38 protein-coding genes and 2 pseudogenes (1 of these 40 running past the window's edge) are annotated in these 57,671 nt (G+C 39.6%); 18 read left to right on the top strand and 22 right to left on the bottom strand.

Annotated elements, in window-relative coordinates:
• The 8 genes from IQ264_RS03430 to IQ264_RS03395 all read right to left on the bottom strand — a co-directional run.
• Positions 1–6,529, bottom strand: the 5' portion of a protein-coding gene (locus tag IQ264_RS03430) for a non-ribosomal peptide synthetase (protein ID WP_193978625.1). 1,310 nt of this gene lie to the left of the window's left edge; the window shows 6,529 of its 7,839 coding nt (coding positions 1–6,529); its start codon is at positions 6,527–6,529; its stop codon lies off the left edge, out of view.
• Positions 6,530–6,579: 50 nt separating this feature from the next.
• Positions 6,580–11,121, bottom strand: coding sequence for a type I polyketide synthase (locus tag IQ264_RS03425; protein ID WP_193978623.1), 4,542 nt, complete (start codon positions 11,119–11,121; stop codon positions 6,580–6,582).
• Positions 11,122–11,228: 107 nt separating this feature from the next.
• Entirely contained in the window at positions 11,229–14,669 is a 3,441-nt protein-coding gene (locus tag IQ264_RS03420; RefSeq protein ID WP_193978621.1) for a non-ribosomal peptide synthetase, read from the bottom strand.
• Between the two features lie 96 nt (positions 14,670–14,765).
• Positions 14,766–15,845, bottom strand: a complete 1,080-nt coding sequence (locus IQ264_RS03415; RefSeq protein ID WP_193978618.1) for an HAD-IIIC family phosphatase — start codon at positions 15,843–15,845, stop codon at positions 14,766–14,768.
• Between the two features lie 3 nt (positions 15,846–15,848).
• Positions 15,849–17,033 carry an acyl-CoA dehydrogenase family protein gene (locus tag IQ264_RS03410; protein WP_193978616.1) on the bottom strand — a complete coding sequence of 395 codons (1,185 nt, stop codon included), beginning with the start codon at positions 17,031–17,033 and terminating at the stop codon, positions 15,849–15,851.
• 28 nt (positions 17,034–17,061) lie between these two features.
• Positions 17,062–17,313 (bottom strand): acyl carrier protein, encoded by a 252-nt coding sequence (locus IQ264_RS03405; RefSeq protein ID WP_193978614.1) that lies wholly within the window; start codon positions 17,311–17,313, stop codon positions 17,062–17,064.
• A 40-nt stretch (positions 17,314–17,353) separates the two neighbouring features.
• Positions 17,354–18,208, bottom strand: a complete 855-nt coding sequence (locus IQ264_RS03400) for a 3-hydroxyacyl-CoA dehydrogenase family protein (protein ID WP_193978613.1) — start codon at positions 18,206–18,208, stop codon at positions 17,354–17,356.
• Positions 18,209–18,281: 73 nt separating this feature from the next.
• Positions 18,282–22,880, bottom strand: coding sequence for a type I polyketide synthase (locus IQ264_RS03395; protein ID WP_193978611.1), 4,599 nt, complete (start codon positions 22,878–22,880; stop codon positions 18,282–18,284).
• An 80-nt stretch (positions 22,881–22,960) separates the two neighbouring features.
• Here IQ264_RS03395 and IQ264_RS03390 point away from each other — a divergent pair, with 80 nt between their 5' ends.
• A complete protein-coding gene (locus IQ264_RS03390) occupies positions 22,961–23,248 on the top strand; it encodes a hypothetical protein (RefSeq protein ID WP_193978610.1) in 288 nt (95 codons plus the stop codon).
• Here the strand turns inward: IQ264_RS03390 and IQ264_RS03385 are convergent.
• Together IQ264_RS03385 and IQ264_RS03380 are read right to left on the bottom strand one after the other, a co-directional pair.
• The gene (locus IQ264_RS03385; protein WP_193978605.1) at positions 23,245–26,724 is read right to left on the bottom strand and encodes a non-ribosomal peptide synthetase; all 3,480 of its coding nucleotides are present in this window, start codon (positions 26,722–26,724) and stop codon (positions 23,245–23,247) included. The two genes, IQ264_RS03390 and IQ264_RS03385, sit on opposite strands and share 4 nt — an antisense overlap.
• Before the next feature lie 90 nt (positions 26,725–26,814).
• Positions 26,815–28,347, bottom strand: a complete 1,533-nt coding sequence (locus tag IQ264_RS03380) for a 3-oxoacyl-[acyl-carrier-protein] synthase III C-terminal domain-containing protein (RefSeq protein WP_193978603.1) — start codon at positions 28,345–28,347, stop codon at positions 26,815–26,817.
• 551 nt (positions 28,348–28,898) lie between these two features.
• Here IQ264_RS03380 and IQ264_RS03375 point away from each other — a divergent pair.
• From IQ264_RS03375 to IQ264_RS03335, 9 genes are all read left to right on the top strand, one after another.
• Positions 28,899–29,162, top strand: a complete 264-nt coding sequence (locus IQ264_RS03375; RefSeq protein WP_193978601.1) for an acyl carrier protein — start codon at positions 28,899–28,901, stop codon at positions 29,160–29,162.
• Positions 29,152–29,571 carry a holo-ACP synthase gene (locus IQ264_RS03370; RefSeq protein ID WP_193978600.1) on the top strand — a complete coding sequence of 140 codons (420 nt, stop codon included), beginning with the start codon at positions 29,152–29,154 and terminating at the stop codon, positions 29,569–29,571. The genes IQ264_RS03375 and IQ264_RS03370 overlap by 11 nt, the downstream gene beginning before the upstream one ends.
• A 22-nt stretch (positions 29,572–29,593) precedes the next feature.
• Positions 29,594–31,180: a benzoate-CoA ligase family protein gene (locus IQ264_RS03365; RefSeq protein ID WP_193978598.1), complete on the top strand. Its 1,587-nt coding sequence runs from the start codon at positions 29,594–29,596 to the stop codon at positions 31,178–31,180.
• 21 nt (positions 31,181–31,201) lie between these two features.
• Positions 31,202–32,524, top strand: coding sequence for an anthranilate synthase component I family protein (locus IQ264_RS03360; RefSeq protein ID WP_193978596.1), 1,323 nt, complete (start codon positions 31,202–31,204; stop codon positions 32,522–32,524).
• A gap of 19 nt (positions 32,525–32,543) precedes the next feature.
• Positions 32,544–32,963, top strand: a complete 420-nt coding sequence (gene acpS / locus IQ264_RS03355; protein WP_193978594.1) for a holo-ACP synthase — start codon at positions 32,544–32,546, stop codon at positions 32,961–32,963.
• Between the two features lie 90 nt (positions 32,964–33,053).
• Entirely contained in the window at positions 33,054–35,528 is a 2,475-nt protein-coding gene (locus IQ264_RS03350) for a TonB-dependent siderophore receptor (RefSeq protein WP_193978592.1), read from the top strand.
• A gap of 26 nt (positions 35,529–35,554) precedes the next feature.
• Complete coding sequence (locus tag IQ264_RS03345; RefSeq protein ID WP_193978590.1) at positions 35,555–36,613, top strand: iron-siderophore ABC transporter substrate-binding protein; 1,059 nt, start codon at positions 35,555–35,557, stop codon at positions 36,611–36,613.
• 93 nt (positions 36,614–36,706) lie between these two features.
• Positions 36,707–38,062: an MFS transporter gene (locus IQ264_RS03340; RefSeq protein WP_193978588.1), complete on the top strand. Its 1,356-nt coding sequence runs from the start codon at positions 36,707–36,709 to the stop codon at positions 38,060–38,062.
• 646 nt (positions 38,063–38,708) lie between these two features.
• Positions 38,709–40,046 (top strand): MFS transporter, encoded by a 1,338-nt coding sequence (locus IQ264_RS03335; protein WP_228061252.1) that lies wholly within the window; start codon positions 38,709–38,711, stop codon positions 40,044–40,046.
• Positions 40,047–40,049: 3 nt separating this feature from the next.
• On the opposite strand, the gene IQ264_RS03330 is transcribed toward IQ264_RS03335, so the two are convergent.
• Positions 40,050–40,763, bottom strand: coding sequence for a glycerophosphodiester phosphodiesterase (locus IQ264_RS03330; protein WP_193978586.1), 714 nt, complete (start codon positions 40,761–40,763; stop codon positions 40,050–40,052).
• A gap of 429 nt (positions 40,764–41,192) precedes the next feature.
• On the opposite strand from IQ264_RS03330, the gene IQ264_RS03325 reads away from it, so the two are divergent.
• The 7 genes from IQ264_RS03325 (at position 41,193) to IQ264_RS03295 (ending at position 49,723) form a co-directional block, all read left to right on the top strand.
• Positions 41,193–41,981, top strand: coding sequence for an NTP transferase domain-containing protein (locus IQ264_RS03325; protein WP_193978585.1), 789 nt, complete (start codon positions 41,193–41,195; stop codon positions 41,979–41,981).
• On the top strand, positions 41,981–43,360 hold the full coding sequence (locus IQ264_RS03320) for a phosphotransferase (RefSeq protein ID WP_193978583.1): 1,380 nt from the start codon (positions 41,981–41,983) through the stop codon (positions 43,358–43,360). Before IQ264_RS03325 ends, IQ264_RS03320 begins: the two co-directional genes overlap by 1 nt.
• 2 nt (positions 43,361–43,362) lie before the next feature.
• On the top strand, positions 43,363–44,442 hold the full coding sequence (locus IQ264_RS03315; RefSeq protein WP_193978581.1) for a CDP-glycerol glycerophosphotransferase family protein: 1,080 nt from the start codon (positions 43,363–43,365) through the stop codon (positions 44,440–44,442).
• A gap of 204 nt (positions 44,443–44,646) precedes the next feature.
• Positions 44,647–45,711, top strand: coding sequence for a CDP-glycerol glycerophosphotransferase family protein (locus tag IQ264_RS03310; RefSeq protein ID WP_193978579.1), 1,065 nt, complete (start codon positions 44,647–44,649; stop codon positions 45,709–45,711).
• A 94-nt stretch (positions 45,712–45,805) separates the two neighbouring features.
• Positions 45,806–47,272: a sensor histidine kinase gene (locus IQ264_RS03305; RefSeq protein ID WP_228061251.1), complete on the top strand. Its 1,467-nt coding sequence runs from the start codon at positions 45,806–45,808 to the stop codon at positions 47,270–47,272.
• Between the two features lie 13 nt (positions 47,273–47,285).
• On the top strand, positions 47,286–47,954 hold the full coding sequence (locus IQ264_RS03300; protein ID WP_193978577.1) for a response regulator transcription factor: 669 nt from the start codon (positions 47,286–47,288) through the stop codon (positions 47,952–47,954).
• 140 nt (positions 47,955–48,094) lie between these two features.
• Complete coding sequence (locus IQ264_RS03295; protein ID WP_193978575.1) at positions 48,095–49,723, top strand: iron uptake porin; 1,629 nt, start codon at positions 48,095–48,097, stop codon at positions 49,721–49,723.
• A gap of 234 nt (positions 49,724–49,957) precedes the next feature.
• On the opposite strand, the pseudogene IQ264_RS33810 reads toward IQ264_RS03295, so the two are convergent.
• Positions 49,958–50,236: pseudogene (locus IQ264_RS33810) on the bottom strand (transposase); the annotation flags it as partial.
• A 376-nt stretch (positions 50,237–50,612) separates the two neighbouring features.
• On the opposite strand from IQ264_RS33810, the gene IQ264_RS33375 reads away from it, so the two are divergent.
• The gene (locus tag IQ264_RS33375; protein ID WP_265583020.1) at positions 50,613–50,747 is read left to right on the top strand and encodes a hypothetical protein; all 135 of its coding nucleotides are present in this window, start codon (positions 50,613–50,615) and stop codon (positions 50,745–50,747) included.
• 25 nt (positions 50,748–50,772) lie between these two features.
• On the opposite strand, the gene IQ264_RS03285 is transcribed toward IQ264_RS33375, so the two are convergent.
• The 10 genes and pseudogenes from IQ264_RS03285 to IQ264_RS03245 all read right to left on the bottom strand — a co-directional run.
• On the bottom strand, positions 50,773–51,162 hold the full coding sequence (locus IQ264_RS03285) for a DUF302 domain-containing protein (protein ID WP_193978573.1): 390 nt from the start codon (positions 51,160–51,162) through the stop codon (positions 50,773–50,775).
• A 55-nt stretch (positions 51,163–51,217) separates the two neighbouring features.
• Positions 51,218–51,697 carry a DUF1348 family protein gene (locus IQ264_RS03280; RefSeq protein WP_193978571.1) on the bottom strand — a complete coding sequence of 160 codons (480 nt, stop codon included), beginning with the start codon at positions 51,695–51,697 and terminating at the stop codon, positions 51,218–51,220.
• A gap of 36 nt (positions 51,698–51,733) precedes the next feature.
• A complete protein-coding gene (tehA, locus tag IQ264_RS03275; RefSeq protein WP_322744590.1) occupies positions 51,734–52,687 on the bottom strand; it encodes a dicarboxylate transporter/tellurite-resistance protein TehA in 954 nt (317 codons plus the stop codon).
• 181 nt (positions 52,688–52,868) lie between these two features.
• Entirely contained in the window at positions 52,869–53,618 is a 750-nt protein-coding gene (locus IQ264_RS03270) for an SDR family oxidoreductase (RefSeq protein ID WP_193978567.1), read from the bottom strand.
• On the bottom strand, positions 53,615–53,965 hold the full coding sequence (locus tag IQ264_RS32650) for an NAD-binding protein (RefSeq protein ID WP_228061250.1): 351 nt from the start codon (positions 53,963–53,965) through the stop codon (positions 53,615–53,617). Before IQ264_RS32650 ends, IQ264_RS03270 begins: the two co-directional genes overlap by 4 nt.
• Positions 53,966–53,996: 31 nt before the next feature.
• Positions 53,997–54,200, bottom strand: a complete 204-nt coding sequence (locus IQ264_RS32645) for an FAD-dependent oxidoreductase (protein WP_322744589.1) — start codon at positions 54,198–54,200, stop codon at positions 53,997–53,999.
• A 68-nt stretch (positions 54,201–54,268) separates the two neighbouring features.
• On the bottom strand, positions 54,269–55,849 hold the full coding sequence (locus IQ264_RS33615; RefSeq protein ID WP_193978565.1) for a GMC family oxidoreductase: 1,581 nt from the start codon (positions 55,847–55,849) through the stop codon (positions 54,269–54,271).
• 54 nt (positions 55,850–55,903) lie between these two features.
• Positions 55,904–56,494 carry a Dps family protein gene (locus IQ264_RS03255; RefSeq protein ID WP_193978563.1) on the bottom strand — a complete coding sequence of 197 codons (591 nt, stop codon included), beginning with the start codon at positions 56,492–56,494 and terminating at the stop codon, positions 55,904–55,906.
• Positions 56,495–56,615: 121 nt separating this feature from the next.
• A complete protein-coding gene (locus tag IQ264_RS03250; protein ID WP_193978561.1) occupies positions 56,616–57,173 on the bottom strand; it encodes a DsbA family protein in 558 nt (185 codons plus the stop codon).
• A 264-nt stretch (positions 57,174–57,437) separates the two neighbouring features.
• Positions 57,438–57,554, bottom strand: a pseudogene (locus IQ264_RS03245) (LuxR C-terminal-related transcriptional regulator); the annotation flags it as partial.
• Between the last annotated feature and the right edge of the window lie 117 nt (positions 57,555–57,671).

The raw sequence follows: 57,671 nt of genomic DNA, 5'->3' as shown, positions 1-57,671 counted from the left end.
TTCCTTGGTGGGTGTTCATGGCACCTTTTGGTTTGCCTGTGGAACCGGAAGTATAAATTACATAAGCTAAGTTTTCTGGTTTTATATTAGTGCTGGAATTGTGCTGATTTGATTGAGAAATTAGTTGCCAATCAGTATCTAAACAAACGATTTTTGTTGGAGATTTGGGGAGAGATTCTAGTAATTTTTGTTGGGTTAAGAACACCGGAACTTGGGAATCTGTCAGCATGAATTGTAGTCGCTGGCTGGGATATTCTGGATCGAGAGGTACATAAGCTCCACCTGCTTTGAGAATACCCAATAATCCGATCGCCATTTCTAGCGATCGCTCTACACAAATTCCTACTAAAACTTCTGGTTTTACTCCTAATTTTTGCAAATAATGTGCTAACTGATTTGCTCTAACATTGAGTTCTCGATAAGTTAATTGCTGGTCTTCAAAGACTACCGCTACTGCATCGGGTGTTCTCTCAACTTGTGTTTCAAATAGTTGATGAATACAAAATGTTTGGGGATAATCAACTTGTGTATTATTCCACTTTACTAATAGTTGATGGCGTTCAGATGGAGTTAATAAAGGTAAATCTGAAAGGCGCACTTGAGGATTGCTGACCATTCCTTCTAGTAAAGTTTGTAAATGACCCAACATTCGGGTAATGGTAGCAGCATCAAAACGTTGGCTATTGTAAGCAATTTTTAACACCAATTCTGAACCGGGTATTCCTAATAAATTCAAAGGATAATTCGTTTTTTCGTAAGCACGAACATTCTCAATTTTTAGGTCTGTAATTGTCTCTTTTAAGGAAGATTCTATGGGATAGTTCTCGAAAACTACCAGACTTTCAAACAGAGGTAAATCTCTAGGCACTTCGCTCCAACCGTGAATTTCTACTAACGGACTATACTCGTATTGACGCACTTCTATGTTTTCCGTTTGGATGCGTTTGAGCCAAGGTATGAGAAATTCGTCAGGTGATACCTGCACTCGTATTGGTAAGGTATTGATAAACAACCCTACCATAGATTCTACATTTGGCAGAGCAGAGGGACGACCAGAAACAGTTGTACCAAATACGACATCTTCCTCAGTACTATAACGACTCAGAAGTAAAGCCCAAGCTCCTTGAATTAAGGTGTTAAGTGTTAAATAATATTGTTGTGCTAGGGTTTTTAGTGCGGTTGTTTTGGCGATCGATAATTTAATTTCTTGCTCGTTGTAATTCTCTTCCTGATTCGGCAATTTGAGAGCGGTTTTACCTACTCCCAGTGATGTTGGTGTGGTAAAACCTTTCAGTTTTTCTCGCCAAAATCTTTCGGCTGACAACATATCTTGCTGTTGTAGCCATGAGATGTAATTTCGATAAGGTGATGGTGGTTTTAAATCGGGGATTTGACCTTGACAAAATCCCTGATAATAGGCAATAACTTCCTTGAAAATTATTGGAATAGACCAACCATCGAGCAATAGATGGTGATGGCTCCAAATGAAATGATAATGAGTTTCGGTGAGTTCGATCGCAATGAAGCGCATCAGCGGTGTTTTGGATAGTTCAAAACTACGCTTTCGGTCTGCTTCTAGTAATTTTTCTAGTCGTTCTTTGCGTTCGTGCGGAGGAATGTTTTGCCAGTTTTGGGTTTGCCAATCGAGTTCTACTTGCCGATTTACTATTTGAATGGGGTTCTCTAATTTTTCCCATAAAAAGGCAGTTCGTAAAACTGAATGTCGATTTATTACTTGTTGCCAAGCTTGGACAAAGGCAATAACGTTTAATCCATGCAAATCACAGCTTAGTTGAGCGAAGTATACACCAGATTTAGGTTCCAAAAGGCTATGGAAAAGCATTCCTTGTTGTGCATGAGAAAGAAGATAAAAGTCCTCTATATTTTGATTATTTAAATCTGTTGCAAAAGGTTGACAGTGAGCAACGATCGATCGCAAAGCTGCCACAAAATTTTGCGCCAAAAACTCGATCGTGGAACGGCGATGTACCTTTTGGCTATAACTCCAATTTAGTTGCAACTGTCCCTGTTTTACTAATCCATCAATTTCTAAAAGATGACAACGTTTACCTTTAGAACTACGAGCTAATCCGCTAGATTCTTGAGCCAAACTAAAGAAAGATAATTCGGAAAGTGTTTGGTCAAATTGCCCTAAGTAATTGAAAATTACCTCAGCTTGTGGCAGAGTGCTTAATTGTTCGGTAATTTGGCGATCGTCACTGAGATAACGCAACACACCATAACCAATGCCTCGATGAGGAATACTACGCAGCTGTTCTTTAACCTTCTTCAAGACATCTCCAGGGTTAGATGCTTTTTCCAGATTCAAAAACACTGGAAAAACTGTTGTAAACCAACCCACTGTCCTTGATAAATCTACATCATCGGAAATTTCCTCTCGTCCGTGACCTTCTAAATCTATCAACAGAGTTTGTTCGCCTGTCCATTGAGCAAAAGCTTGCACCAGTGCCGCGAGCAATACATCATTAATTTGAGTTTGATAAATTTGCGGTACTTCCTTGAGTAAGGCTTGGGTTTCTGAGAAACTTAGAGTAACTGATACACAATCCACAGTAGCCATTGTGTTCTCGCCACCGGGAAAATCCACAGGTAAAGAGATTGATGGCTTTTGGGATAGAGATTGCCAATAGTTTAATTGTTGTTTAATAGTTGTCGATCGCGCATACTCTCGCAGTTTTTGCGCCCACTGTTGAAAAGAAGTAGTTTTCGCTGGCAAATTTACCTGTTTGCCTCGAACTAATTGCTGGTAAGCTGTCTGCAAATCTTCTAATAAAATGCGCCAAGAAACTCCATCTACAACTAAGTGATGAATAACAATTAATAAGCGGCTGGATTTGTTTGCACCTAAGTCAAAGAAACCTACACGCAAAAGTGGGCCTGATGAGAGATTAAGACTAGCTTGTAGTTCAGTAGCAGTTGTCTCAATAGCTAATTTTTGCTCTGCTTCTGCCAATTTTGAGAAATCGCAATGGGTTAATGATATGGATAGATCGGAAGTAAATTGTGCAGACTCTTTTTCTTCAAATTGCAAACGTAAAGCATCATGATGAAGTAGTAAGTGCCGTAGTGCTTGCTCTAACAAATTTAAGTCAACCTCTTGTGGTATTTCTAGTAAAACAGTTTGGTTAAAATGATGGCATTCAAGTAAATTTTGCTCGAAAAACCATTTTTGAATTGGCGTAAGAAAAACTGCACCCGTGACTATTCCTTGCTCTGTTAAAATTTCCTTCTTGGTGACAGCAACGGCTGCTAATTCCGCAATATTTTGGTGTTTAAATAACTCTTTAGGAGTTAACTGTAAACCTGCTTGACTTGCTCTAGCAACAATTTGAATTGTGAGAATAGAATCTCCTCCCAACTCAAAAAAGTTATCGTAAATTCCCACCTTTTCTACACCCAAAACTTGTGCCCAAATTTCAACCAATTTGATTTCAATTGGAGTGCTGGGAGGTGTATAAACCTTTTCGAGTTCAGGTCTAGTTGTGTCAGGTTTTGGCAGTGCGTTGCGGTCTATTTTGCCGTTTGGTGTTAAAGGCAAAGCTTCGATTTGTATAAAGACCGAAGGCACCATGTATTCAGGCAATTTTTCTTTAAGGAAGTGGCGCAGTTCACTAATAGAAAATTCTGGTTGTTCTGTGACTATATAAGCTACCAAAAACTTGTTACCTAACACTTTTTCTTGAGCTAGAACTACTGTTTCTCGCACTGCTGGATGTTGGATGAGTGCCGTTTCAATTTCTCCAAGTTCGATGCGGAAGCCACGAATTTTTACTTGTTGATCGATGCGTCCCAAATATTCAAGGTTGCCATCTGATAAGTAACGAACTAAGTCACCAGTTTTGTATAATTTTGAGTTGTCAAAGGGATTGGTGATGAATTTTTCTGTAGTTAATTCTGGACGGTTGAGGTAGCCTCTAGCTAATCCTATTCCGCCAATGTGCAACTCGCCTGGTACACCAATAGGAACAGGTTGAAAATGTCGATCAAGTACATATACTTGAACATTATTAATTGGTTTTCCAATGGAAATTTCCCGACAATTAATAATATTTTTTGATAGTTTAGCTAAAGTAGCAACTACAGTAGTCTCAGTTGGGCCGTAACTATTAACTAATTGTGGATAATCACCGATTAATTGATACCAAGTTGCGACTTTTTCAAGTAATACTCGTTCTCCCCCAAGAATTACTAGGCGTAATGACTCAGGTAATCTTAAATTGCTATTGGCTAATTCATTTACTAAAAAATGCCAGTAAGCTGTCGGTAAATCCCATAAAGTAATTTGCCATTGTTTTGAATAATTGATAAATGCTGATATTGATTTCAACATTTCTTCAGTACGCAAAATCAACGATCCACCAGAAATTAAACAAGGATAAATTTCTTCAGCCGCAGCATCAAAACTTGTTGAGGCAAATTGGAAAATTCGATCGCTTGCAGAAATCTGGTATTCTGCGATCGCAGCTTGGGTAAAATTCACTAAAGAATGATGCTCAATTAGCACTCCTTTTGGGTTTCCTGTGGAACCAGATGTATAAATTACATAAGCCAAGTTTTCTGGTTTTACGGTAGTGCTGGGATTGTGCTGATTTGATTGAGAAATAAGTTGCCAATCAGTATCTAAACAAAAGATTTCTTCTGAATATTCTGATAGTTTATCAAGTAATGTTTGTTGGGTTAATAAGACTGGGACATTAGCATCTCTGAGCATGAAAGTTAAGCGTTCTTTCGGGTAAGCTGGATCTAGCGGAAGATACGCTCCACCTGCTTTGAGAATGCCCAATAGTCCAATTAACATTTCGAGCGATCGCTCTACACAAATACCTACCAAAATCTCTGGTTTTACGCCTAATTTTTGCAAATAATGTGCTAATTGATTCGCTCTAATATTCAGTTCTTGATAAGTTAATTGTTTGTCTTCAAACACTACCGCTACTGCATCGGGTGTTCGCTCAACTTGCGCTTCAAATAGTTGATGAATACAAGTATTTTTTGGATAATCTGCTTGTGTTTGATTCCAATCAATTAGCAATTGATGCCGTTCAGTTAGAGTTAATAATGGTAATTGATCGACTCGTTGTTGGGTATCGTTTGCGATCGCTTCCAGTAAAATTTGAAAATGCCCGTTCATCCGGTTTATGGTGGCAGCATCAAACAAATCAGTATTGTATTCCCAAAAACCTTCTAACCCTGAATCAGTTTCGTTAATATCTAAGTGCAGATCGAATAAAGCTTTGGTATATTCTATTTCAAAAGGAGTGATGGTCAATCCAGGTAATTCAAAATTTACTTTTGGAGTATTTTGTAAAGCAAATGATACCTGAAATAAGGGATTGTAGTTAATATTTCGTTCTGGTTGTAATTCTTCTACGAGTTTTTCAAAGGGCAAATCTTGATTAGTATATGCTTCAATTACTACTTTTTTGATTCGCCTTAAAAGTTCCTCAAAAGTAGGATTACCCGAAATATCAGTGCGCACAACTAAGTTGTTAACAAAAAAACCGATTAGTCCTTCAAGTTCCGATCGATTACGGTTAGCAATAGGCGAACCAATGACAAGATCTTGTTGCCCAGTGTAGCGATAAAGTAAAATTTTAAATGCAGCCAACAAAGTCATAAACAGAGTAGCATCTGTTTGGCGACCGATCGCTTTCAAAGCATCAGTCAAAGTTTTAGGCAAAGTAAATGATTGTCTTGCACCTCGATAAGTTTGAATTAACGGGCGCGATCGATCTGTAGGAAGTTGCAACAATGGTGGCGCATTTTTTAATTGTTGCTTCCAATAAGACAATTGAGATTGTAATTTTTCCCCTTGTAATTCTTCTCGCTGCCAGATGGCAAAGTCTGCATATTGAATCGGAAGTTCAGGTAATGATAGAGGTTTTCTTGTTAAAAAAGCTTGGTAAAATGCCGATAATTCACGAACTAATATAGCCACTGACCAACCATCAAAAACAATATGATGGATAGCAAATAGCAATATATATTCTCGTTCATTTAGTTGTAGCAATTTCCATCGTAACAAGGGGCCGCGAACCAAATCAAAAGGGTGTTGATTGTGTGCGATCGCAATCCGCTGAACCTCAATTTTTTGCTCTATTTCCGATAACTCATTTAAGTTTACTACTGGCAAACTTACCTTTAAATTTGGAGTAATTACTTGAAAAGGTTGTCCTTCTACTACCTCAAAAACTGTGTGCAAAGCTTCATGACGTTGGACAATTTCATTAATACTTTTTTCTAAGGATTCTATATCCAGCGAACCTGTTAATTGGATTGCTCCACACTCATTATAAAAATGATTTTCTGGTTCCAATTGTTGCAAAAACCAGAGTCTTTGTTGAGTAAAAGACAAAGGTAAACGATTTCTATTAGAACGTCGAGGAATAGCTTCTAACTTAAAATCAGAATCTACTTCTCCTCGCAAACGCTTTTGTAGAAGTGCTAGTTGGGTAGGAGAAAGTTTTGATTTTCGAGCGATTATGTTTTCTTTTTTATTTACATCCATTGCAGTCAGTCCAATAAACAACTCTTCTTTTAAATTTTGATTTTTACCTTTTAAGTTTTAACTTCTATTTTTTCCAATTCCTCGATAATAATTTCCTCAATAACAAAAGCTAAATCTGCTATTCGCGGAAACTCAAAAATGTGTGTAATAGCTATTTCTAATTGGAAGTTGTTCCGAATTTGGGAAATTAGTTGAATACCAATTAAAGAGTCTCCACCCAAATCAAAAAAGTTGTCAAAAATGCCTATTGGTTCTACACCAAGTACTTGTTGCCATATTTCAACAAGTCTCTGTTCTGTATCATTACTAGGATTTACGTAAGCATTTTCTAAATTTGGTCTTGGATGAAGTGAAGGAGAATTAATTTCTGGAGAAAAAACTTTATTTTGAGAAGGTTTATGGTTTGTAAATTTGTCGATTCTTGCTTGTAAATTTCCTGTTGAAACAACTACGCGATCGAGTTGACATCTAGATAAAATATTTTCAAATGCTTGAATTCCTTCTGCTGGTTTCATCGCAAATTCAGCCAAGCTAGTTTGCTCTAATCCACTTTCTACTCCCAGCTTCCAGACATCGCAATTTATAGCGATCCAAGGTGTTTTATCGCTTTGATTATGGTATTTAGTTACGGCATCCATAAAAATATTAGCTGCCGCATAAGCACTATAACCCAATCCTCCTAAAACAGACGACAAAGAAGATACTAATACACAGAAATCTAACTTTTTATTTTGCAAAAGTTTTTCTAATACTAAAGTTCCATAAACTTTTGATTGAAACTGTTGTTCGCACTCAAGTTTATTAGTTTGGGCGATCGCACCGAAAGATTTTTCTCCCACTATTCCAGCAGCGTGAATTACACCATTAAGCTGACCAAAACGCAACTCAATTTTTTTGATCGCATCCGTCATTTGTGCCAGATTCGCCACATCAGCACTAATGACTAAAACCTCTGCACCTAAATTTTCTAATTCTCGGATTTTCTGAATTTGTTGGCGTTGGCGATCGTGTAAACAGTTTTCCCACTCCTCTCTAGGAGGAAAACTAGAACGTCCTAACAAAATTAGTTTGGCACGTACTTTTTTTGCTAAATATTCTGCCAAAACAAGTCCAATTCCTCCTAATCCACCTGTAATTAAATAGACTCCTTCTTCTCTTAATCGTGGTATTTCTGCAATCGATTCATCCAGTCGAATAGATTCAAAAGTTTGTAACCAACGATGATTTCCTCGGTAAGCAATCACCTGCTCGGAGTTAGGAATTATGAGTTCTGTAAAAAGTTGTTCTATAAGTTTCTCCTGTTGCCAACTTCCTGAAAGAGGAAGTGTAATATCAATGCTGCGACAGGTGATATGAGGATATTCCTGGGGAATTACTTTCACAGGACTAAGTAAAGTGGCTTTCTCTGGAGATAGCCATTCTTCTCCAGTCACTGATTGTATGTTGTTGGATATAACTGTAATTTGGAACCTTTCAGTTAGATTTTGTTTTCCTAGTGCTTGAGCAAGAAATAACAGAGAATAAAAGCCTAAATCTTGAGCTTTTTCAACTTCAGTTAATTCTAATTCAACTTGATTAAAAGGTGTAACACTCCAACAATGGACGATTTTTTCTGGCAGTCTCTGTTGTGCCAAAAGTTCTTTGACTAAGAGATCGTAATCATTGCTTTGTTGGGGATTTAAAGAATATCGATCGCCACCCAACCAAGCAAACTTTGTACCGATTTGGACAGTAATTACATTATAACCTTCTGTTTCCAGTCGTTTTACCAATTGAATGCCTAAGTTGTGGTGTTCGCGTAGCGTTTCCGTAGGAGAATCGATAAATGCTAAAATACAAGACTTTTGTACTAGCAATTCTCCTTGTTTAATCGGTCCGATCGGCACTGATTGTTTCCACAAAGGTAAGTAAAACCAGTCAGCAATATCCGGCTGTTTGTTTAGTGATATTTGATTAACTTGTCTCTTGTGAGATGCTTCAATCCAATAACGCTGACGTTCAAAAGGATATGTTGGTAAAGGGAGACGACGACGCTGTTCGTGGTGATAAAAACCAGACCAATTTACTTGTAATCCATTAAGCCAAAGATGACCTAATGTTTTTAACAAAAATGCCACATCCGAAATAGTTTCTTGGGGATGACGTAAGGAAGAAATTATTACTTGCTTAGTCTTATTTGGATGACGTTTAGCTAGTGTTGTTAATGTTCTTCCGGGGCCTACTTCTAGTAAAATTTGCGATGTTTCTTGTAATAATTCTTGTAAGCCAGAAGCTAACTGTACTGTTTTTCGCAAATGAGCCGCCCAATAGTTAGGATTTGTAGCTTCTTCCGCTGTAATCCAAGTGCCAGTGACATTAGAAATAAAAGGGATTTGTGGAGGTTGGAGGCTAACTTGTTTGACTCGCTGAGTAAAGGATTCTAAAATTGGCTCCATTTGATATGAATGGAAGGCATGAGAAGTATGTAAACGGCGACATTCTATTCCTTGAATAGTTAAGTGATTTTCTAATGTTTCTATTGCCTCTGAACTTCCAGAAATTACACAAGAAGATATTCCGTTAACAGCAGCGAGAGAAAGTTCTTTGCCCAAAAAAGGTAAAATTTGTGTTTCTGAAAGTGGAATTGCAATCATGCTACCTGATGGTAATTGCTGCATTAACTTACCTCTGGTAGCTACTAAGATTAAAGCATCTTTTAAGGAAAATACTCCGGCTATTGTAGCGGCTACATATTCACCAATACTATGACCGATCGCAGCTGTTGGATGCACTCCCCATTTTTTCCATAATTGGGCTAGAGCATACTCAATTACAAATAATGCAGGTTGGGTAATTGCAGTTTGTTGCAGTTGCATAGAAGCTTCTGCTAAATGTTCTTGATTGGGGTAAAGTACTTGACGCAAATCGATGTTTAGATGGGGTTTAAGAAGTTCACAGCAAATATCTACTTGTTCCCGAAATGTATGTTCAGTTTCGTAGAGTTCCTGACCCATATTTACATACTGAGAACCTTGTCCGGGAAACATAAAAACAACCTGTCGATTAATAGGTTGTTGATAGTGAGTGAAAACCTTTTCTTGTTTTGAAAATTGCAATGCTTTTACAGCTTCATCAATATTTTGGCAAACTAATATCCGGCGATAGTCGAAGGTTTGGCGACCTACTCCTAAAGTATAAGCTACATCAGCTAAATTGAGGTTGGGTTGTTGTTTGAGATGTTCGGCTAGATTTTGTGTGGCTGTTTCTAATGCAGAATTAGTTTTAGCGGATAATACTAAAAGTTGCCAGGGTCGAGATTTTTTGAAAGTTTCAATTATTGGAGCTTCTTCTAATACAATGTGAGCGTTAGTTCCTCCAATTCCAAAAGAACTTACTCCTGCACGGCGAGGCGTATTGCCTTCTTGCCATTCTGATAGTTGGGTATTGACATAAAAAGGAGTGTTTGCAAAATCAATTTTGGGATTAGGTTGTTCAAAATGCAAATTGGGGGGAATTTTTCGATGTTTGAGTGCTAAAACTGTTTTGATTAATCCTGCTACGCCAGCAGCTGCACTGAGATGTCCGATATTGGTTTTTACTGAGCCTAATGCACACCGTCCACGTTTGCCAAAAGCTTTTGTGAGTGCTGCAATTTCGATCGGATCTCCTAAATCTGTAGCTGTTCCGTGCGCTTCAATATAACTAATAGTTTCGGGTTCGATACTTGCAATAGAGTGAGCTTCGGAAATTACTGCTGTTTGACCATCTATACTAGGAGCCGTATAACTAAGTTTTAAAGAACCATCATTGTTAATAGCTGAACCTTTAATAATTGCATAAATATTATCTCGATCGGCGATCGCATCTTCAAGCAATTTGAGTACAACAATTCCGATTCCATTGCCAAAAACTGTTCCCTGTGCTCTGGCATCAAATGTTCGGCAATGTCCATCGGGAGATGTTACCATACCTTCTTTGTGGAGATATCCGATTTGTTGCGGAACTTTGATGGAAACTCCACCAGCTAAAGAGATATCGCATTCGCCATTTAATAAGCTCTGGCAAGCTATATGAATAGCTACTAATGAGGTAGAACAAGCGGTTTGGATGCTGACAGAAGGCCCTTTAAGATTTAATTTATAAGATACTTTTGTTGGTAAATAATCTTTGTCGTTAGCAATAAGTATTTGAAAAAAAGATTGTGGTTCTAAGTTGTAGTTAAAGTTGTTTAGTAAGTAGCTACTAAGATCTGCTCCTGCGTAAATGCCGATCGAACCTTCGTAATTTTGAGTATTATAACCAGCGTTTTCTAAAGCTTCCCAAGCGTGTTCTAAAAAAAGACGGTGTTGCGGATCGGTGATTTCCGCTTCTCTGGCACTGAAGTCGAAAAAGGAAGCGTCAAAGAGTTCGATGTCTGAGACGATCGCGTTAGCTTTAACGTATTTGGAATTATTAATTAATGTTTCATCGATACCAGACGAGCGTAGTTCTTCATCGGAAAAGAAGGAAATAGCTTCTTTTCCATCCTGTAAGTTTTGCCAAAATTCATCAATATTCTTTGCACCGGGAAAACGACCGGACATTCCTATGATAGCTATATCTGAGTTACTCATAAACAATTTTAGGGATTGGGGAAATTTTATCTTTTACTTTCTGCGTTCAGCTTTTTATAATGAACCGCAGAGGACGCAGAGGAAGAAAGGAGAATATGTTGAGGTAATTAACTAGGATTTGGTATTACCTTTTGCTTTCTGTTTTCTATCTTCTGCTTTCGGTATTCAGCACGATTAAGACCTCGATCTGTTGCGGTTTGTTTAGTTTGTTTTTGAGTAAAATATTTGGCAAGAGAATCTATATTTGGAGAGTTAATCATTTCCATAATTGGTAACTCTTGAGTAAAGATTTCTTGTAGTTTTACTTGAGTTCTTATCAGTAATAGTGAATTGCCGCCTAGTTCAAAAAAGTTATCGTGAATTCCTACTTTTTCTATTTGCAATATTTCTTGCCAAATAGCAGCAATCATTTGTTCAACTTCAGTTTGAGGTTTTACATATACCAAGCTATTTTTTGGGCGAGTACTTTTTGGTGCGGGTAAGGCACGGCGGTCTATTTTACCGTTTGATGTTAATGGTAAAGTATTGAGGATGAAAAAATCAGCAGGTACCATATATTCTGGTAGTTTCTTTTGTAGGAAGTTGCGCCACTCTGCTGTTTTTGATTCTTGAAAAAAGTCAGCGTTTTCTCCTTCAAATAGGTTGGATATTTCTTCTGAATTTGGCACTATATATGCTACCAGTTGCTTGTTTTCCTGTGATTCTCCAATAGCAGTGACGATCGCTTCTTTCACGCTAGAATGTTGTTTCAAAGTTACTTCAATTTCCCCCAATTCAATGCGGTGTCCGTTAACTTTGACTTGGAAATCTTCTCGACCGATAAATTCGATATTTCCATCTGGTAAATATCGACCTAAATCGCCAGTTTTATATAATCTTTCTTGAGTTTGGGGATGAATAATAAAACTAGCATTAGTCTTTTCTGGGTTGCGCCAATAACCTTGAGCTAATCCTATTCCTCCGATGTAAAGTTGTCCAGTTACCCAAATTGGACATTGTTCTAAAGCTTCATTTAATACATAAAAACGTTGGTGACGCATTGGGCGGCCATAAGGTATACTTTTCCAAGTAGGATCGACTTGTTCGATCGGATAAAGAATTGACCAAATAGATGCTTCTGTTGCACCTCCTAAACTAATTACTTGTGCTTGTTCAAATACAGCGCGAATCTGGTTTGGTAAGTTTAAGGGAAGCCAATCTCCACTTAACAGAATTAGTCGCAATGATTGAGGTAATAATTGCGATCGACTAGCCGCATATTCTACTAGCATTTGCATCAAAGTTGGCACTGAGTTCCAAATTGTCACCTGATATTTGGCAATTAATTGTAACCAGCGATCGGGGTCTTTTGTCGCATTGGCATCAGGGATAACAATTGTTCCTCCTGCTGCTAAAGTGCCAAAAATGTCATACACTGAAAGATCAAAACTTAGAGATGATAGGGCAAATACTCGGTCTTGATATTTCACGTTAAACCGCTGATTAATGTCGAGAATTGTATTAACTGCGCCTTGATGATCGATCGTTACTCCTTTTGGTAAACCAGTAGAACCAGAAGTATAAATAACATAAGCTAAATCTGATGGTTTTTGAATCGGTTCTAAAGGTGTTGGAAAACTAGAAGTTTCGCTGGTGTCAATACAAAACCGAATGATATTTTCTGGAAATTCTAAAGCGGTTTCAAGCCAAGATTGAGTAAGGATAAATTGCGCTTCTGTCTCTTGTAATAAATGCGATCGACGTTCGCTAGGAAGTCCGGGATCGATCGGTACATAAGCAGCACCAGAAGCTAAAATGCCTAGAGCAGCAACGATTTGTTCCCAGCCTTTTTCCATTACAATTGCTACTAATTGGTTGGGACGAATGCCTTTTTGTCTCAGTTGATGTGCGATTTGATTGACGCGATCGCTTAATTCTTGATAGGTTAAGGTGCGGTTTTCAGTAATAATAGCTGCTTGTTGGGGATGCTGTGCTACACGGTCGAAAAACAATTTATGCAATAAATTTGTCTGATGTACTAAAGTATCTGTTTCATTAATTTTAGCTAGTTGTTGTAACTGTTCTGCTGGTAAAAATTGTCGCGTTTTTGTTTGCCAAAGTTCTTCTTTATTAGCAAGATCTTCTAAGAAATTGCTATAAGCGGCAAACATATCATCTAAAAGTTTTTCTGGGAAAACTTCTTCCACAGCATCCCAATGTAAAATTAAGGTTCCCGCATCTTCAAAAACTTGATGATCTAGATAAACTTGTGGAGTTTGGGTGATGCTGTAAACGAGTTCTCCCAACCAAGACATTGGTACTGATTGTTGGTTTTGGCTACTTTGAATAAGGCTGCTAGTGAAAACAACTGGCATGAATGCTGCTGAAGCTTGACCTCTGTTTCGCGCTAGTTCCCGCAACACTTGCACGCCACTGACGTAACGACGATCGAGACTTTCCCAAAGTTGTTTTTGAATGCGTTGAGTCCGCACTTCAAATGACTCTTGTTTTGAATTATCTACTGCTAGTAAAGTGACAGATGTGAAGTCTCCCACAATTTGATTTACTTGTGGATGCAATGGTAAAGGATTAAAGAGAGTTAAATTAAGTGAAAATTGCGGATTTTTACTCCAAGTTGTGAGGATTTCGGCAAAGGCAGCTAATAATAATCCAGAAGGAGTTATGTTAATTTGGGTAGCTTTCTGTTTAAGACGTTGCCAGCTATCAGGCGCTAGTTTTTTAGTTCGGCGCACAAATTGAGGATGTTTGATCGATGTCAAATTTTTAAGTAGTGGTAGTTCGGGAGATGGCGGTAAATTTGCTAGACGATTTTGCCAATATTTTAGCGATCGATGATATGTTTCTGAGTTATGGAAGGCAATTTCAGCTAATACATAATCCCGAAATGAGAGTTCTAAAGGCGGAAGAACTGTTTCAGGATTTTGCATTAGTTGAGTTAGTTCTCGACTAATAATTCCTAAACCGGAAACGTCGCAAATTAAGACATCAAAATTAAAGTGCAGTCTAGTTTTTTGATTGTTTAATAGAGAAGCTTGGATGCTAAAAAGAGGCCATCGATCGCTAGGTAATTTTTGGTGGGATAAGTGCGATCGAATATCTGCTAACTGGGAAGAAACTATTTCGGGAGTTTCTTTTCGTAAGTCCAAAACTTTAATTTTGTAGTCGGGAACTTCTGCCAAAATTTGCTGTTGTCCGTCAGGTAGGACGATCGCTCTTAGCATCCCATGACGCTTAATTAATTGCTGCCATGCTTTTTCAAATAGTTCTAAGTCTAAATTAATAGTATCAATTTCTAAATAAGCTTGACTGGCTACATTACCCAAATCAAAAAGATTTTGACGACCGATCCAGTAAGCTTGTTGAACATCAGTTAAAGGAAATTTTTGGTTTTCTTCGTCTGGATTAAGAACTATTTTAGGGAGTTCCTCTTGAGGTGAATTAGTTTGAGAATCTAACTTTATTCCACCTCGTAAACGGTTTTCCAGCAGTGCTTGCTTGGCTGGTGAAAGTCTAGATTTTAATTGAGTGAGGTTTTCTGATGATGACATTGCTTTTCCTGATTAAATATTTTGAGTTTTAAGCAATTAATGATTAGTAAAAAACCGCAGAGACGCAGAGGAAAAAGTGAGAATATATTGGAAAAATTAAGTGGGATTTAGGATTATTTGTATTTGTATATATTTGGGGTAAGGCTGTATTGATTTGAGGTCGTTTTCTAGAAGAGATAGTTCGTATTTTTTATCAATTTCTTTAAATCCGGCAAATTTATAAGCTATATACATCATGCGATTTCGATTATTAAAAACGAATTCGGCACACAAACGAACGTTATTTTCTTTTGCCAGTTTCATTATGTAGTTAAGCATAATTGCACCGACACCTCTAGACATAACTCGACAAGACATTAACAATAATTTGATTGTCCAAATATTTTGTTGACATTCAACAAGAGCTAGTCCGATTTTTCCATAGCTTCCATATTTATCTGATAAGCTGGCGATTAGTAGTTTGTGATTATTTGATTGTCTAAATTGATTGAGTTCATCGTATGAATAAGTATAGCCAGTTGTGTTGAGTTGGTTCGTGCGTGTTGTTAATTCTTCGGCTCGTTGCAAATCTTCTTCTTGAGCCAAAGAAATAGTAAAGTGCATTTTAAGTGTGGCTAAGAATTCTTCTTTGGAACCAACAAATTCTGATTCTAATTTTTGACGTTGTATATCACCAATATACATCAATCTTCTATTTTTTGAATCCTCTGTAATAAAAATAGGATTCATTTCTGGCATATCAAGCAGTTTTTCTAGAAAAGCGGCGTTAATACAGAACACTTTAGGTAGTGAAAAGTTAACTTCTTCTAACTCAAATGGCTGATCGTCAATAAAGGCGATCGCATTTATACCAATGTTAATTAATTTAGCAATTTCTTGGATTGAGGAAACTTTAGAATTCCAATTAATTTGGGGATACAAAAAGTAGTCATGTAAGCCCAATTCTTCTAGTTTAGCCATTGCTCGATCGTAGTCATTTTTGCTGGCAATAGATTGAAGGATTCCTCGATTGTCCAAAGTTTTAACGATGCTCAACACATTGGGTTTTAATTCAATGCGATCGTCTTCTAATAACACGCCATTCCATAAAGTGTTATCTAAGTCCCAAACTACACATTTAATTGTTTTTTGGTTAGCTGATTTGGTTGCTAATTTCTCCGAATTTAAATTTATCATTTTTTAAATCCTTGCTGTTAATTCTTGAGATATCACTGGAAGATTGGGTGAAAATAAATACTCTTGATAACCATACTCAGCGATGGTTATTTGTTGAATTTGATTGCTGCCTTCGATAATTTCCATGATTTTTGCATCTCGTAAATATCGTTGAACTGAATATTCACTACTGCAACCATTAGCACCATGAATTTGTACTGCTTTATTTGCCGTTTTAGTTGCTGTTATAGAAGCAAAATATTTGGCAATTGAAGTTTCCATAATTGATTTAGGATCGCCATTATCTCTGAGGTAGCCAGCTTGATAACATAGTAATCTTGATGCTTTGATGTTCACCAACATCTCCGCGATCATTTGTTGAATTAATTGATGTTCTTTTAGATAAACCCCAAACTGCTGCCGTTGATTTGTATATTGAATGCAAGCTTCTAAACAAGCTTGGGCAATGCCTACACAGCCCCAAGCTACGCTGTATCTTCCATAATCTAATGCAGATGAAGCTACATGAGAAAAACCAAAACCCTGTCTACAAACGAGATTTTCTAAGGGAATTTTACAACCATTTAGGTGCAATTCTGCTAACATCGAAGCTCGCGTACCTAGCATTCCAAAAATGGGCTTTATTGTAAGTCCAGGGGAATTTTTTTCTAATAAGAATGCTGTAGGTTTACCTTCATTTTGAGCAAAAACTAAAAACACATCTGCTATTTGTCCATAAGTAATCCATTTTTTTTGTCCATTTAATATGTAAAAATTTTCCGCTCGCGTAGCAGTTGTTTCTATACTTTTGGCATCGCTACCTACATTAGGTTCGCTCAATGCAAAAGCAGCAATAACTTCTCCTGATGCTAATTTAGGCAGCCAATTTTCTTTTTGAAATCTGTTGCCCCACTTAAGCAAAGCTTGAGATACCATGTTATGAACTGTCAGCAAACTTCGCAATGAAGAACAACCTCGTCCGATTTCTTCATTTAAAAGACCAAATGCGATCGCATCCATGCCTCTGCCACCTTTATCTTTAGGTAAGGCAGCACCTAAATACCCTTTTTGAGCTAATTTTTCAATCAGTTCGTTGGGGGTGTGTTCTTGGCGATCGTATTGGTTGGCATGAGGAATAATTTCTTCATTTACGAAAGCTTTAAATTCAGATTGAGCTTGTTTTTGCTGAGTAGTTAATTCTAGATTCATAGTATCACTTCAATGTCGATGGTTAATTTTAATTGCCTGCAACTACCGTTGTTTTACGATCGAGTAAATTAACCATAGCGTTAATACTCTTGAAGTTTTCTAAATCGAGATCTTCATTCTCAATTGTGATTTCAAACTCTTTTTCTATAAACAAAACCAGTTGCATAGCAAACATGGAATTGACAAAACCAAGAGCAAAGATGTTCTCATCATCTTGTAATTCTCGATCGCCAAAATATTGTGCAAGAAAGTTTTTGATTCTAGATTTAGCTGCTTTCATGATGGATTACCCCAAATTAATTACCGTAAATTTAAGCTATTCATTTGTAAGCATAAAAACCCTGCCCGCTTTTTCGACCATACAGCCCTGCATCTACCATTTTTTTGAGTAATGGGCAAGGTCTGTATTTACTATCGTTAAAGCTTTCGTAAAGAACTTCGATCGAAAAAAGAATTGTATCTAATCCGATTAAATCAGCAGTTTCTAATGGCCCCATTTTGTGACCAAAACAACCTTTAAAAATTCTATCCACATCTGATGCTGAAGCAACTCGATCTTGTAAGAGAAAAACTGCTTCATTAATTGTTAACATCAGTACTCGGTTAGAAACAAATCCGGGTGAATCATTTACTAAAATGCCTTCTTTACCCATTTGCGTTAACACTTTTTTGACCGTTTCAATGGTTTCTTGAGAAGTGTGATACCCACTAATAATTTCCACCATTGACTTTATAGGTACTGGGTTCATAAAATGAATCCCAATCACTTTAGGCGATCGCTCAGTTACCGAAGCAATCCGAGTAATAGGAATAGCAGATGTGTTAGCAGCAAAAATTGTTTCTTGAGGGCAAATAGCATCAAGTTGAGCGTAAACCTCCTTTTTAATATCCCATTTTTCGGTCGTATTTTCAATAATAAATTCCGCCGATTCTAAGAATTGGTAATCGGTGGTAAATTTAATGCGAGATAAAATTTCGCTCGGATTTTCGATTTTCTCACTTTTATTGAAAAAACCTTGAAAACGAATATTTTGAGCAATTTCTTGTTTGGCTTTTTCTAAAATGCGATCGGCAATATCCACAAGAATTACTTGATGTCCGGTTTGGGCAAGATTTTGCGCTACCCCAATGCCCATCACCCCGGCTCCAACAACACCAACAACTTGAATATCCATTTTCAAAATTACCTCTTTTATAAATTTTAGCTATCTTTTACTAACTCTATTTGTAGGGCGCAAAAGTGTTAACTTAACGCACGATTCCATCATGTTTAGCACCAGTACTGGAAATATTTAATACAAGAGCTTCAGCTTCTTCTTCAGTTAACTCTTCTAATTCACCGATTAAAATTCTTTCAATAGCTAAAGCACATTCTGCTACAGTAGGAGATTCTAATAACAGAGTTACCGGAATTTCTAACTGGAAGTCTTTACGAATTTGGTAAATTAGCTGAGTTGCAATTAAAGAATGTCCACCTAATTCAAAGAAGTTATCATGAATACCTACTTTTTCAATTCCTAAAAATTGTTGGTAAAGGTTAGCAATTATCACCTCGATTTCATTACTAGGGGCAACGTAAGAATTTCGTAGGTTTGAACGTGGGTGGAATGCAGAATTTGTTTGCTCATCTACCTGTGGTTTTTGGCGTTTAATCCACTTATTGATTTGGGCGTTTAAATCAATTTGTGAAATAACAACTTGAGAAAGTGTACTTTGGGACAAAATCCGCTGAAAAGCTTGGTTAGTTTCTTCTGGTATGTCAATCCAGAGCCAATTTGTGCTGCACCAATTATGGTGATTAGCTTGATTTTTTTTGTGAGCAAAAGCATCTAGAAAAATATTGGCTGAACTGTAAGCAGCTAATCTTAATCCTCCCAAAATTGAGGAAACAGAAGATATTAAAACGCAATAATCAAGTTCTCTTCCTTGCAACACTTTTTCTAAAGTGTATACTCCCTGCACTTTTGGTTGAAAATGTAATTCACATTCAGCATAACCTATTTCTAAAATTGACTTAGTGGAGTCTTTTTCAGATGCTCCAGCAGTGTGAATTACGCCGTTAATTGTACCAAATTTTTGCTCAATTTGAGTAATCGCTGCTTGCATTTGAGCTTCATTAGCGACGTTAGCACTAATGACTAGAACTTCAGCACCTAATTCTTTTAATTCTTGAACTTTCTTGATTGCATTACTTATTCGATCGCACTCATCATGAGTCGCCAACCATTGTTCCCATTCTTCTTTTTTAGGCAATCCCGATCGCCCTATTAATGCTAATTTAGCTTGTACACTTTCAGCTAAATATTTAGCCAGCATTAGTCCAAGTTTTCCTAATCCACCTGTAATCAGATATACGCCACCTTGTCGCAAATTTATTTGAGGCACACTGCTATCATTTAATTTCATGGATTCAAAATCTTGCAGCCATCGATGATTGCCACGATAAGCAATTGTTAAATCAGAAGATGGAGCAGATATTTCTGTCAGAATATAGTCGATTAGTTTCTTTTCTTGCTGACTATTTGGTTCTGGTATTAATAAATCAATACTGCGGCAAGTAATATTCGCATATTCCTGGGGGATGACGTTACATAACCCTAACAAAGTTGCTTTTTCTGGATGCAATATATCTGTGCTTTCAATTCCGTGTATACCTTGGGAAAGTACCCAAATTTCTAGCGAATCTGTAATATTTTGTTTTACGATCGCTTGAGTAAGAAATAACAAACTATAAAAGCCTAAGTTCTGAGTTTCTGCAAAAAGATCGATTTCTTCTGGTTCTTCTTTGCTCAGTTTGATTGTCCATGAATGAATTATAGTTTTAGGCAACTTATTTGTAGCCTGAAGATTTTTAAGTAAAGCATGATAATCATCTTGCGATCGAGGATTAATTAAATATTCCCTGTCACTGAGTTTACTAAATTGTTCTCCCACCCTCACTCTAATAACATCTTGATTTTCAGTTTCTATTCTTTTAGCTATTTCAAAAGATAAGCTACAGTCATCAACAAACAATAACCAACAAGACTTTTGTTTAGCTAAATTACCTGCTTTAAAGGGAACTGGTGGGATTGATTTTTTCCAAATTGGAATATAAAACCAGTCTGCTATATCCGGTTTTTTCTCTAAAGAAACTTGCTTTGTTGATGCAGTTTGTTCAGATTTAAAAGGTTCAACCCAGTAATACTGACGCTCAAAAGGATAGGTTGGCAATGGAGTCCGATAACGAGATTCGTAACTGTAAAATCCCGACCAATTTATCTTAATTCCTGATAGCCATAGTTGACCTAAAGTATTAAGTAAAAAGCTTAAATCTGAGGTTTGATTATAAGCATCTCGAAGGGAAGACAAGATAACTTTATCTGTTACTCGATCGCTTTCTAAACATTGTAATGCTAAACTACTTAATGTTTGTCCGGGGCCAACTTCCAATAAAATCGGTTTGTGTTGTTTCCATAACTCATTTACTCCATTGGCAAATAACACTGGTTGACACAAATGTTCTGTCCAATAATTCGGATCTGTAGCTTGATTTTCTGTAATCCAAGTTCCAGTAACGTTGGATAAATAAGGAATTTGTGGGGGTTTAAGATTAATAGTTTTAACCAACTTTGTGAAGGATTTGGCAATTAGTTTCATGAGATGAGAATGAAAGGCGTGAGAGGTTTGCAAACGCCGACAAGCTAATCCTTTTTCAGTGAGTTGAGAAGCTAATCGATCGATCGCCTCTACATCCCCAGCAATTACACAAAGTTTTGCCCCGTTAATTGCTGATAACGATAACTTTTCGTTTAAAAGAGGGCGTACTTCTAATTCCGAAAGAGGTACGGCTAACATTGCACCACCCGGCAATTCTTGAATCATTTCTGCTCTTTTAGCAACTAAAGTTAGCGCATCTTCAAGAGACAAAACTCCAGCTAAACAAGCTGCAACGTATTCACCAATGCTGTAGCCAATCATCGCCGCCGGACGAATTCCCCAAGATATCCACAACTGAGCTAAAGCGTATTCAATGACGAAAATAGCTGGTTGGGTGAAACGAGTTTGGTTGAGTTTTTGAGTATTTTCATCGGCAATTTCTCGATCGCGACCTAACATTTTTCGCAGATCGAAACCCGATCGAGATTCCTGCTTAGTCGAGTTAGAAGTTTGGTGACGATCGGGATAAAGTATATCTCTTAAATCTGAACCAATTAAAGGTTTGAGGATTTCGCAACAGCGATCGATCGCACTTTGAAATGTTGGCTCGACTTGGTACAATTCTCCAGCCATATTGACATAATGAGTTCCCAATCCAGTGAACATAAAGGCAACAGGACGCTCATTTGTTTGTGAAATATTGGTGAAAACTCGTTTGGGATCTTCCAATGCAGCTATAGCATCTTCAATATCTTTACAAACTACTATCCGTCGATGTTCAAATTCTCGACGACCTACTTGTAAAGTGTAAGCAACATCAGCCAAATTAAGTTGAGAATGCTGCTTGAAATGTTTGACTAAATTAGTAGTTGCTGTGTCTAAAGCCGAATTAGTTTTAGCGGATAATGTTAATAATTGCCAAGGACGGGAGGTTGTCGAGCGCTCAATTTGTGGTGCTTCTTCTAAAATTACGTGAGCATTTGTTCCCCCAAATCCAAAAGAACTTACTCCCGCACGACGAGGTATGCCATTAATTTTCCATTCAGAGAGCTTGGTGTTAACATAAAATGGACTATTTTCAAAATCTATTTGAGGATTTGGTGTTTCAAAATTAAGGCTTGGTGGCAGTAATTTATGCTCGATCGCCAAAACCGTTTTAATCAAGCTAGCTATTCCCGCCGCTGCATCTAAATGCCCAATATTGGTTTTTACAGAACCAATTGCACAATAACCTTTTTTATTAGTAGAAAATGCGCGTTTTAATCCAGCAATTTCGATCGGATCGCCCATAGAAGTTCCTGTTCCATGAGTTTCTACATAAGTAATAGTTTCCGGCTCGACTTCTGCTAAAATTTGGGCCGATCGAATTACTTTGGCTTGGGCTTCTTCGCTGGGTGCAGTGTAGCTAACTTTTACAGCGCCATCATTATTAATTGCCGAACCTTTAATAACAGCATAAATGTAATCTCGATCGGCGATCGCATCTTCAAGTCGCTTGAGAACAACCACACCAATACCATTACCACCAATTGTTCCATTTGCACGAGCATCAAAAGCAAAACAACGACCATCAGGAGAAATACCTTCCGGGCAAAGTGTTGCTGCATTTTGAGGTGCTTTAACTGATACGCCAGCAGCCAAAGCGATATCGCAATCGCCACTAAGTAAACTTTGATAAGCTAAATGAACTGCAACTAAGGAACTCGAACAAGCAGTTCCGACGCTAATACTTGGCCCTTTAAGATTTAATTTATAGGAAACGCGAGTAGGTACGTAATCTTTATCTGAAGCAAGTAATATTGGAAAATATCCGAGAGTTTCATTGAGTTTATTAGGAAACAGGTTATAAAGCAAATATGTGCTTCTTCCTACTCCTGCATAAACTCCGATCGGTCTTTCTTCTCTTTCCGAATCATAACCCGCATTTTCTAAAGCTTCCCAAGCACACTCTAAAAAAAGGCGATGTTGCGGGTCCATAATTTCCGCTTCTCTGGGATTAAAACCAAAAAAAGAAGCATCAAATAGCTCAATATCTTCTAATAAACCTGCTGATTTTAATTCTTTGTCTTCTCCATCCCGATCGGGAAAAACCGAAATAAATTCTAATCCATTGATTAAGTTATCCCAAAAACTTTCTACGTCTTTACTACCAGGAAAACGCCCTGAAATACCAATAATTGCTACTTCCATTGCATTCGATTCAAACATGATTTTGTAAAAAAGGTTAGTTTACTTTGAAAAAATTTTGGAATTTTATACTAAATCTGGGTTAAAAATACCTTTTATGATTGAACCACTCCAGACGCAAAGAACGCAGAGGAAAGAGGGAAAAGATAACGGTAACTAACCAGGATTTGGTATTAGGAGTTGTAGGGGCGGGTTTAGCAGATAAATTTGGACTTACAGCAGAAGATTTCACAACAAAACCCGCCCTTACCCAGGGTTTAGCAGATAATTTTGGACTCACAGTAGAATATCTCATAACAAAACCCGCCCTTACCCAGGGTTTAGCAGATAATTTTGGACTCACAGTAGAATATCTCACAATAAAACCCGCCTTTACGCAGCATTATTAATTAGCTAATTTGGATTGTTTTAATCTTTGTTTGATGCGGTTTTTACCTGCCGCTACCTGATTGACTAATTCTAAATTGTTTTGATCGGATGAAGCTTTTTGTTGAGATTGATTTAAGTGTTTGGCGAGAGAACGAATGGTTGGATATTTAAATAAATCAACCAATGATATGTATGTTACACGATCGGGAAAAACTTGACTAATTTTGTTGTAAATTTTTGTAATTAATAATGAGTTTCCTCCGATTTCAAAAAAGTTACTATTCACCCCTACTTTTTCGAGATTTAAAACCTCTTGCCATAAGTTAGCAATGGTTTGTTCGGTATCATTTTGCGGTGCTATGTACGATCGTTCTAATTCTTCCAAAAAAACTTCTGGATTTGGAAGTCCCAAGCGGTCTACTTTTCCGTTAGCTGATAATGGCAAATTTTCCAAAAATATGAAAGCATAAGGCATCATATATTCTGGTAATTTACCACTTAAAAAGTTACGTAACTCCTCAATTGTCGGTGCTAATTTTGAGTCAGGAACAACATAAGCAATTAACCGTTCTTGACTTTTTTGGGTTGTGCTTGCATTCACCACGGCTGCTTTTATAGCAGGATGTTGAATCAATGCTGCCTCAATTTCTCCAGCTTCAATACGATGTCCCCGAATTTTAATTTGGAAGTCTACTCTTCCTAAAAATTGAATATTTCCATCTGGTAGATAACAACCTAAATCTCCGGTGCGATAAAGTCGTTCTCCCGTGCGCGGATGAGAAATAAAACTATCGCTAGTTTTTTCCGGGTTTCGCCAATAGCCTTTTGCCAACTGCACTCCAGAACAATACATTTGACCGGGAACCCAAATTGGACATTCTTCTAAAGCATCATTCAAAATATAGTATTTTGAGTTAGCCATTGGTTGACCGTAAGGAATACTTTTCCAATTTTGATCGACTTTTTCAATTAGATAACCAATATTCCAAATTGTAGTTTCTGTCGGCCCACCAATACTGAGCAATTGTATATTTGGAATTAAAGCACGAATGCGATCGGGCAGAGAAACCGGAAGCCAATCACCCCCCAAAATTGCCAAGCGCAAACTGTTAGGAAATGCCTCAGATTGTCCTGTTGCATAATCTATTAACATTTCCATCATCTGAGGAACCGAATTCCATAAAGTTACTCGCTCTGACATCATCAATTGAAGCCAATGACTAGGATCTTTTACAGCATCCGCATCGGGCATAACAATTGATGCTCCAGCACTCAACAAACCAAAGATGTCATACACTGATAAGTCATGATTCAGGGCTGTTAAAGCTAAAATTCGATCGTGACAATTAACATTAAATCGCTTATTAGTGTAAACAACCACATTCGCTACATTGCGATGAGTAATCATTACACCTTTTGGCAACCCTGTAGAACCCGATGTATAAATTACATAAGCTAAATCATCGGGAGTTTGGACAGATGAAAGTGGTTCTTTACTTTCTTGGGCTAATTCATCAGTATCTACACACAAATATTGAATATCTTTACTTTTAATATACGCTAAATTTTCTGTTAACCATGATTGGGTAAGTACTATTTTTGCTTCACTATTTTCGAGAAGATATAACAAACGTTCTTGGGGTAATTTGGGATCGATCGGCACATAAGCAGCACCAGATATTAAAATACCCATTACTGCTACAATTTGCTCCCATCCTTTTTCCATTACTACAGCAATTAATTGATTGGGAGATGCTCCTAATTTTCGCAAACGATGAGCTAATTGGTTAGATCGATCGAACAATTCCTGATAAGTTATCTTGCTTTGAGATGTGACGATCGCATTTTCATTTGCCCGTCTTAAAACTTGTGCCGCAAACAATTCATGTAATAGTTGATTTGGAATCGGTGCATCTGTAGCATTAATCTTATTAAATAAAGCTAATTGAGTCGGAAGTAATAGCTGCTGCGTATTTTCCATCCACGCAGATTCAGAAGCAATTAATGTTTCAAGCAAACAACAATATGCTTCAAACATATCTGGAATCATACCATCAGGAAAAAGTTCTTCCACAACATCCCAGTTAAAGGTTAATTCTCCCTTTTCTTCCCAAACTTGAATATCCATCCATGCTTGAGAAGCTTGGCTAATCCCATATACCAACTCTCCAAAGTGGCTAAAAGTCAAAGTTTCTTGTCCGAGAGAACGAAAGCCTAAAGTACTAGTGAATACGATCGGCATTGCACTGGGGGCTGTACCTTTTCTTCGCGCCAATTCTCTTGTTACCCGCACTCCACTGTAGTAACGATGTTCTAAATCTTGCCACAATTGTTTCTGAATCTGAATTGCGCGATCGCTAAAAGATTCAGATAATGAATGGTCTACAGCTAAGAGAGTAACAGAGGTAAAATCACCTAAAATGTCATTAACTTGATGATGCAATGGCAACCGATTGAATAAGGCAAGATTAATCGTAAATTGGGGGTTTTTATTCCAACGGGCGATGATTTCGGTAAAAGCTGCTAGTAATAATCCAGAAGGTGTTAAACCTGCTTTTGCTGCTCGTTCTTTTAACTGTTGCCAGTCTGTTTGTTTTAGTCTGCTTTCGTAACGTTTGTTTCGATGTTGTTTGAGTTCTTTGGGATTTTTGGCGAGGGGTAAGTCTGGCGCTAGAGGCATTGTATCGAGACGATTAAACCAGTATTCTTGCGATCGCTGATAAAGTTCTGTTTCTGTTAATGCTTGTTCAGCTAAAACATAATCCCGAAATGAAATTTCTAAAGGTGGTAATACTAAATTGGGGTTTTGGTAAAGTTGCACCCACTCATCAAATAAACGAAACAAACTCCAAGCATCAAATACTTGTAAATCATAGCTAATATGCAACCGAATCCGCCCTTCATCTAAGCGAGTGCAGCAAAATTCAAACAAGGGCCATCGATCGGCAGGGATGACTTGATGGGATAAGCGATCGCGAATTTCTGCTAGTTTAGCGTTAACAACATCTTCATTTTCTCCTCTCAAATCGACTACTTGCATTTGATAGGGAGGAGTTATTTTTTGAATCTGTTGGCGACCATCGGGGAGGACGATCGCTCTTAGCATATCGTGACGCTCAATTAATTGTTGCAATCCCCAATTTAAGCGTTCTAAATTTAAATCTTTCCCTTCAATTTCGTAATACCCATGATTAGCAACATTACCAAGTTCTAAAATTCCGCTTCGACCCACCCAAAAAGCATATTGCATATCCGTTAAAGGAAAAGGTTCATAGCGTAATTCTAGTGCTGGCACAATAGATGGCAGAGTCGTAGAATTCACATTTACACTATTTTGTTGCAGCAGCGTCAAAATTTCTGTTTTATGTGTTGCTAGCGAATGTCGCAGTTCTGGAGTGATTGCCCCTTTTGGCGCATCAATTTCTAGCGAACTGCCATTAACAGAAAGTTTTACACCTTGGTTGGAAAGAGTAGTTAAAAGTGAATGTAGATCCATGATGATGCCCAAAAATTGTGCTTTGCGTTATAAATTGATTCGCTAGTTCTGGTTTTTTAAACGAAATAATTTTGAGTTTTAGTTAAGCAATTACAAAGTCAAAATTTCCCGTTCTTCTTCACGAGAATCGGTGTTATTTCTTGTTTGTGATGCAATGAGGTTTGCTAGTTCTAATTGATTTAGTATTTGTTCCGCGAGTTGAGCAATGGTATTATCCCCAAAGAATTTTTCCATCGGTACTTGCACTTGCAAATCAGTTTCTATGCGACTTCTAAACGTCAAAGCTGCTAGGGAGTCTAGTAAAAAAGCAAAAGATTGTTGAGGTGCAAGCTGATTTGGAGGTAATTGTAAATTAGTGGTGAGCCATCCTAACAGGAAAGTTTCTAATATTTGCCGTCTTTTTTCTGGTTTGACAGCAAAAATGTTTTCTCTGGAAAGATGCTCTATTTCTGTAAGGTGAGGTTTATCATTTGAATGCGAATTTAATCCAGCTAAACGAATCTTTTCTTGTTCTGGAGTAACGTCGATCGGAGGAGCAGGTATCGATCCTAGTGCTACATCACCCCAACGCATTACCGTTGCGCCTGCTGTCGCACCTGCGCCGTTTGTGTAAACGAGAACTAGGTCATTTTCTTTTAATTTGCCCGATCGCGCAGCGTGGTATAGATTGGCAAGGGGAAAAACTGGCCCGATGTTGGCGTATCGTAGGTAAAGATTAATTGTGCGTTCTGGATCGATCGCTAATGCTCTACTACAAACGCTGGCATACCAAGCTGTAGGTGTATTGAATGCAAAAAAGTCAATGCTAGAGAGCGATATTCCAGCTGCTTTTGCTGCTCCTTCGCAACAACTGCGAACGAAATCAACTGCTGTTTCCGCTAGCATACTTGCATTGTCACCCGTTCGGGTACAGATTCGCGGCACTCCTCGATCGTCAGTTACGAGTTCGTGGGAGTAAGCGCCGTAAGTAGCAGTAGCACTATTGATTTTAGTACCGAGAACTCCTTGTCCAGGTTTTAGCGAACTTACCACAAATGCTCCCGCACCGTCACCCATCGACCAAGAAAGGGTGTCTCGATCGTCTACTGTGCCAGATCCAATGTGCGAAACTACTACTAACACATTGCGATATTCTTCTGTTGCTATTAGCGATCGAGCATTTTGCAATGCCACTAAAGCACTCGAACAAGTTGTTTCTAAGTTCCAAGCTGGACAATGCAAGTTGAGTTGACGAGCGAGTAAAGAGGCATTACCAAATCCGATCGATTCTGAAAAAAGTGAGGTGACGATCGCCAGTTCCACTTCTTCAGCAGCGAGATTTGCAGCAGCGATCGCTTCTTTAGCTGCCTGATACTCCAATGTCAGCGACGATTCATCTTGACTGAGAACTCGTCGTTCTACATTCCCGCGAAATGGATCGTTTAAATATGGTGCTACCTCCTGCGACCAAATCTCAAGTCCATCTTGGTTGGAAATGGGTTGAGAAGTTCTCGGCAACCGAACTCGCTTTGACTTTTGTTGAACAGCTAACTCTCTTGACTTGTCGTACCAGTAATCATTAGTCCGAATTAGTTTCGGAAAGCTTACGGCAAGCGAACAAATACCAATGGAGTGTCGAGACACTACACAACTCCTAAACTTCGGTAATTTTCACCTGGAATGCACATAACTTTAAACTCAGAGGCACTCAGGTAGTAATTCCGTTTGATTTATGCCTATCAGCTACTAAATAGGAATTATTAGCAACTAACTGACCTAATCATCTTAAGTAGTTGACAGTGCATTGGCAAGTGTTCCATGAACATTTATTCTTATTTGCCATATATTTTCAATAAGCATTGGTTATCAATTGATTTAGATTGTCCTTAGACAAGACTTTATATTATGTCCAACAAACGCTGTAAAGACGTTCTATATAACGTCTCTACAGCATTTTCCGTAAAGTGTTCAGGAGATCGTGCCATTAATCTTCACGCTTGCTGAGATCCTTGTGTTGCCTTAAGAGTAGTGCGATCGCCTTAAATTCAGAAAATTTTCTCAAAAGTTATTGCGAATTAATTACAATTAGCGTATTGTAGGTTTGGATAAAGAGATTATTGCAGCTTATTAAGCTAACAAGAAAAATTTTCATTAAGGAGTGCCGACATCACAGCGATAGTTGGATTGAGATATTTATGGACAATTCAAAAGCGATGGATACCCTAAAAGCAATACTGATTGATTTAGGTATTCCCAAAGAATCGCTTCACCAGGACGCATTACTACAGGAGGATTTACAACTTGATTCCACCGAAATTGTAGAAATTGCTTTGGGACTGAAGCGCAGGCTAGGTGTGAGCGTTAAGCTTGAAGGTCGGCAAGATATGACGCTAGATCAAGTTTGCCATAAAGTCGAAGCAGCGATATCCGTTCACTCTAACTCTAATCATGCCTCTTGAAAGCGAAGAGATAGCTGAAGTTAAGGGACTTGGTGTTGATATCGCATCAATTCCGCGAATTGCTAGATTAGTTGAGCGATACAATACGCCTGACGGCACGCTACGCGACCGGGAAACCTTAAACTTGTTATTTACTTTAGACGAAATCGATCGTTACCAATCTTCTAGTTATCCTTACCTTTCTTTAGCCATTAGCTTTGCCACTAAGGAAGCTGTAGGAAAAGCTTTGGGAACTGGATTGGTAGAGATTGGTTGGAATGAAATTGAAGCAAACCTCACCGAAGACAAGTTAACTGTTCAGCTATACGGAAATGCCAGCATTCAAGCGAAACGATGTGGGATTCAGAAATGGCTAGCAACTTGGTGTTATTGGGATGAGCACGTAATGGTTCAGGTTCTGGGTTTATAAAACAGCAGCAAAGGAAATTTGTATGGAAAGTATTTCCGAACAGTTGCCTAGTATCTTTAACGTGGCAGCTTATTTCTTAAATAACAATCTAGAACAAGGGAATCACCAAAAAATCGCCTTTGTGCATGGAGACGACACCTATACTTATGACCAACTCAGTTGTTTTGTGCAACGCACAGCGCGATCGCTACTTTCTCTCGGTTTAGAACGAGAAAATAGAATAGCCATTCTTTTACCCGATACTCCTGAATTAGTTTTTACTTTTTGGGGAGCTGTTTGGATCGGTGCAGTGCCCGTTCCCATTAACACCGCTTGTAACCTTGAAGAAGTGCAGTATATTTTGCAAGACTCGCGAGCTAAAATCTTACTGACTACACAAGAATGGCAAGAAAAACTCGCCCCTATTGAGTCGCAATTTTTGCAGCACATTCTCCTCAAAGATGGGGATAATACATTTTTATCTTTACTCGATCGACAACTTGACAAACCTATTCCCTGCGCCAAAACTTCTAAAGATGAACCCGCATTCTGGCTTTACACTTCTGGTAGTACGGGCAAACCAAAAGGAGTAATTCACCTACATCAAAGCATGGTAGTTTGTGCAGAACACTATGCTAAAGCGACACTTAATTTGCAACCCAATGACATCACCTATTCGGTTGCCAAAGTACCTTTCGCCTACGGTTTAGGAAATACTCTTTATATGCCAATGGCAGTTGGCGCAACCACTGTATTGTCAGATGCTAGTAACGCATTCGATATTATTTCCGACATCCAACGTTACCGACCAACTGTTTTTTTTGGCATCCCCAGCATTTATGCCAATATTCTTGCAGTACACGATATTTCGCCTTTAGATGCTTCCTCTGTGCGTTTGTGCGTTTCTGCTGCTGAACAACTTCCTGAAAGTATTTGGCAAAAGTGGCGAGAAACTTACGATCGAGAAATTTGTGAGGGAATTGGTACAACTGAATTTCTGCATATTTTTCTAGCTAATCGTTTGGGCGAATGCAAACCTGGTACTTCCGGTCGCCCAGTTCCTGGTTACGATGTCCGAGTTGTTGATGAAAATGGACTTCCTTGCCCTCCAGGTGAAATTGGCGACCTTTTGGTAAGTGGAGAAAGCTTAATGTTGGGTTATTGGAACCGACTCCGAGAAACCAGGCAAGCACTTTATGGAAACACCATGAAAACAGGGGATAAATATCTGTGTGATGCTGATGGCTATTTCAAGTTTATGGGTCGGAAAGACGATTTATTTAAAGTAAATGGTCAGTGGGTTTCTCCTTTGGAAATTGAGGATATTTTACATCAGCATCCGCAAGTTTTAGAAGTAGCAGTGGTTCCAGAATCCGATCGCGGCGAACAATTAACTCAAGTAGTTGCTTATGTCAGTCTTAAGCCCGGACAAAAGCCATCCTCAGAACTGGAAACTAGCATTTATAAGTTTGCCAAACAGCGACTTCCTCATTTTAAAGCCCCAAAAATTATCTACTTTGTAGAGCATTTACCGCGTACTTCAACCGGGAAAATTCATCGTAAATTAGTGGGAAGTAGCCAGAATTTAGCAGAATCTTTTTACATATCTGAAGTAAAAAATACGAAATAAATTTTTAATAAGGAGCAATTAATGACAACTGAATTAAAGCCTGCGCTTTCGTATCAAGAAACTTTTGTGCCTGGTAAAAAAAATGCGATCGGGATTTTACAAAATTTCTTGCAAGCTGGTATTATTAGCAATTACGTAATGTATGAAAAAGATGAAGAAGTACGGATTGCTGGGAATGAATTAGCTAAAGTATGTGTCAACAAAACTTCAGTTGACCTGGAGAGTATGGGAAAATCTTTTTCTCAACCCGTTGACGATCCTTTTAAGCAAGTAGGTGAGTTACTGAAGTCTTTACCGATTAAAAATTGGACGGCTTATGGTTATGTAGCATTTGATATGGCTGGCTTTTATTCCTCTTATTCTAAAGCGATCGAGCAGCCACTCCTCTATTTCTTAATTCCCGAAATTGAACTGCACTTTACAGCAGAAGGCGTTCATGTTAAAACCACTGGCTCATTAGAACAAATTAAAGAACTATTATCTATTGATAGTAAGCTTCCCGATTATGAACCAGTTTCTTTAGCAGAAGATTTCGCGGATTGTGAAAATTATTCTCGGCGGATTGAGAAGTTAATTGCAGCAATTCAAAAAGATGAATTGCATAAAGCTATTATCTCTCGTTCCAAAAAATTTACTGGGAATTTGGACGTGCTGGGAACTTATACTGTTGGAGCTAAAGCGAATAACTCAGCGCGTTCTTACTGTTTAAATATTGGAAATGTGCGTGCGGTTGGCTTTAGTCCTGAAATTTTGATGCAAGTCGATAAAGACGGGTTTATTATGACAAATCCTCTTGCAGCAACTCGTCCTCGCGGTCAATCTAATGAAGAGGATGCAAAACTTAATGATGAATTATTTACTGATGCTAAGGAAGTGAAAGAACACGCGCTTTCTATTTGGTTAGCACAAAGCGAACTTTGTTCATTTTGTTTGCCAAAAACGGTGCGAGTTTTTAACTTTATGGAGGTGAAAAAATATCGGTGCGTGCAACATCTTTCTTCTAGAGCTGGCGGTCAACTTCAATCAGGAAAAACTTTGTGGGATGGATTGAAGGTTTTATTTCCAGGGATTACTGTTTCGGGAATTGATAAGCAGACAGCTTTAGATTGGATCGATCGCTTGGAGGATGAACCAAGAGGAATTTATGCGGGTGGTATTGGTTGGGTTGATAGTAACGGGGAATCAGATTTAGCGATCGCAATTCGCTCTGTTTACCAATATGATAATGAAATTTATCTTAATGCTGGGGCGGGTATTGTTGCCGAGTCAGTACCTAGAAATGAGTACATTGAATCGGTCAATAAAATGAATACGATGCTAACTAATTTGGTTTTAGAATCTTGAAAAAAGATGAGATATTTGGATGAGTATCATCGGTCATGGAATTGACATTGTCGATGTCAGAAGTATCGAAGCACTTGTAAAACAAAAGGAAGAAGGTTTTGCCAAGCAATATCTTACAGTTGCCGAACGCAATGTTTCTGGATTTAACACTAATCACTGGCAATATCTCGCCAGTCGTCTTGCTGCTAAAAAGGCAGTTTTGAAAGTACTTTGTAGAGACTATCAACAGTCTGATTTATGGTTGGAGATTGAGATTCAAAAGCGATCGACAGGTGAACCTTATGTGGTTCTTTATGCTACTGCTTTGCAAATAGCAACGAAATTTGGCATTACTAAATGGCTGTTGAGTATTAGCCATACTCCATTTTATGCTGCTGCAAGTGCGATCGCATTCTCCACAACCAATAAATGTCAACTGCACGCTCATCCACCGCAATGAAGTTGACATCATAAATTCATAAACAAACTTTTTTTCGAGCAAAAACTTAATTGAGTTACTCAAAGTAACTTAAGTCTTAGGGATAAGGGAGTGAACACTAGATTGAGAGTACAACAATTAGTTCCAGGTTTTTTATTAGCTAACACAATTTCTACATTCGTAGCAGTTCCAGCTTTTGCACAAATAATAGAAGTAACTGGCGTGCGTGTAATTAGCACGCCCAGCGGAGTTAATGTAATTTTAGAAACCGATTCACAGACAACTCCCCAAGTGTCTACAACTAGTTCGGACAAAACTTTAGTAACCGATATTTTCAATACCCAATTGCGTTTACCTAATGGTGAAGAATTTCGTCAAGAAAAACCAGCACAAGGAATTGAATCGGTTACAGTAACACAGTTATCTCCAAATACTATCCGAGTTACGGTAACAGGAACCACACAAATACCAAAGGCTCAAATTAATCCCAGTTCATTAGGAATAGTCCTCAGCCTTAACACTACACCAACTACACCTAAACCAGATGAAGAAATTGAAATTTTGGTCAGTAGAGAGATACAAAATCAATATGTAGTTCCTAATACCACTGCTGGAACGCGAACAGATACCCCACTACGGGATATACCCCAATCAATTCAAGTTATTCCTCAACGAGTTATTCAAGACCAACAAGCTATAAACATTGAGGAAGTGGTAGAAAATGCCAGCGCAGTCACTTTTTTGGGTGAAACAGATGGCAGAGGCCCTCGTTTTTCCATTCGGGGCTTTGATAATGCTCCCGTTCTGCGCGATGGATTTCTATTTCGCTCTGGGTCGGGTGGTTTACTAGAAGTGCAAAATTTGTCGCAAGTTGAGGTACTTAAAGGACCTTCTTCTATTTTATCCGGTGATATCGAACCTGGAGGAATAATTAATGTAGTCAGAAAACGACCGCTATCAGAACCATTTTATAATATTGAATTTCAAGTTGGAAATCGCAACTTTTTTCGCCCTTCTTTTGATATTTCCGGGCCTTTGACCGCAGATCGTAGCCTTCTCTATCGCTTGAATGCTATGTATTTAAATGACGGTGGTTTCCGAGATTTTGATAGTAGCTATAATCGCTTTTCGATTGCCCCAGCTTTAACTTGGAAGATTGGCAACCGCACCGATATCAACTTTATTTTTGAGTATATAAAGGATGATAATCCAGCTGATTTTGGAACGGTCGCTTTTGGTAGGGGTATTGCTAACATTCCGCGAGAACGTGTGATGAACGATCCTAGTGATGTTATTCAAAATACATTCTCAGATTTGGGTTATGATTTGGAACATCGCTTTAGCGATAACTGGAAATTGCGAAATGGGTTTCGCTTTACTCATTCAGCATTTAATTATGGACGTAATAAAAATGATGTAATTTTGCTTCCTGCTTTTTTAGATGAAGAAACGGGAACTTTAACTCGATTTTTTGCCGATCAGTTTGGTGATAGCCAAGACTATAATTTGATCACAAATATCCAAGGCAATTTCTCCACTGGTCCAATTCGGCACACACTTCTGTTTGGATTTGATTTAGGCAGAGCTAACACTTATTCTGAGACAACGGTTGACTTTGATAACCCGTCACCACTAAATATTTTCAATCCCGTTTATGGGACTATTCCTAAACCGAAGGCAAATACCCTTTCTCCATTTGACGATCAAAGAACGCAGCAGGATCGTTTAGGAATTTATTTGCAAGATCAAATTAAATTATTAGATAATTTAATTGTGTTAGCAGGCATTCGTTATGATACTATCAAACAAACCTTAAGTAGTAACCTTTTTGAGTCACGGGAAACTCAATATAATGATGCTTTTACTCCTCGTGTTGGTATTGTCTATCAACCGATCGAAGCAATCTCTCTTTATGGTAGTTATTCTCGATCGTTTGCTCCTAATACAGGAACTACTGTGGAGGGAAATCTCCTCGATCCTGAACAGGGCGAAGGATTTGAAGTAGGAGTTAAAGCTCAGTTAATGGAGAATCGTTTATTTGCGACTTTAGCTTACTTCGATATTACCAAACAAAATGTTGCTGTCTCCGATCCAAATGCAGTTTTACCAGGATTTTTTATTGCTACAGGAAAAGAACGAAGCCAAGGGGTAGAACTTGATGTGGCTGGAAGAATTTTACCAGGCTGGAACATAATTGCTTCTTATGCGTTTGTTAATGCCAAAATCACAGCAGACACCGATTCAGAAATTGTAGGTAATCGACTGGTAGGTATTCCTCAACATAGTGCAAGTTTATGGACAACTTACGAAATTCAAGCTGGTAATTTACAAGGCTTAGGGTTTGGTATGGGATTTAATTTTGTTGGGGAACGAGAAGGAGATATAACCAATTCTTTTCAGGCGGATAGTTTTTTCTTGATGAATGCAGCTATCTTTTATCGGCGTAATAATTGGCGGGCACAAATCAATTTCAATAATTTATTTAATGCCAATTATATTGATGCGATCGGTAGAAGTAGCCGAGTCAGAGAAATTACTCCGGGTGAACCTTTCACTGTCCGAGCTTTAGTTTCAGTAGAATTTTGATCTTTCTCAATCGCAAATAGAAGGAAATGAGGACTAAGCAATCAGTAAAATTTGTTGCCTATATTTGGCTTTTGGTGTTAGTGATATTAACAGCACTTGTAATTGTTACTTTTCAGGGAATAAGAAATAATTTCTCTGCTAATGGCGATCGCTCTCTGTCACTCGCTAGCTCGGCAAATTGTCGAACGATAGGGCATCAAATAGGAAAAACCAAAGTTTGTGGACAACCTGAAAAAATTGTAGTATTCGGTTCGCCCCTTTTAGAATCATTACTGACTTTAGATATTCAACCATCTGGGTTTGCTGACTATTTCATGTTTCACAAAGGAAATTTTGATAATCCCAGTCAACAAATCCCTTATTTGGGCAATCGAATTAATACTCAGCCAGCAAATTTAGGTTTGCTTTCCTCGCCCTCTATTGAAGCCATTCTCAAAGTCAAACCGGACTTAATTTTAGGTACTCAATACAATGCCAGCCAGTACAAAATATTATCCAAAATTGCTCCAACCTTACTACTTGATTGGAACAATGCAGAAAAAAACCTGAAGACGATCGCTCAAGCGGTCGGAAGTTCTAAAAAAACAGAATCACTATTAGCGGAAACAAAACAACAGATTAAAACGGCTCGTGATTCCTTTGCGCCTATAGTTGCTCAATACTCAAAAGTGCTGTTACTACATTCAGGAAACTTACAGGATATTTATTTGGGTGACAATGCTTTCGGTCTTTGCAGTTCCCTGATTAAAGAGTTAGGATTTCAGTTAATTTTGCCTCCTGAGTTAAATAAAAGTTCGCCTGTTTCTGTTTCACTTGAAATTTTATCTCAATTCAATGATGCAGATTCAATTATTTTATTAGGCAGCAATTTTAGCAAACTGAACAGCAAAAATAGCTTTAAAGAACACCAATTATTAAATCTAAAACAGGCATGGGAAAAAAATGCGATCGCTCAATCTTTTAAAGCCAGTAAAAACGGACGAGTCTACTTCATTCCATACTATATGTGTGCAAGTTTACCCGGTTCCATCGGTACAAAACTTTATCTCAAAGAACTGAAAAAGCAGTTGCTATCAGTAAGATAAGCTTTGTTACTTAGATTGCTAAAAAGCGGTCTAAAGAGAAGCATTCCATTTTGCTAAATTCCATAAAGTCCAATTAATTACTACTAATTTACTGTGCGTACTTTCTTAATTATCTGGATCGGTCAATTCGTATCTGCTATTGGCAGTGCCATGACTCAATTTGCACTAACCATTTGGGTTTGGCAGTTTACTGAGCAGGCAACAGCGATCGCCTTATTCAGTTTCTTTTTTTATTTCCCACAATTCTTTGTAGCCCTATTTAGTGGAATTCTTGTAGACAAATTTAACCGAAAACACCTGATGATTTTGGGTGATACCTGTGTAGCTTTATGTACCATTACAATTGCGCTACTTTATTCAACTAACAGCTTACTTATCTGGCATCTCTACGGTTTAGCTGCTATTTATGGTTGCTTCGGACATATCCAAAATCTTGCTTATTCAACCTCAATTCCTTTAATGGTGACAAAGGAGCATTACACTCGTGCTAGCAGTATGAGTACTTTGGTAGTTCAAGCATCAGCTATTATTGCTCCAGCCTTAGCAGGTATCCTCTATTCTGTTAATGGTCTATTGCTAATTATCGCCGTTGATATTACTACTTTCCTGATTGCTATTGGAACATTGTTATTAGTTAAAATTCCTCAACCTTCTCTAGATACAGAAGATACAACTAACTCCGAAAACGAAACAATTTTGCAGAAGATAGCAATGGGGTTTCAATATATTTTTTCCACACCAAGTTTACGGGCAATGACTATTGCTTTTTCCTTATTTTGGTTTTTTCATCAAATAGGAGAAATCTTATATGAACCGATGATTCTTGCCCGTACAGGTGGTAATGCCCAAGTGTTAGGTGTTGTTGTTACGGCTGCTGGAGTAGGTGGTGCGATCGGAGCATTAAGCTTAAGTATTTGGGGCGGTTTTAAGCGTCGCATTCATGGAATGTTAATTGGATTTATCGGTAGTGGTTTAGGTAAAATTGCATTAGGTTTAGGTCAAAAACAATTAACTTGGATTATCGCTCAGTTGTACTCCTACGCAAATGTACCTTTGTTATTAAGTTCTAGTAATGCGATCTGGTATGCCAAAGTATCACCCACTATTCAGGGACGAGTTTTTGCTGCCGATCATGCGATCGGAATGATAATTGGAACAATAGCTAGCTTAATTGCTGGATTTTTAGCTGACAGATTTTTTGAACCAGCAATGAAATCAAAAGGAGTTTTGGCATCCATTTTTGGTTCAGTTTTTGGTACGAACACAGGCAGCGGCATTACCTTATTATATGTTATGACTGCGATTTGCATAGTGTTAATTGGTATTGGCGGATATGCCTTCCGAACACTGCGGAATGTAGAAAACATTTTACTAGACCACGATATAAGTAGCGACTTGCAAACAAGAGGACATGGGCTTGCAAACAAGGACAAATCGAGTTCAGATTAAAATGATAAAAATGTGACCTGTTGGTTCATTTGCATTCCTTGGGGCTTTATTAGTGTAAAACAGCCCAAAAACCTTGCATGAGTCGAAGAAAATGTAACCCACATTCCGCACCCAGAACTGTCACAATCGGAAATTACGGATATAAAAGAGGAAAGCTTGCATAAAAAGAGACATTGTCCCTCAAAAAAGAGATTCCAGCCGCTAAGTTCTGGCTGATGGTTCTTATCTGAGTTGGATTGCACCTGACCGAGAATCTCAGAAAAAAGGGGCTACTCGGATGAGAGTGCGAGTGATTGAGTATGTAATTCAAGAGAATGGCAAAGAGCAAATTTATCGTTTGATTACTGAATTTTAGACCAAATAATTCCAGCTAAAAAACCTAGATCTAATCCACGAGTTGTCAAGAAAACCCGCTCGAAATTTAAGGCAGCTAAACCTATTCATCGTGGGCGAGGCACTCAGTTACAGCAGTTAAATTTCATAATTATTTAAAGTATTCCAGCCAAAAATTTGGCCCCTTTGACTGAGTTATTTATCAAGTTAATTATTCATTATTGAGTTAGTCGATCGGCTAAGTCTGTTTGCATTCAACCACAGACGGCACGTGGCATCATCCTAGAAACTCAGTTCTGATACTTCTTTTTTTATGGCATCGAACAAGAAACGGATGTTATCCAGACTCCGCCAAGTAAACCTGTCACTATTTGCGATCGTTGCAGAAGGTTTCCTATCGCGCCTCAGTTTCGGTTTCATTAGCTTTGCATTACCGCTCTACGCCAGTCATTTGGGGTTAAGCTTGACTCAAATTGGCTTTCTCATTGCCCTCAACGAAGCTGTAGCTTTGATGCTGAAACCTGTAATGGGTTATGCAGCTGACCGCTTTGGTTTGAAACGCAGCTTTACGATCGCAATTGGTCTACGTAGTTTAGTTGCGCTACTCCTAGCTTTTGTGACATCACCTTGGCAACTTTATGGCGTTAGAGCAATTCATGGTTCATCAAAAGCACTACGCGATCCAGCGGCTAGTGCTTTAATTGCTGAACAAGGCGGCAAAAAAGCGATCGCTTCCGCCTTCGCCTGGTATCATACAGCGAAAATGGTCGCAGGCTCTCTGGGTAAAGCACTGGCTGGGATTATCCTCACAATAACAGCCTCTAACTTCTCCCTAGTCTTTACCCTCTCCTTTGTTATCTCAGTATTACCACTCTACGCTGTCGCACGCTATGTCCGAGAAAATACGCCACAACCTGAAGAAACAAAGGCGGCGGTGGAAACTTTAACTCAAGCGACACCTGAAGAACCTCCTGTTAACGTCTTGGAATCTCGATGGTTGCTACTCCCGTTCACACTATTGAATTTTTTGATCAACGGTACAGCAGAAATGCTTAAAGGGCTGTTTCCCATCCTGGCGACACAATATGGTGGTTTGAACGAAGCGCAAACAGGTCTAATCTATACTGCTTCAACGATCGTACTGCTGATCTCAGGGCCGATGTTTGGTTGGCTGTCCGATCGCGGAAATCGTAAGCTTGTATTGATGGTGCGAAGCATTGCCAATACTATTTCCTCGATTATTTACATTTTTGCCCCTAATTTCCTCGGCATTACTACAGGAAAATTAGTAGATGACATTGGCAAATCAGCTTTTCGTCCAGCTTGGGGTTCTCTGATGGCGCACATCTCCAGCTTTGACAAGCGACGACGCGCCCAAACGATGAGTTGGATGATTTTGGGTGAAGATGCTGGCACAATTGTTGGGCCAATTTTGGCTGGTTTTCTCTGGACTACCTGGGGTCTGACAATTATGTTAAGCGCCCGTGTTGTGCTGGCGATCGTTACTGAAGTTTATGCTGCTTATCTCGATCGCTTATTAGAAAATACAGAGAGAGATAAGAGTACCCAACCTCATCGCCGTCGCCGTCGCCGTCGCCGTCGTCGAAGTTCTGTTCTTCATTGGTTTAGGAGAAAAACAAGACGGAGGTAAATGTCAAAAATTAGCTTTCCGCCCAAGTGCTTCCAATAAAAGGTGAGGAAAATTAACTGTCATTCCATCAACACCTGCTTGAATAGCTGATTTCATCACTTCTGTATTAGTTACTTTCCACGCTCTAACTTCTAAACCAATTTTCTGATAAGTGGAAACTAATTCTGGAGAAACTGCACTGGCGGGTAGACAAATTTGATCCAAACTTGCATCAACAGCTTGCATAACATTTCCCTGACTAAAGTCGGATGTTAACCATCCAACTTTAGTAGCAGGGAATTGAGCTTTGATGTTCTGTACCGTTGGAAAATTAAAGGATGTGAAAGTTACAGAATCTAAAAGATTAAATTCTTTTACCATTTCTAGAACAAGCAACTCTATTCCCACTTGTTTGACTTCCAAAACTAAGTGAGTACGATTTCCATAGCGTTCTAAACTATCTCGAAGTAGGGGTACTTTGGCACTGCTAAATTTTTCACCAAACCACGCTCCAGCATCTAATTTATTGATGACAGACCAAGGGGTTATTTGTACTAAACCTGTTCCATTAGTGGTGCGGTCTAGGGATTTGTCGTGGATCAGAATTAACTTTCCATCGCTAGTGGCGCGGATGTCTGTTTCGATCGCGTCTACACCAACTGATAATGCAACATCAAAACTTTCCCACGTATTTTCAGGAGCAAGACTTGCAGCGCCACGATGTCCAATAACTTGCATAACTTCAACTTCTTGTAATCAAAACCATCTAACAGCTTTCGCATTCCGATCTTCTAATTTACCAGTTTATTTCTATTGTTTATTTAGATAAATAAATCTCTATCTTTAGATGGATGTTTAAATAATTTGATTTTAGTAAACAGCATCCTAAAATTTCTGTATCTGCCAAAAGGATGAATTATTAACTGTTAATAATGAGAACATTCTCACGATATTTAACATTAGATTTAGTAAATTAAAGTAAGTTGATTGGGAAGTTAAAAATAGGTTAAATCAAAACCTTTTAATACCTTTTTACTTCTTCTAAACTAACACGCATTTAAATTTAACATTTTGCAACCTAGAGTTCTTTCAGCAAAGCTTTTGGGCAAAAGATAAGCCCTTAATAGCTGATTTTGAACTGAAAACAGTAAACAAAGGAGACAGAAAATGCAGGCAATTATTCTTGCAGCTGGTCGTGGTTCGCGGCTTACACCAGTGCTTAAAGGCAGACCTAAGTGCTTGGCACCAGTAGGAGAGATAAACCTAATTGAGTATCAGTTAGCTGCACTTCGCAGCTTTGGAATTACTGATGTTTGCGTTGTACTGGGATATTGCGGTAATCAAGTGCGTCAAGCGATCGGCGATCGCTGTCACTATGTCGTCAACCGTCGATATGCCAAAACTAATAGCCTTTACTCACTTTGGCTAACTCGAAACTGGGTACAAGATGACTTTATCCTTATGAACAGCGATGTTTTAGCCCATCCTCAAGTTTATCAACGTTTATTGGAAACTCCCGGTAATGCACTGGCTTATGATTCCAGTTCGGGAACTGAGGCAGAACAGATGAAAGTAGCTTTTAGAGAAAACAAGCTACGGCGCATTAGTAAAAAGCTTAGTGTCGAAAAAGCGCATGGCGAAAGTACTGGACTTTTGAAATTTACGGCATCCAGCATTAAATCCTTTTTTAATGCAGCTGAAACAGCCCTGGCAATTGGAGGAGAAAATCAATGGGCACCTGCTGCGATCGAACAATTAGCTCGTGAAATGCCCATCTTTGGTGCAGACATTGCCGATTTGCCTTGGGTGGAAATCGATTTCCCTGAAGATTGGCATCATGCTTGTGAAAGGATTTGGCCGAAAATTCGTAAGGCTGTTGTCTCTTCAAAACTCAAGCATACAGTACCTTCACCTGCTGCTTTGCGGGAAATCCTACTCGAATCAGAGGTGGCGTAATGAGTTATACCGAAGACTCAGTTTTTCAGACCATTCAGCAAATTCGTATACCTAGCGCAGTTGAAAAAGCTGTTGCTGATGCCTGGAGCAAATGGTCTGGCAAACAGCCCCAGTCTGTACGGATAAAGCTCGGTCTAACTAATTACAAGCCATTCGAGCGGGCGCGAGTTATGGCTGAAGCGACGATCGCACCGGGAGGCAGCAATCAAGCAACAATAACGCTCAATCTATTTTTTCAGATCTTTGCCAAAGCCGAAACCGCTCTTAAGGAGGCAGGGAACGGTTATAGTCAGAACTTTTTCCCCTGCAATGGGCCTCCAATATTTCTGATTCCCGATTGGCACACGGTTGTTTGGACGTTGCCTAATGCTCCAAATATGAGGGAGTTGGCACAGTTATTAGATCCAGAACATTTTTGCAATTTGTTAGTGCCGCCTGATGAATTAAAGGGGATGAACGAGGCGGATTATCCCACACCTAAACTGTTTCGTTATGTGCCATTAAAACGATCGCTTCTGACTTGGGAACACCCAACTACGCACAGTCGTTACTTTGCCAAGTTAATTAATGAAGATGACGCAGAATGTGTGATTCGCAATTTTCAGATCGTTGATGAAGTGGCTAAACGCGATCGATTAAAATTCGATGTTCCTCAAATTGTTTCCTACAATCCCACCATTCGCACCGTTTTAATGACTGAAGTTTCTGGCACTCAGTTTACAGAAATAATGCGTCGCGCTTTGCCGGAAACTTTTGCACAAGTGGGAGAAGTCCTCGGACAATTGCATTATTTAAATCTCGATCCTAAACCAGTTTGGACACCCCAAAAAGAGTTAAAAATTCTCTCTCGCCATCTCAAGGGTGCAAAGCTGGCACTTCCGCAATTAAGTTCTAGAATTGAGGGTGCGATCGCCAAACTGAAAAACTTATCCAAACAGTTTTCTTTCCCGCAAAATCAACCAATTCACGGCAATTTGTTTGGCGATCAAATTCATTACAATTCAAACAGAATCGGTATAGTTGATTGGGATATGCTTTCAGCAGGCGATTCCCTTTATGATATTGGTCGTTTGATTGCTCATTTAATTTATCTAGCTGGAAGAGAAGAAATATCGCCATCAGCTGTAAGCGCCTGTGTAGAAGCTTTGCTAAGAAGTTATGAAGCAGAAACTAATCGAGCGATCGAGCGATCGCGTTTAGTTTGGCATATCGCTACTCAAGTGTTGCTACGCGGTAAAATTTCGTCACTCAGAAAGTTACCAGAAGGATGGCAAACACATCTTAGTTTTGTTGTCACTGAATGCGAAAAATTGCTTGACGGTAAGAGTGATTATTTATCTTTACCAGCACTCAAATATGGGGTTTTATCAGAGGTATAGTTATGGTTTCTAGTAAGCACGTTACTGTCTTATTTACAGGTTATGCTCACGTTCACTTTCTCTGTTTTCGACCTATTTACGAGCATTTAGTAAAAATTCCCGGAGTAGAAGTTTATGTTTCTGGAGGGGTACGCACAGAAACCGAAACCGGATTCAATTACGATGGCGATGCAATGTACAAACCGTTTCATATTCCATCAGAGCGGATCTTATCAGTTGATGAAATTCAAAATCGCCAATTCGATGTACTCTTTTCTGCCAACAAGCGGATTATTGCACCTTTAGAAAACTTCGGAACGCGCATTCAAATTTTTCACGGCGTTTCTTTCCGCAACCGAGGAGTACGCCAGGAAAACCTAGATTACAATGTTTTCTTTATTATTGGCCCTTATATGCGGCGCAAATTTGCTGAATCTGGTTTGTTAGCAGAAAACGATCCGCGTGGGGTGTCAATTGGTTTTCCCAAAACTGATTCTTTAGTGACAGGAGAACTCGATCGCCAAGAGTTATTAGAAAAATATGGATTTGATGGAAAGCGATCGATAATTCTCTATGCTCCCACAGGACAAGCTGACAATTCGTTAGAAACAATGGGTAAAGAAGTGATTCGTCGTTTGTCAGAAACAAATCAGTACGATTTGCTAATTAAACCTCACGATCATCCGAAAAATAACATTGATTGGTTTGCAAAATTAGCACCTTTAGAAAGTCCTCATACTCGACTGGTGAGTGAACTTGATATTATTCCCTTACTTTATCTTTCCGATCTTTTAATTACCGATGCTTCTTCGGTTGCGAATGAATATACTTTATTAAATCGACCCTTGGTATTTTTGGATGTACCAGAGTTGATTGAGCGATCGCAAAAACAAGGCGCTTTAGTCGATCTAGAAACTTGGGGACGGCGCGGGGGTTTAATCGTCGAACATCCCGAACAAGTAGAAAAAATAGTAGCAACTAGCCTCGCAGAATCCGATCGTTTCTCAGAAATTCGGACTAACATTGCCCAAGATTTATTTTACAACCCCGGTCAAGCCACTAATGCCGCTATCTCATGGTTTAAAGAACAATTTCTATCTTGAAAATAAGGGAAATCGTAAAAGACAAATAAAGTAAATATCTGTCTATTCTACGGGAAGACTATCACCTACATCTGTGTTCATCTGTGTCCATCTGTGTTTCATCTGTGGTTAAAAATTCAACCTGCAATTCCCAACAGACAATTTCCAAAAACCCTCTTACAATAACCATTCAACCAGACTTTATCTCAATTCAATTGGGCAAACATGATGACGAAATCCTTAACACAAACTCCCAAAAAAATCGCTTATTACTTAAGGTATTGTGGCAACCTACATTACTTTGCAGCCATTAAACCTTATCTAGATTACTTTCTGCAACAAGGGATTCACCAAAATTACTTAGTCGTACAACAACTCAGTGCAGAAAGTAGCGATCGCGAATATACAGGCTACGCGCATTTATTCACAGATCGATGTGATTTAGACAGCTATGATTTAGTATTAACTCCTACCTTTTTGCGAGAGCAAGAAAGAAGTAACCAAACTCGCGCCGTACAAATTTTTCATGGGATGTCCGATAAACCTTTCACTTACGATCGCGATTTTAGCAATTACTTACTTTGCTTGTGCGTAGGTCAGCGACAGGCAGAACGCTTGCTGCAAAATGAGTGCAATCGTAATATGAAATGGGTTTTGATTGGATATCCTAAATTTGACGATTTCCCTATACAACCCAATCTATTTAACAATGATAGAAAAACTGTAATTTACTCCCCAACTTGGCGGAAAGGAAATATTAGCTCGATCGATATATTTTTGGATAATCTCGATGTTGTTCACCAAATTACTAAAGATTATAACCTAATTGTCAAACCACATCCGAATATTTTTAATTCCGATCGCCAATTTTACGATCCAGAAATTGTTAATCGTTTAAAAAGCATTTCCAATATAAAACTTGTTTGTTCGGGAAATGTTATGCCTTGGTTTGCTCAATCAGATCTGTTTATTGGCGATATTTCAGCTTCAGGCTACGAGTGGTTATATTTCAATAAACCTGCAATTTATCTCAATCCTCAACCTGGTAGACTGCAACGCAGTGCTGATGTTTCGTCAATGACTTATCTTTGGCAGTGCGGAGATGTGTGTGATGATATCCAGCAATTAAAGCATTTAATTGATGAGAATTTGCAATGCGATCGCTACGAAAAGATCCGCGAATCTATTCTGCATTACAGCGTGTTTAATCCCAGAGATAAAGGCGCGACTAAGCGTGGTATCGATCGACTTGAACAACTGTTGCATTTGAATTCATTACAGCAAGTTTAATCGAGTAGGGAACTTTTCTCCCTAGTAGTAGATGCGATCGAACTTAGAAATCGAGTTTTATTTCTGTTATGCTTTCCCAAAAAGTAACTTCAAGATGTCTACTAACCTTATTGGTATAAAGTTACACTTATCAGAGTCTAATAAAACGAAAAAATCTCGTGGATGGTATCGAATTTTCTTTGGAGTGCGATCGCGTATCCTAGCCTGGTACGTTGTGCTGATGGCTTGTTCTGCCATTGTCTGTATTTTGGCAATCCGTCAAGTTATGCTTGTCCGCCTAGATCAGCGAATTGAAAAGTCTCTTAACCACGAAACCAAAGAATTTCAACGAGTAGTACAAGGAACAAATCCCTCCACAGGTCAACCTTTTGGTGATGATGTCATCGCGATTTTCGATAAATATGTATCGCGTAACGTTCCCGATGAAAACGAGTATTTTATTGCGCTATTAAACGGTCAATTCTACAAATCTGACCCGACAATCCTTCCCAGTTCGCTTCAGTCAGATTCAGAGTTGCTTAAAGAATGGGCACAACTAACCGAGCAAAGGCAAGGTAAAAAGGAAACTTCAACGGGTACTCTCATCTATTTGGCGAAGCCATTGTTTAAAGGTAAAACTCGTGGAGTAATGGTAATGGTTTACTTCACTGGTGTTGAGCATCGCCAGATCGATGAAGGTACGGTTGTTGCGATTCAAGTAACTCTTGCCGTCCTTGCAGTTGCTTCGGTATTGGCTTGGATCGTCGCGGGACGGGCACTAGCTCCTCTGCGCTTACTTACGGAAACAGCCCACTCTATTACTGAATCTGACCTGACTCGACGTATTCCTGTTAAAGGATCGGATGAACTGGCAGAATTAACTATTACTTTTAATGAAATGCTCGATCGCCTTCAGGCTGCTTTTGCTAGTCAACAGGACTTTGTTAACGATGCTAGTCACGAACTGCGAACGCCGATTACGATCGTTCGAGGGCATTTGGAACTGCTGGGGGATGATCCTCAAGAACGGCGCGAAACGATTAAGTTGGTAACTGGGGAACTCGATCGCATGAATCGCTTTGTGGATGACTTGTTGTTATTGGCGAAGGCAGAACAACCTGATTTTTTAAACCTGGAAACGGTGGAAGTTGGTGAACTGACTGAGGAACTTTACGCCAAGGCAAAAGCTTTAGCCCATAGGGATTGGCATCTGGAACGCAAGGGTAAGGGGCGTATTGTAGCAGACTACCAACGTATTACTCAGGCAATTATGGAACTCGCTAGAAATGCAACCCAGCATACTCAAGAGAAAGACTTGATCGTTTTGGGTTCGATAGTGAGGAATGGTAAAGCTTATTTCTGGGTGCGCGACACTGGAGAAGGTATTGCCGAGGCTGAACAGGCAAGGATTTTTGAACGCTTTGCCCGAGTTGCTGATAGTCTTCGGTGTTCTTCTGGGGCGGGTTTGGGTTTGTCTATTGTTAGGGCGATCGCGATCGCTCACGGTGGTTGGATAGAACTATTAAGTAAACCGGGTGCTGGTTCTACTTTCACTCTTGTTATTCCGGTGGAACAATATTAAAGTTGAAATCTTTATGAATCGGATTCTAATTGCTGAAGACGAAGCTTTTATTGTTAGCTTTCTAGAGAAAGGTTTTAAAGCTCACGGATTTATTACCGCAGTAGCCAGAAATGGTTATGAAACAATTTCTATGGCTTCCAGTGAGGATTTCGATCTCCTAATTCTTGATATCGGTCTTCCAGGTAAAAATGGGTGGATTGTCCTCGAAGAATTGCGGCAGCGGGGAGAGCAAATGCCGATAATTATTCTTACTGCTCGTGATGGTGTAAAAGATAAAGTTGCGGGTTTGGAAGGTGGGGCTGATGACTATGTAACTAAGCCATTTGGTTTTGAAGAATTATTAGCACGAGTGCGTTTGCGATTGCGGGATAAACGATCGCCTAATGGAACCGAAGAAATGGTACTCAAGGCAAGTGATATTGTGCTCGATTTGCATAAACGTCAGGTTAAGGTTAGCGATCGCCTCATTGAATTATCAGCCAGAGAATTTACCCTTGCAGAAGTCTTTCTTCGTCATCCCGGAGAATTGTTGACCCGGGAAAAATTACTCGATCGGGTTTGGGGTTACGATTACGATCCGGGTTCAAATATTGTTGATGTCTATGTTGGTTATTTGCGAAAAAAGTTAGGGGGCGATCGGATCGAAACTGTTAGAGGTCAGGGTTATCGCCTCCGAATATAATATCAAATAACAAAATTGTTTTCTATTTTTTCGTCTATCTTTAGAGATATTTTTTGTACTTATATTTAGCTCAATTTACAACAAAATAATTTATTAACCTTTTGTTAACCAAAGGACAATTTTCGCTTAAACTTATAAAAATGAATCAATTTTTTGGCAATTTATTGTTAGCTCCAACCTTTTGTTTCGGAGTAACTTCCGTTGTATCTTTTTCGGCAATAACTGGGTCAATACCAGCTAATGCCGAAAGTGCAAATAGTTCTGTAGGTATAGGTTTTGCGATCGCGCAAAGCAATTTAGAAGTGTCGCTAGAGTCAGATTCGATGGCTCAAATTACTTCTGTTTCCCAACTTTCCGATGTACAACCGAGTGATTGGGCGTTCCAAGCATTACAATCTTTAGTAGAGCGTTACGGCATCATTGTTGGTTACGAGGATGGCACTTTCCGAGGCGATCGAGCAATGACACGCTACGAGTTTGCGGCGGGTTTGAATGCTGCTCTAAACCGCATTAACGAGTTAATTACAAGTGGAAATAGAAATTTAGTTAGTCAAGAAGATTGGGAAACATTACGAAAGTTACAAACAGAATTCGCCACTGAACTTAACGCCTTAAGAGGTCGAATTGATACTTTAGAAGTTCGCACCCAACAGCTAGAAGCTAACCGATTTTCCCCTACGACTAAACTTGAAGGTGAAGTAATTTTTGCCATCAGCGATGTGTTTGGCAATGAAGTTGGCGATCGTAATAATACGGTTTTTCAACAACGGGCGCGTCTCTATTTTGAAACTAGTTTTACAGGCAAAGACCGCTTGAGAACTCGTCTTGATTTTGGCAATTTTGAACGTTTCGATTTACCAACTTATGAAGGTCGCCTCGCTTTTGCTTCCAATACTGATGGTGTAGTTGAACTAGGAGATTTAGAGTATCGCTTTCCTATAGGTGAAAGACTAACAGTTTTTCTTGAAGCAAATAATGCTGGACTTCATGACTTCACTAATGTTATTAACCCATACTTTAGAAGCAGTGGGAGTGGTGCAATTTCTCGCTTTGGTCGGCGCAATCCAATATATCGAATTCCTAATGCAAATGCTGGTTTAGGTGCAAGATTAAAATTAAGCGATGCTGTCAGATTTGACTTTGGTTACCTAGCAGGAGAAGCAGATAATCCTACTTCTGGTAGAGGTTTATTCAATGGGGATTATGGCGCTATTGGTCAGTTAACATTTAATCCCAGCGATCGCTTTGCCCTTGGCTTAACTTACATTCATTCTTATGCCTCTGCGGGTGAAGGTCTTGATACTGGAACTGGCAGTACAGCCGCCCGCTTAAATCAATTAGGGCCACAAGAAATTGAGCGTCCGGTAGTTGCTAACTCCTACGGTATCCAAGCTAATTATAGAGTCACTGATAATATTGCTATTGGTGGTTGGGTTGGATATACAGCTGCTCGTGCGATCGGTTTCGGAGATGCTCAAATTTGGAACTATGCTCTGACTATAGCTTTTCCCGACCTTGCTAAAGAGGGAAATTTGGGCGGAATTATTATCGGCATGGAGCCTAAGTTAACTAATACTAGTAGTGGTTTAAGAGCGATCGGACAATTTGAAGACCCCGATACCTCACTGCACATTGAAAGCTTTTACAGATATCAGGTGACGGATAACATTGCCATTACTCCCGGTATCATCTGGATAACAAATCCGAATCACAACAACAACAATGATGACTTTGTTATTGGCACTATCCGAACTACTTTTGAGTTCTAATTATGCAATTGGGTTCTTCCATTCGGGGGGCGACAAGCGCCCCCTGAACTAGCATAAGCGCAAACAGTCTCCAGAGGATGCTTCCGGTAAGCAAATAAAAATAGCAGCTAATGAGATTTAAACTTTGGACAAAAGAAAAGTTGTTTCGCGACGTTGTAGCGCGAAAAAATTATCATTAATAATGAAGAATTAGGCTGATTTAAGCAGCAGTCTGTGTCGGAGAAGGGTTCTTTTTCATCTTTTTAGTCTTTTTGACCACAGGATGTCGTTTTCTTTTCTCTTTGGAATCACCTTGTAACCGCCTAATCGAAAAACCACGGCATCAGGTAGATGCCAAGTAATTTCATCTTTTAAATCAAATCGTTCACCATACCAGAGGCGGTGTGCCCGACCGGAATTAGTTTCTTCATTAATGGATGGTTGACGGTAGAAAACTCTATTGCTACGTACTCTGGTAATTAGTACTAAATTTGATTGAGAAGAGAGTGCATCCAGAAATTGACGTTGGGAGTAATAACTATCAGCAAAGAGCTTTAATTAATGGAGAAAGCGTTTTGAGTAGAGATTTTTGAAGTTGTTTTCTTTCGGCAACTGCTGTGTTGGGGCTACTCGGTTCCTAAATTTCTAACCTCACGTTTTGACATTAAAGCTTTTTAAGCAATAAATTATTTCGCGTTTACTCATCGCGAAACACTTTTCTTCTTTGTCCAAAGTCCAATCAAAAAGAATTCTATCATCGTGCCAAACTCAATAGCGCTGCCGCGTTAGGGCAGTATCAACCTGAAATGGAGAAGGTAGAAACGTGAATTCTGCAAGGTAAAACTCATGTAGGTTCCCCGATCGCGATATGAGTTTACCTGGCAACAGCAATCGAGCTGTTCTTAGAGCAATGTCACTGATAACAATATTTGCGCCTACAAATAATAGTACAGCTAAACTTTCCATCATGTTGGTTGTGCTGCGCTCGACAAAACGTAAAGATACCAGCGATAAAGCAGCAAAGCTGAGCGTGAATGCCCAGTGAGATGCGGTAATTTGATAAAAGTTACTTAAAGAAGTGCTTGATGAATTAACGGAATGATGACATCAATGTTTTTAACCAACTCATCTGGCAGAGAATACCGCTGTTTTATATAGTTGGGATCGTTGTAACTGAGCCATACCGTTTTGTCAGTCGCTTCATAAGCCAGTATTTTCAGTGGCAAATCCAGAGCGATCGTGGGTTCTGCCACCATCAGAGGGGTTCCGGCTTTTGGATTACCAAATAGTAACAACTGCGTTGGAAGTAAATTGAGTCCAACTTTCTCAGCTTCCGCCTGTTGATCGATGCGGGCAAAAATGGTGATGCCTTTTGCCTGAATCACACTTACCAAGCGATCGATCGCTTCATTGACTGAATACGGGCTAGGCTGGTTGATAATGCCGTTATTTGCATTCATAACATAGACTCCTTACATAACAAAAACTGAAAAATATAGTCGTGACCATAACTTCTTAAAGATTGAGGTCGGATAATCCCAAATGATCGTCGGGACGGCGACCCAGAGCCCAGTGGTATTTGCGATCACTCTCTTGAATAGGCAAGTCGTTGATGCTAGCAATCCGTCGCCGCATCAGTCCATGTTCGTCAAACTCCCAATTTTCATTGCCGTAGGAACGGAACCAGTTACCGGAATCATCATGCCATTCGTAAGCAAACCGAACAGCAATTCGATTGTCTTGAAAAGTCCAAAGCTCTTTGATTAAGCGGTAATCCAATTCTTTAATCCACTTTCGGGTCAAGAATTCTACAATCGCCTCACGACCGGATAGAAATTCTGAGCGGTTACGCCAAACACTATCTGAGGTGTAAGCGAGTGATACTCGTTCAGGATTACGGGTATTCCAGGCATCTTCTGCAAGACGGACTTTTTGGATAGCAGATTCCCGATCGAAAGGTGGCAAGGGTGGTCGAGACTTTTCGGGGTTGTTCATAGTTGTATCAAATAGCATTTCAGCAGTCAAATAATATCAATCAGTGGCGATTCTAATCGCTGATGATGGAAAGAGTTTGCCCCGCAGCAAGAGTCGCAATGTTCCTATAGCAATGCTACCAATCACGATATTTGCACCAATAAATAATAGCACTGCCAAACCTTCTATTGCTCCGGTCATACCGCGTTCAACAAAGCGTAAGGGAGCCAATGCCAAGCCAGCAACGCCAAGCGTAAATGCCCAATAGGATGCTGAAAAAGGTTGTTGGCATAACCACGGTAGCAACCTGAGTAGGATTAGTGCCTGCATCAGTCCATAGCCGAAAAGCATTTGAGCAAAGATGTCGGGCAGACCGTAAGTGAGACTTAAGTAGGCAACACAGCCGACGGTAGGGGGTGCCAGTTGAATGCCCAGTGTTGGACGTAGGCGTTTGGGCAATGGTTCCAATAGATACAATCGCTGCATGATAATCGACTCCAATGCGAACCATGAAAACAGCCCCATCCCGCAAAACAACGCACCCCACTCACGATAGCCGAAAGTACTGGCTGAAATTGTACCAACAAACCCACCTGCAACTGTCGTCAGATAAAGCACAGGTGTAGTTGCTTCTGGCTTACCTCCGCCCATCCAGAACTGCCCGGAACGATATACACCAAAGCCTAATTGACCGATCGCGCCAATCATGAAGAGTGCAACCGCGAGTGTACGGTTATAGGGTGCGATCGCCAACGACACCAGCAATGTAGACACAGGCACTAGACCAATAAAACAACATAAAATAGGATGTCTGAACTCTGCCCATGCTTCCGCCCGCGCCCACACCCATTTGCTGGTATAAAGAAGTAAAAACACGAACCACACTACAACTGCCAGTAACATAATTGCTTCACCAATCCAAGCAGGCAAATGCCAAACTTTACTCGCTACTCGCCAACAATTCCCTAGCCCAACCAAACCTAGAATGATACCAAAAAAGGAAGCGGGCACATCTGGGCGATTGGCTTTCAGGAGGGCAAATTTTGAACGTAATTTTCTCATACTCAATCTTGGCAACTTAGTCCAAATTGAACCTGCCTAGACGCTCTTGGGTCGCCATTCTCAGTAGCGATCTGATCTACAAAACAATCCCTATTTTCGTATAGGCAACGACGGTTAGGGGCGTGCGCTGTCAAATTTGTGCCATACCGCCATCCACAAATAACTCAATGCCGTTCACAAAGCTGCTGTCGTCTGAAGCAAGAAAAACAACAGCTTTGGCAATTTCATCGGGTGTGCCGACTCTTCCCAACGGAATGTTGATGGCTTGGCTATCTACAAACTCCTGCAACTGCTGATCATTCAGTCCCAAGAGACCGTAACCTGGAGTCGGAACCACACCAGGACTGATGGCGTTCACCCGAATCTGGCGTTCTTTGAGATCGAGTGTCCAATTACGGGCAAACGATCGCACAGCGGCTTTAGTCGCGCCGTAAACACTGAAGGCAGGAACGCCTTTCATCGAATTAATCGAGGCGTTCAGGATGATGGAAGCTCCCTCTGGCAGCAGCGGCAGTGCCTTCTGCACTGTGAACAACAACCCTTTGACGTTGATGTTGAATATTTTGTCAAAGTGTTCCTCAGTGATTGAGCCGAGGGGGGCGATTTCACCAACGCCAGCATTGGCAAACACTACATCAAGATGTCCTTGCTCTTGTTTAATCGTCGCAAACAGGCGATCGAGGTCTGCCAAATTAGAAACATCGCTTTGAATACCCCGGATGTTTTCGCCGATCGCGTCCACCGCAGCATCCAATTCAGCTTGACGACGACCTGTAATGAAAACATACGCTCCTTCAGCAACAAATTGCTTGGCAGTGGCAAGACCGATACCACTGTTTCCACCTGTGATAAGAGCAACTTTTCCTTCTAGTTTGTTCATCTGATTAAACCTCGTAGGATTCTAAGTTTGTGTGAACCATTGAAAATTCTTGCTTTGAGTGCAGTACAGTCTGGACGGGTATGGGGTGTAAGGAATGCAAGTGAGAAGTGCTTTATTTGCACTTGTGGCTTCACAACTTTGAGAATAACAAAGAATTCGATCCCCTCTTGCTCTAGCAAGTTTTGAACCGCGATCGCTATATCGCGGTCTTGCTGCGATAAAATCTGCTCACTCTGCCCAATCACAGTAACGCGAGAGCCAAAGCGATGAAACATCTGGGCAAATTCCAAGCCAATGTAACCACTTCCGAGTACGATCAAATGCTCCGGTAACTGTTCTAGTTCCATGATTGACTCACTCGTTAGAAACCCGGTTTCCTTAAGTCCAGGTATGGGCAACCTCCGCACTTGCTACCATCGTTTTTGTAGGAATGCAAGCAATGTTGATACATCCACCCCCAATCATTGCTAAACTACGCTCCACCAGAGCAGTTTTTCTCCCCGCCGCAACCAGCACGGGTGCCAATGTTTTACCCGCTTTGCCGCCACCGATAATAATATCGTCGTAGTATTCAGTGTTCACTTACATCTCCCTCAAGCAAAGAATGTGATAAACCTGCGGTTGCTTAGAAAACATTGCTGCCATCTAATCTAAATCGATGAATATGCTGAGTTTTGGATGTTGCATTCAGTGAGAGGGGTTTGCTTAGTATGACTCGATTTAATTAAATCGGCTGCTTTCTCACCAATCATGATCGTCGGTGCATTTGTATTGCCTGTCGTAATAGTTGGCATGATGGAGGCATCCACAACCCGCAAACCCTCAATTCCATATACCCGCAGCTCAGGGTCTACTACTGCCATTGGATCAGTGCCCATTTTGCAAGTGCCAACCGGATGCCACACCGTACTGCAAGTGTTTAGGATGTATGCTTCTAATGCTGCATCACTCTGAACATTTACGCCCGGAGCGATTTCTTCACCACGAAACTCATCAAAGGCGCTGGATTGAAACAATTGGCGGATTAATTTAATTCCCTCAACTAACTTTTGCACATCAGCTTCACTTTGCAGATAATTCATCCGGATCATTGGTGCGTCTTTGGGGTCGAGCGATCGCAAACTGACATTGCCAATGTTTTGAAGACGAGTCAAAGAAACTGCACCCGTAAATCCAGAAGCAGCAGGAACATAATTCGGCGGTAAGAATTGAATGGGACCGAAGAAAAACTGTAAGTCAGGTGCTGTTTCCAAATTCCTCTTACTGTGTAAAAACAATCCAACTTCAATTCCATTACTGGTGACAGCAGGACGGATAGTTTGAGTGGCTGCTTGAACAACACAAGCAAGAATGTGATCTTGGAGATTTTGACCGACTCCTGGCAAATCAGCCACTACCGGAACTCCCATTGCTTGCAGATGGTTTGCATTACCAATGCCAGACAGCATCAATAATTTGGGTGAATCAAACGCACCCGCACTTAAAATTACTTCCCGGTTGGCTCTAACCCGATGCAACGTCGTCCCTTCTTGCAAATATTCTACTCCAACAACGCGAGTGTCCTCAAATAACAATCGCGTTACCAAAGCACCTGTCGTTATGGTCAAATTGGCGCGTTGGAGAATTGGTACGAGAAAAGCAGCAGCAGCACTGTGTCGTTTACCGTCCTTGACCGTCAATTGATAAAGTCCGACTCCCTCCTGCTTCTTCCCATTGAAGTCAGGATTGTAGCCATATCCGAGCGCGATCGCTGCGTCTATAAAGCATTGAGAAATGGGAGCTAAAGAAGTGACATCGGTGACGCTCAACTCACCATCTACACCGTGATAAGGATCTGCACCGCGTGAGGAGTGTTCCGATTTTTTGAAATAAGGCAAGACATTCTGATAACTCCAACTGGGATTGCCCAATTCCTGCCAGCGATCGTAATCGGAGGAATTGCCCCGAATATACATCATGAAATTAATTGAACTGCTGCCCCCCAAGACTTTGCCACGAGAACAAAACATTTTGCGGTTATTCAGATAGGGTTCTGGTTCTGAGAAGTAACCCCAGTCTACTTCGGAGCCAAGTAAGCTGATACATTCTGCTGGAATATGGATCTCCGGTTTCGTGTCTGGATTGCCCGCTTCAAGCAGTAACACGGTTGTGTCAGTGTCTTCTGTTAGACGATTAGCGACGACACAACCTGCCGACCCTGCACCAATCACGATGTAGTCATATTGAGACACAATACCTTTCCTCTCGGTTACACTTAATTCGAGTTGCCAAAAAAATTGCTGCGACTAACTACGCACCAATGGTGTATCCACCAAATGTTCTGCCAAAAACCAAACTTGTGTCTCATGGAGTCGCAATGCTTGACTCACTAACAAATCATTGGTGCCACTATCTCCACTTGCTGCGGTTTTGTCGATCGCCACTCTCAATTCCCCAATAATCAACTCATGTGCCTCTAGCAAGCGTGACAGCATCACGGGAACCTCTTCCACACCATTGGGAGGACGCTGAATCTTGGTGACTTCTGCCACATGGCGTGGATCGGCGATCGCCACGCCTCCTAGGGTTTGCACTCGTTCGCCCAAAGCATCAATTAACTCAATCTGTTCACTGGCGTGTTTATCGAGCAATAGATGCAGTTGATAAAAAGTGTGTCCCCGCATCAACCAGTGATGTTTCTTATAGAGGTGATAAAGAACGATAACATCTGCCAAAATCTGATTGACTAAAACACAACTTTCACTACGAACTTTGGGATTGAGGACGATCGGTAAATCACGGAGAGTACCATACTGTTGAATTTCATAGCCATGTTGATGCAGTAATGGTTGACTCTGATTAACTTCAGTGATTTTACTTGTGTTTTGAGTTTGCACGATCGAATCTCCTTTGTTGACTCAATTTGTTGTCACTTAACTTGTCACTTACTATGCCCCTGTAGCAAACGCCTTTGACCTCTTCATACAAGAAGCCATCATTGCGGCAATTGCTATATTTCTAATGACTTGCATTAACAATCGCTGTCGTTAATTGCTCTATATTCCAGCGCTCGGTATAACGAACACGATTGATAAACAATGCTGGAGCAAACGTTACTCCACTCTGGTATGCACTTTCGATATCTTGATTGATGCGATCAATATGGGTTCCCCTAAATATATCTTGCAAAAATCGAGGAATATTGAGACCTAAATTATTGGCATATTCCACTAAATAACCGTTTCCTAACTCTTGTTGATGGAGAAACAACATCTCGTGCATTTGCCAGAACCGATCTTGGACTGCCGCTGCCTCAGCCGCTTCCGCAGCATGTTGAGCATGAGTATGAATTTGGTGTTGTGGAAAATGTCGGAAAATGAAACATAAAGAGTTCTCCTTTGAAGAAACACTAAACTGGCGCAAAATAACTTTAATCAGCCTATAAACACTCGCACTCTGAAAACTTTGATAGTCTCCATACATGACCAACATCAAAGTGGCATCTAGCCGACCCTGTATGTGATCCTGTGTTGAAGGTGGGACAGATAACAAACTGCGATTCCGATCCTGACTCACTGTAACCTCTGAGGAAAAACATCTATTAATTGCAAACGATTAATAAATGTTTTTCCTTGTGCGTTCCATATTTGGCAAACCTGAAACGTGCAATTAAATCACTACCAAGATTTGCATGAATTCAATATAGGCAATTGACTCGTGCTTGTCGTCCACTCACGGTTGTCATTTTTATGTAATCAAGCGATGAGTGAAACAGCTGATCTCATGATGGAAAACTGACTCGAACTTTAGTTGGTATTTAAATTCCCACTTCTGTACAATCTACAAGCTAACAATCCCGCGCTTAACGGCAACAATTACCGCTTGAGTACGATCGCCCACACCCAATTTGCCTAAAAGTCGATTTATATGGGATTTGACAGTACTTTTGCCACTTGAAGGATAAAGTGGCACTTTGTGCCATTTTATCCTTCAAGTAATTGAGTGCCATTTTATGCTTTCAGTTGGCGACACTTGTAACGCTGGGAAATAGCACGACATAAATCAGGGAAATAT

The sequence above is a fragment of the [Phormidium] sp. LEGE 05292 genome, from assembly GCF_015207735.1.
In the GTDB taxonomy this organism is placed as follows: Bacteria; Cyanobacteriota; Cyanobacteriia; order Cyanobacteriales; family Aerosakkonemataceae; genus Floridanema.
This window is presented reverse-complemented; position numbering and strand designations above follow the sequence as displayed.

Excerpts from the sequence above, each read along its gene's own strand:
- IQ264_RS03425 (WP_193978623.1), bottom strand. The coding sequence starts at position 11,121 with ATGAGTAACTCAGATATAGCTATCATAGGAATGTCCGGTCGTTTTCCC.
- IQ264_RS03420 (WP_193978621.1), bottom strand. The coding sequence starts at position 14,669 with ATGTCATCATCAGAAAACCTCACTCAATTAAAATCTAGACTTTCACCA.
- IQ264_RS03415 (WP_193978618.1), bottom strand. The coding sequence starts at position 15,845 with ATGATAAATTTAAATTCGGAGAAATTAGCAACCAAATCAGCTAACCAA.
- IQ264_RS03410 (WP_193978616.1), bottom strand. The coding sequence starts at position 17,033 with ATGAATCTAGAATTAACTACTCAGCAAAAACAAGCTCAATCTGAATTT.
- IQ264_RS03405 (WP_193978614.1), bottom strand. The coding sequence starts at position 17,313 with ATGAAAGCAGCTAAATCTAGAATCAAAAACTTTCTTGCACAATATTTT.
- IQ264_RS03400 (WP_193978613.1), bottom strand. The coding sequence starts at position 18,208 with ATGGATATTCAAGTTGTTGGTGTTGTTGGAGCCGGGGTGATGGGCATT.
- IQ264_RS03395 (WP_193978611.1), bottom strand. The coding sequence starts at position 22,880 with ATGTTTGAATCGAATGCAATGGAAGTAGCAATTATTGGTATTTCAGGG.
- IQ264_RS03385 (WP_193978605.1), bottom strand. The coding sequence starts at position 26,724 with ATGGATCTACATTCACTTTTAACTACTCTTTCCAACCAAGGTGTAAAA.
- IQ264_RS03375 (WP_193978601.1), top strand. The coding sequence starts at position 28,899 with ATGGACAATTCAAAAGCGATGGATACCCTAAAAGCAATACTGATTGAT.
- IQ264_RS03370 (WP_193978600.1), top strand. The coding sequence starts at position 29,152 with ATGCCTCTTGAAAGCGAAGAGATAGCTGAAGTTAAGGGACTTGGTGTT.
- IQ264_RS03365 (WP_193978598.1), top strand. The coding sequence starts at position 29,594 with ATGGAAAGTATTTCCGAACAGTTGCCTAGTATCTTTAACGTGGCAGCT.
- IQ264_RS03360 (WP_193978596.1), top strand. The coding sequence starts at position 31,202 with ATGACAACTGAATTAAAGCCTGCGCTTTCGTATCAAGAAACTTTTGTG.
- acpS (WP_193978594.1), top strand. The coding sequence starts at position 32,544 with ATGAGTATCATCGGTCATGGAATTGACATTGTCGATGTCAGAAGTATC.
- IQ264_RS03345 (WP_193978590.1), top strand. The coding sequence starts at position 35,555 with ATGAGGACTAAGCAATCAGTAAAATTTGTTGCCTATATTTGGCTTTTG.
- IQ264_RS03335 (WP_228061252.1), top strand. The coding sequence starts at position 38,709 with ATGGCATCGAACAAGAAACGGATGTTATCCAGACTCCGCCAAGTAAAC.
- IQ264_RS03330 (WP_193978586.1), bottom strand. The coding sequence starts at position 40,763 with ATGCAAGTTATTGGACATCGTGGCGCTGCAAGTCTTGCTCCTGAAAAT.
- IQ264_RS03325 (WP_193978585.1), top strand. The coding sequence starts at position 41,193 with ATGCAGGCAATTATTCTTGCAGCTGGTCGTGGTTCGCGGCTTACACCA.
- IQ264_RS03320 (WP_193978583.1), top strand. The coding sequence starts at position 41,981 with ATGAGTTATACCGAAGACTCAGTTTTTCAGACCATTCAGCAAATTCGT.
- IQ264_RS03315 (WP_193978581.1), top strand. The coding sequence starts at position 43,363 with ATGGTTTCTAGTAAGCACGTTACTGTCTTATTTACAGGTTATGCTCAC.
- IQ264_RS03310 (WP_193978579.1), top strand. The coding sequence starts at position 44,647 with ATGATGACGAAATCCTTAACACAAACTCCCAAAAAAATCGCTTATTAC.
- IQ264_RS03305 (WP_228061251.1), top strand. The coding sequence starts at position 45,806 with ATGTCTACTAACCTTATTGGTATAAAGTTACACTTATCAGAGTCTAAT.
- IQ264_RS03300 (WP_193978577.1), top strand. The coding sequence starts at position 47,286 with ATGAATCGGATTCTAATTGCTGAAGACGAAGCTTTTATTGTTAGCTTT.
- IQ264_RS03295 (WP_193978575.1), top strand. The coding sequence starts at position 48,095 with ATGAATCAATTTTTTGGCAATTTATTGTTAGCTCCAACCTTTTGTTTC.
- IQ264_RS33375 (WP_265583020.1), top strand. The coding sequence starts at position 50,613 with ATGTCACTGATAACAATATTTGCGCCTACAAATAATAGTACAGCTAAA.
- IQ264_RS03285 (WP_193978573.1), bottom strand. The coding sequence starts at position 51,162 with ATGAATGCAAATAACGGCATTATCAACCAGCCTAGCCCGTATTCAGTC.
- IQ264_RS03280 (WP_193978571.1), bottom strand. The coding sequence starts at position 51,697 with ATGAACAACCCCGAAAAGTCTCGACCACCCTTGCCACCTTTCGATCGG.
- IQ264_RS03270 (WP_193978567.1), bottom strand. The coding sequence starts at position 53,618 with ATGAACAAACTAGAAGGAAAAGTTGCTCTTATCACAGGTGGAAACAGT.
- IQ264_RS32650 (WP_228061250.1), bottom strand. The coding sequence starts at position 53,965 with ATGGAACTAGAACAGTTACCGGAGCATTTGATCGTACTCGGAAGTGGT.